Consider the following 43908-nt stretch of genomic DNA (forward strand, 5'->3'; position numbering starts at 1 on the left):
CCTGCAGCGCCTGTGCATCATCGGCACCGATGCCGAGATCCTGGCCAAGGCCCGGTCGCTCGGCCTGCCTGCCGATACCGTGACGGCCCTGCTGATCGGCCCGGCCTCGGACGGCGACGCCATGACGCTGTGGCAGATGGCCGGACAGAAGGACAAGGAGTATTTTGCACGTTACAAGGAGGCGTGATGATGGATAAGAATACGATCAAAGCCGTTGTCTCGGGGATTTGTGGTGCCTTCACCGCGGCGTTCGGTTGGCTGGGCTGGCTTGTGGTCGCCTGGGTGATCTGTATGGTCATCGACTGGATCAGCGGCAGCGCCGCCGCTGCGGCACAGGGCAACTGGTCCAGTGCCGTGGCCCGCGCCGGCATCTGGCACAAGGGCGGGATGATCCTGGTGGTGCTGGTGGCCGCGGAGGCCGACTGTGTGCTGGGGATGGCCGTGGAGCATTTCCCCGCCCTGAGCATTGAGTACACGTCACTGGTATTGCCGGTGATCCTTGTGTGGTACATTTTCACCGAGCTTGGATCGATTGTCGAGAACGCCACCGACATGGGAGCCCCTGTCCCCGCCTGGCTCACCAAGCTCCTGGCCGCCAGCAAGCAGTTGGCCGAACAGCAGTTCGACCTGCTCGACGATCCTGACAACATCGACGATACTCCCAAAGAATAATAGCAATCCCCCAGCTTGTAATTGCTGCTTACAAGCTGGGGAATTTTCTGTTTGTGTCGTAAAAAAGTCGCAGAATCGAGTAACTGAACTGTTGTATGTTGCTTTCTCAGAGTTCAAATCTCTCTTACTCCGCCAAAGCCGGGCCACAATCTGAAAGAGGATTGTGGCCCGGCTTCTTTGTTTGTCCGGAGAAGGGTTCTCCCCTTTTGCAGGACAGCACTTTACAGACAAAAGCCCCCGCCGGGAAGGACAGACCTTTCCGGCGGGGGCAATGTTCAGGTATGCGAATTACAGCAGGCTGGTGTACAGCGCCTTGATCTCCTCGACGCTGGTATCACGCGGGTTGCCGGGGCAGCAAGCATCGGCAAAAGCACTCTCGGCCAGGAACTGGATATCCTCTTCCTTGAGGATGCCCTTGAGGTTGGCGGGGATGCCCACATCGGCGCTGAGCTTCTTGACGGCAGCGATGGTGGCATCGGCAGCGTCGGCATCGCTCATGGCGTCAATGCCTTCCACGCCCATGGCCTTGCCGATGGCGCGGTAGCGGCCGCCGGCCACGGTCTTGTTGTACTCGAGGCCGGTGGGCAGGATGATCGCGCAGGCAACACCGTGCGGGGTGTCATACAAGGCGGACAGGCCGTGCGCCATGCTGTGGACAACGCCCAAGCCCACGTTGGAGAAGCCCATACCGGCAATGTACTGGCCCAGCGCCATGCCCTCGCGGCCTTCCGGCGTGTTCTGGACGGCGCCGCGCAGATTCTCGGAAATCAGGCGGATGGCTTCCAGATGGAACATATCGCTGATGACGCAATGGCCCTTGGTGATGTAGCCCTCAATGGCATGGGTCAGCGCATCCATACCGGTGGCGGCGGTCAGGCCCTTGGGCATGCTGGACATCATCTCGGGGTCGACGACGGCGATCTCGGGGATATCGTTGGTGTCGACGCAGACGAACTTGCGCTTCTTCTCGACATCGGTGATGACGTAGTTGATGGTGACTTCGGCCGCGGTGCCGGCAGTGGTGGGAACCGCGATCGTGAAGACGGCATGTTTCTTGGTGGGCGCAACGCCTTCCAGGCTGCGGACATCGGCGAACTCGGGGTTCTCAACGATGATGCCGATGGCCTTGGCGGTGTCCATCGAGGAGCCGCCGCCGATGGCAACGATGCAGTCCGCTCCGGCGGCCTTGAAGGCAGCCACGCCGTCCTGCACGTTCTGGATGGTCGGGTTGGGCTTGATCTCGCTGTAGACGGAGTACGCAAAGTTTGCGGCATCCAGCAGCGCGGTGACCTTGCCGGTCACGCCGAACTTGATCAGGTCGGGGTCAGAGCAGACAAAAGCCTTCTTGTAGCCGCGCTTGGTCAGCTCGGGGACAATGTTTTCGATGGCGCCGGCGCCATGATAGGAAATAGTATTCAGAACAATACGATCTGCCATAAAATAGGTACCTCCCATAAGTATTCGTGCGGTCATCCGCCTCGGTTTGTTATAATTATAACACGTTTGCAAGGGCCGCGTCATTGCGGATTTGTCCCCATTTTTATAAGAAAAGTCCACTCCCGGCGTCCGGCTTGCAATACAGGGCGGAACTGTCTATAATACTACCATACATAAATTGTACATGCCGCAAAGGAGATCCGCCATGCGTTTGTTTGATGTCTTGGGCCCGGTCATGACCGGGCCGTCCAGCAGCCACACGGCCGGTGCGGTGCGCATCGGGCTGACGGCACGCCGTCTGCTCGGTGAGGAACCCCGCCGGGCCGAGATTCTGCTGCACGGCAGCTTTGCCGCCACCGGCCGCGGCCACGGCACCGACCGGGCACTGGTGGCCGGTCTGATGGGAATGCAGCCCGACGACGAGCGCATTCCGGACAGTTTTGCCCTGGCCCGTCAGGCCGGTCTGACCTTCACGGTGGGCACCGTCGCACTGCGCGGCGCTCACCCCAACACGGCGCTGCTGCGTCTGGAAGGACCGAGCGGGCGCAAGCTGGAAGTGATGGGGTCCTCCATCGGCGGCGGGCGCATCAACATCTGCCAGATTGACGGCATCACGACCAATTTTGGCGGAGACCACAACACGCTGATTGTCCACAATCTGGACACCCCGGGCCATGTGGCGGAAGTCACGGCGGCGCTCAGCGCCCGCGGCATCAACATTGCCACCATGCAGCTCTACCGCTCCTCGGCGGGCGGCTATGCGGTCATGGTGCTAGAATGTGACGAACCGCTGCCCGACGAACTGATCACCGCGCTGCGTGCGATGTCCGGCATTGTCAAGGTGACCGGTCTGAACCTGGAAGATCCCGAAGGAGGTGTCTGAGATGTCCTTTCCCTCTGTACGCGCAATGGTGGACGCCTGCCTGCAGAACGGCCGGCCGCTGTGGGAGATGATTCTGGAAAGCGACCTGCCGGAAAGCGGCCTGACCCGCGCCCAAAGCTGGGCACAGATGCGCCGGCTGTGGCAGGTCATGGTCCAGACCAGCCGCAATTACTGCGGCACCGACCGCTCCAACAGCGGTTTTGCGGGCGGCGACGCCGCCAAAGTGGAGGCCGCAGCCGCCGAAGGCCGTCTGTACACCGACGGGTACCTGGCCCAGGTCATGGCGGAGGCACTCAAGACCGCCGAGTGCAACGCCTGCATGAAGCGGATCGTCGCCGCCCCCACGGCCGGAAGCTGCGGTGTGCTGCCCGCCGTGCTGCTGCCGCTGTACCGCAGCCAGCAGGCCGATGAGGATGCCGTCTGCCAGGCACTGTATGTCGCAGCGGGTTTTGGCCAGGTGGTGGCGGCCCGCGCCACCCTGGCCGGTGCCGAGGGCGGCTGTCAGGCGGAAGTGGGTGCCGCCAGCGGCATGGCCGCAGCGGCCCTGGCGGCGCTGCGCGGCGGCAGCGCCGAGCAATGCGCCGAGGCCTTTGCGATGGCGCTGACCAATCTGGAAGGGCTGGTCTGCGATCCCGTGGCGGGTCTGGTGGAGATTCCCTGCATCAAGCGCAATGTGATCGGCGCGATGAACGCTGTGAGCTGCGCCGATATGGCGCTGGCCGGCGTGGTGGGTCACATTCCCGCCGATGAGGTCATTGACGCCATGGCCGAGGTGGGCGCCGCCATGAGCAGCGACCTGCGGGAGACCGGCATCGGCGGCCTGGCGGGAACCCCCACGGGGCGCGCCATCCGTGAAATTGTAACCCTGGGTCAGGACTGACGACCCATGCCGACGGCCGGCAGAGAGGCATCCGTGCTTCCCTGCTGGCCGTTTTTTCAGTCGTAATCGTATTCGGGGCTTTCGGCCACCCGGTTGTCCAGCCACCGGGCCAGGCGTTCCAGCTCGGCGTTGGTGATCCGGCCGGTATCGGCCAGGGCCTCCATCATGCGCCGGGGATCACCGCCGTACAACGTGCGCAGATGGGCCGCCGACACCGCCCCGCAGTAGGTCACCCGACGCACCAGCGGCGTATAGATGTTCCGGTTGCCCTGTTTTTCGGGCCGGAGATAGCCCTTGTTCTCCAGCCGGAGCAGGAAATTCAGAAGGGTGGAATCCGCCCAGACACAGTCGGCGGGCAGATGGGCGGCAATCTGGCGGCGGGTGGCAGGTTTTCCGCAGTCCCACAGGGCCGTCATGACCTGTTCCTCGCTTGGGGAGAGATGATTCACGGTGTACCTCCTACATTTGTAGCAGATTTTGTGTTTTTATTTTACATTTGTGGTTGATTATTTTGCAAGATGGTATTTTGCACAAGGTTTCAGGGGTTTTCTTGTGCGTTTTTTCAAGTCATCTTTTACGTTTGTAAAATAAACTGTTTTCAGGCGGAAAACGGTTCTCTCTTTTGGCAAACGAAGCGGCTTTTTCATGGGTCTTTTTTGCCGTTTTGACGGACGGATTTGACTTGTCCGGCAGCTTGCAGCCTGCGTATAATAGCGTCAGATCCCAACAGCGCGGTGTATTTCCGCCGGGGCAATGAAAGATTAGCGGGAGGTCATCCTTATGAATCGTGTGTACAATTTCAGCGCCGGCCCTTCGATGCTGCCGGTTTCCGTTCTGCAGAAGGCGCAGGCCGACCTGCTGGATTACCACGGCTCCGGCATGAGCGTGATGGAGATGAGCCATCGCAGCAAATGGTTTGACGAGATCATCCAGAACACCGAGGCCGGCATCCGCCGGGTGCTGGGGGTTCCGGACAATTATAAAATCGGATTCTTCCAGGGCGGCGCCACCCAGCAGTTCGCCATGGTCCCGCTGAACCTGATGACCACCGGCACGGCGGATTATCTGGTGACCGGCAACTTCAGCAAGAAGGCCGCCGAGGAGGGCGCCAAGTTCGGCACGGCCCGGATCGCGGCTTCCAGCAAGGACCGCAACTTCACCTACATTCCCGACGTGAAGGCCATCGACTACGATCCCAACGCCAGTTACATTCACATCTGCCAGAACAACACGATTTTCGGAACCAGATTCCGGGAGGTGCCTCAGGTGGACGGCATTCCCCTGGTGGCGGACATGAGCTCGATGATCTTCAGCGAGCCGACCGATGTGACCAAGTACGGCTGCATCTACTTCGGCGTCCAGAAGAACGTCGCCCCCGCCGGCATGGCCATCGCGATCCTGCGGGAGGATCTGCTCGGCAAGAGTGCCAAGGGCATCCCGGCCGACAAAATTCCCACTATGATGAACTACACCACGCTGATCGGCAAGGACAGCATGTACAATACCCCGCCCTGCTGGTGCATCTACATGACCGGGCTGATGATGGAATACCTGGAGCATGAGATCGGCGGTCTGGAGGCCATGGCTCAGATCAACCGCGACAAGGCCGACAAGCTGTACGCTTATCTGGACAGCCAGAATTTCTACCACAACCCGGTGGAGCCGGATTACCGCAGCATGATGAACGTGACCTTCACGAGCCCGACGCCCGAGCTGGACAAAGCGTTTTGCGCCGAGGCCGACAAGGCCGGGTTCGTCAACCTCAAGGGGCACCGCCTGGTGGGCGGTATGCGGGCGTCCATCTACAACGCCATGCCGCCGAAGGCCATTGACGACCTGATTGAATTCATGGAAAAATTCCGCAAGGCGAACGCCTGAGCGCGGGCAGAGAGGAAGGAGCCCTGTATGACCATGTACCGAATCAAAACGCTGAATGCCATTTCCCCGGTGGGACTGGCCAAACTGCCCGCCAGCCAGTTTGAAATTGACAACGAGGCCGCCGATGCCCACGGCATTCTGGTGCGCAGCGCCGACATGCACAGCATGGAACTGCCCAAGAGCCTGCTGGCCATTGCCCGGGCGGGTGCCGGCACCAACAACATTCCGATTGATGCCTGCACCGAGCAGGGCATCGTGGTCTTCAATACGCCGGGCGCCAATGCCAATGCCGTGGCCGAGCTGGTGGTGGGCGCGCTGATCTGCGGCAGCCGCAATGTGCCGGACGCCGTACAGTGGGCGCAGAGTCTCAAAGGCAGCGCCACGCTGGCCAAGGACGTGGAAAAGGGCAAAAAGCAGTTCGTGGGGCCCGAGCTCCGCGGCAAGACGCTGGGCGTCATCGGCCTGGGCGCCATCGGTGCCCGGGTGGCCAATGCCGCCGTCTCGCTGGGCATGGAGGTTCTGGGCTATGACCCCTACATCTCCATCGATGCGGCGTGGAGCCTGTCCCGCAGTGTCCAGCACTGTGTGACGCTGGGCGACATGCTGCCCCGCTGCGATTATCTGACCATCCATGTTCCCTATATGCCGTCCACCCGGAACACCATCAATACCCAGACGCTGGCCATGTGCAAGGACGGCGTGCGGGTGCTGAACTTTGCCCGCGGCGAGCTGGCCGACAACACCGCCGTGCTGGACGCCCTGGGCAGCGGCAAGGTGGCGCAGTACATCTGCGATTTCCCGGCCGAGGAACTGCTCGGCGTGCGCGGTGTGATCTGCACGCCCCATCTGGGTGCCTCCACCCCCGAGAGCGAGACCAACTGTGCCGTGATGGCGGCGGGTGAGCTGAGCGACTACCTGAAGAACGGCAACATCACCCACAGCGTCAACCTGCCGGATGTGAGCCAGCCCCGGGTGGGCGGACGCCGCATCTGCATGATCCACCGCAATGAGCCGGGCGCCATCTCGGCCATCACGGGAATCCTGACCGACGCCAATCTGAACATTGAAAACATGGTCAACAAAGGCAAAAAGGATGTTGCCTACACGATGCTGGACGTGACCGGCACGATGGACGACACCCTGGCCGACCGTCTGGCCGGCATCGAAGCCTGCATCCGGGTGCGGATTCTCTGATTGTGTTATGTACCGCCGCGCGGTGCGCTCTCCTCTGCGGGAGCGCACCGCGCATTTTTTCAGCGGGTGTAATGCTCCACCATGCGGTCAAAGTCTACCAGGGCCTTCTCGGCCCCGCGGGCCATCTTGCGGACGGTGCGGCGGACCTGGCGGTGGTCCTGCGTGGCGGCATACATGACCGCGCCGCCGATGGCCATGCCCACGGCGGCGGTGGTGACAACAGACATCATGTGATCCATTGAACGTGCAGCTCCTTTCCTTTTGCCGGTTTCGCGTCTTTGCCGGTACAGCCTCAGTATTTCCAAACCGATTCGCCTTTATGCGTCTTTTTTTGTGGCGGGGTTTGTGGTAAAATCGGTACAGGCAGCGGGAAGAGCCGATTTTTTGCCGTTCTTGTGCCGCTTTGCCGTCAGAATCTTACATAGAAACGAGCGTATTACCTATGTCCAATGCTCCCAAAACCGTTCTGTGCATCCACGACCTGCCCGGCTTCGGGCGGGCCGGGCTTTCGGTCGTGATTCCGGTGCTCTCCGCGCTGGGGATGCAGGCCGTGGCACTTCCCACCGCCGTGCTGTCCTCCCACACGGGCGGGCTCGGCACCCCGGCCAAACTGTCCAATCCCGCCTACGGTCCCGCCGCTCTCGAACATTACAAGCGGCTCGGGCTGCGGTTTGACTGCATCTATTCGGGGTATCTGGCCGATCCCGGTCAGGCCCGGCTGGTGGAACAGGCCATCGACCTGTGGCCCGATGCGCTGGCCGTCGTGGACCCCGTGATGGGCGACCACGGGCGGATGTACCGCGGCCTGGCGCCCGAGATGGTGCCGGCACTGTATACGCTGTGTTCCCGGGCCAGTCTGATCCTGCCCAACGCCACCGAGGCCTCGCTGCTGCTGGGCGACCCGATGCCCGGGGTGACCGGGGAATCCGCCCTGAGTCTGGCAGCGTCCCAGGCCCGGCGACTGACCCGGATCTGCCCGCAGGTGCTCATCACCGGTGTTCCGGCCGGGCGGGGCATTGCCTGCGTGGGGGCCGACCGCTCGGGCGGCGAGGAGACGGTCCGCACGCCGATGGTGCCCAAGACCTTCCACGGGACCGGGGACATCTTCGGTGCCGTGATGGTGGGCCGGCTGCTGCAGGGCAACGTCGTGCAGGCCGCCGCCCAGGCTGCCGCCGTGTTTGTGGCGGATTGTCTGAAAGCCACCCCCGATGAGGCCGACGAACGTCTGGGCGTCTGGCTGGAAAACGTTCTGCCCCGCCTGATGCAGGCCGGCAGCTGAGCAGATCATAGAAAAAGGAAGTGCAAAGAAGAAGATGCCGACTGTCAACATTGTTCTGATCGAACCGCAGATTCCGCAGAACACCGGCAACGTGGCCAGGACCTGCGCCGTGACGGGCGCCCGTCTGCACCTGGTGGGACCGATGGGATTTACGATCGATGACAAAAAATTAAAGCGTGCCGGGCTTGACTATTGGGGCCAGCTTGATATAACATATTACCAGAGCAGCGACGCTTTTTTTGCGGCAAACGCGGGGCCTTTCTACTATTTCAGTTCCAAGGGGCCGCGCCGTCATACCGACGTTGCCTACCCGGACGGGGCCTATCTGGTGTTCGGGCGGGAGGATGCCGGTCTGCCGGAGGAACTGCTGGCTGCCAATCAGGACAACTGTGTTCGGATGCCGATGCGCCGCGGCGAGCGGTGTCTGAACCTGTCCAATGCGGTTGCCGTGGGCGTGTACGAGGTACTGCGGCAATGGGATTTTGCCGATCTGGAAACGCATGGACAACTGACCCGATACGAATGGAAATGAGGACGCGGATATGAGTGAAACAAAAATCGCCTTTTTGGCAGATTCCGGCCTGGACATTCCCCAGGAGCTGGCGGACAAGTACGGCATTGACATTGTCGGCTTCCCCATCAACCTGGACGGGAAAGAGTACCTGGAACGCCGGGATATGACGAATCAGGAATTTTATGAGATGATGCGCGAGGCCAAGGGTGTGCCCACGACGGCCGCCATCACCCAGCTGCAGTGGCTGGACGTCTATGCCAACTATGTGGATCAGGGTGTGACCGATCTGGTACATATGACCATCAATTCGGCCGGTTCCAGCACCTACAGCAACGCCGTCAAGGCCGCCGAGATGCTCAATGAGGAACGCCCCGGCCACAAGATGAAGATTCATCTGATCGACAGCCACACCTATTCGATGCCGGGCGGATGGTATCTGTGCGAGTGCGCCCGCAAGGTGCGCAACGCCGGTGATCTGCAGATCTGCCTGCGCGAAGTGCAGGACAAGCTGACCCGGGTGGAAGTGTGCCTGGCAGCGTTCAGCCTGAAACAGATGAAGAAGTCCGGCCGTGTGACGGCAGCTGCCGCCGTGGTCGGTGACCTGATGGGCATCCGTCCCATCATCAGCCTGAATGACGGCATCAGCAAGGTGGAGAGCAAGGTCCGCGGCGACGCGAGCGTGCCCCCTGCGATGGTCAAGTGGGTCAAGAGCCGGGTGGACAATGTCCGCGACATGGACTACATGGTTGCCTACACCTCCTCGACGGAAAAGCGGGATGAGCTGCTCCGGCTCTGCCGCAAGGAATTCGGCCATGCCCCGGTCTGCGTGTTTGAGCTGGGCGGCGTTGTGAGCGCCAACACCGGCCCCGACGCCATTGCCATTGCCTTTGAAGGCAAGCCGCGCCGTCTGGCGGACTATGCGGTGCCCCTGCCGTAAGCCGTCGAATCTGGTTTTCCCGGGCTGCTGTTTTGCACGGCAGCCTGTTTTTATGCCCCTGCGAAAAAGGAAGGAAAAAACGAAAGGAACCCTATCATGCAACAACAACCGTCCCTGACGCTGCGCGAATGTCTGGTCGGTGACCGCAGATTCTACCGCCATGTGGCGGTGGTGGTCCTGCCCATCATCGTGCAGAACACGCTGTCCAATGTGGTCAGCCTGCTCGACAACGTGATGGTCGGTCAGGTAGGCACCCTGCCCATGAGTGCCGTTGCGATCATCAACCAGCTTCTGTTCGTCTTCAACCTCTGCATCTGGGGTGCCCTGGCCGGCGCCGGCATCTTCGGCGCCCAGTTCTACGGCCAGGGCAACATGGAAGGCGTGCGCCAGACCCTGCGGGTCAAGTTCATCATGGTCCTGCTGCTGCTTGCCATCGCCTTTGCGGTGCTGCTGGGCGGAGGCCCTGCCCTGATCGGCCTCTACATTGCCGACGGCACCCCGGCTGCCGACGCCGCGGCCACCATGGAGTACGCTTTGGGGTATCTGCGGGTCATGCTCGTGGGTCTGATTCCCTTTGCGATCACCCAGGCCTACGCCGGTACGCTGCGCGAATCCGGCCAGACCACCCTGCCGATGCAGGCCAGCATGATTGCGATGGGCGTCAACTTCGTCTTCAACTGTCTGCTGATCTTCGGCCTGTTCGGGTTCCCGCGGCTCGGCGTGGTGGGCGCCGGCATCGCCACTTCCCTCTCCCGCTTTGTGGAGTTCTTCATCGTGGCTTCCGGGGCACACCGCAGCGTGGAGCGCTACCCCTTCATGCAGGGCGTCTTTCACGGATTTGCCATCGAGGGCTCGCTGCTGCGGCAGATCATCGTGAAGGGCACGCCGCTGCTGCTCAACGAATGTCTGTGGAGCATCAGCCAGGCCATGCTGCTGCAGTGCTACTCGGTGCGTGGCATCCAGGTCATCGCCGCCATGAACATCACCGGCACCGTGACCCAGATTTTCAACGAGGTCTTTCTTTCGCTCGGCAACGCCACCTCGATTCTGGTCGGGCAGGAGCTGGGTGCCAGCCGGATGGCCGGTGCCCGGCGGACCGCCTGGCGGATGATCACCCTGAGCGTGGCCAGCTGTGCGGTCATGGGTGTGGCCCTGACGCTGTGCAGTCCCATCATCCCACAGATCTACAACACCGAGGCGGAGATCCGCAGCCTGGCGTCCAGCGTCATCCGGATGGCGGCGCTCTGCATGCCGCTCTTTGCCTTTGCCAACGCCTCCTACTTCACGCTGCGCTCGGGCGGCAAGACGGTCATCACCTTCCTGTTTGACAGCTGCTATACCTGGTGCGTCAACATTCCGATCGCCTTTGTGCTGACCCGCTACACCGGGCTTTCCATCGTGCTGGTCTATCTGTTCGTCAACGCGGCGGATCTGATCAAGTGCATCATCGGTTTCATTCTGGTCAAGAAGGGCGTCTGGGTCAACAACATTGTGGCTCAGGAATCCTGAATTTCTTCTGCGGACAGGCTTGCAGCCTGTCCGCAGTTTTGCTATAATAGCCATTTGTTGAGCAACTTAGGATTTTAGGCTCCGCGGAGGTTCCGGATTCCAGTCCGGCCCCCGCGCAAACCGGTTCAAGGCTGGCGGTCTTGAAACCGGTCAAAATCTATCCGCCGGAGTGTAAGTATGAAAGAAAAGAAACTGTCCGTCCGAACCCTGGTCCGCTGCGCGATGATCGCCGCGGTCTACACCGTTCTCTGCCTGGTATTGCAGCCCTTCTCCTACGGCGCGGTCCAGGTCCGTGTGGCGGAGGCGCTCTGCCTTCTGCCGGTGTTCGGTGCCGAATACATTGTGGGTGTGACGCTGGGCTGCCTGCTGGCCAACCTGCTGGGCTCCACGATGGTGGACGTGGTCTTCGGGACCGCCGCCACGCTGGTCGCCTGCCTGGTGACCTACTCCCTGCGCAACATCCGCTGGAAGGGCCTGGCCATTCCGGCCTCTTTTCCGCCCGTTGTGTCCAACGCGCTGATCGTCGGTGCGTTTGAGATCACGGTGTTCTTCTCCGATGTCGCCCCCACCGCCACGATGGCCCTGTTCAATGCCTTGACCGTGGGCCTGGGCGAGATCATCAGCTGCACCATCCTGGGTGTGGCACTGGTCCGCCTGATCGAATCCAATGAAGGACTTCGCAAAGTGTTTGCAGACGAATAATCAAAGGAGCTGCCATGTGCCCTGAACTTGTTTTGTGGGATTGGAACGGGACCCTGCTGGATGATGTGGACCTGTGTGTGGATGCGCTCAACCGTCTGCTTGCCGCGTACCACTATCCCCAGCACTACACCAAACCCCAGTACCGTGAGATCTTCGGGTTTCCCGTGGAGGACTACTATCGCCGCGCGGGGTTTGATTTTGAAAAGGACCCGTTTCCGGTTCTGGCCGAAAGCTACATGCAGGATTATCTGCCGGCTTCGGCCGCCTGCCCGCTGGCACAGGGCACCCGGCAGGCGCTGGAACTCTTCCGTCAGGCCGGGGTCCGGCAGGTGATTCTGTCGGCGTCCCGGCTTCCTACCCTGGAATGGCAGGTGTCCGAACGGGGCATCCGTCCGTATTTTGACTGTCTGCTCGGGCTCGATGACATCTATGCCAAGAGCAAAGTTGCCGTGGGGCTCGACTTTTTGCAGCGGGAAGGCTTTGCGCCGGACCGCGCCGTGATGATCGGGGATTCCCTGCATGATGCCGAGGTTGCCCGGGCGCTCGGAGTGCACTGCGTGCTGCAGTGTTCGGGCCACCAGAGCCGCGGGGTGTTGCAGACCGCCGGGGTGCCGGTCCTGGACAATGTGCTGCAGGCCGCCCGGTATTGTCTGGCCGAAATGCCGTAAGGAGTGTAAAAGCAATGAACGACCGTGTAAAAGGTGCGTTTCTGACCATGTTCGGCGGTGCCTGCTGGGGCATCTCGGGCTGTGTGGGGCAATATCTCTTCACACGGCAGAACATGGATTCCACCTGGCTGGTGCCCATCCGGCTCGGGCTGGCGGGGCTGCTGCTCTGCGGTTACTACGGGCTGCGCAACTGGCGTCAGCTCATAGATCCCTGGCGGACGCTGCGCAATGCGCGGGATCTCGTGATCTACGGGCTGGCCGGCGTCAGCTGCTGCCAGTTCCTGTACTTCCTGACCATCCAGCTTTCCACCGCCGGGGTAGCCACCATCCTGCAGGACCTGTCGCCGGTGCTGATTCTCGGCGTGACCTGCTGGCAGGCCCGGCGGCATCCGCAGGTGTTTGAGCTGTTCAGCGTCGTGCTGGCGCTCGTCGGCGTCTTTCTGCTGACCACCCACGGCAGTCTGACCGACCTGGCGGTCTCCCCGGCCGCCCTGCTGTCCGGCGTTCTCAGCGCCGTCTGCGTGGTGATCTACACGGTCTGGCCACGCCGTCTGCAGCAGCAGTACCCCACCCCGATGCTGCAGGGCTGGGCTTTCCTGATGGGCGGCACCGCGTTTTCGCTGCTGTTCCGTCCCTGGCAGGTCCACTACCATCCCACCACCGCAGGGCTTATTGGCATTGCGGCGGTGGTGCTGATCGGCAACGTGCTGGCCTTCAGCTCCTACATGAGCGGCGTCAAGCTGATCGGACCGACCCGCTCGAGCCTGTACAGCTTTGCCGAGCCCGTGACGGCGGCGATCATCAGCACAACGGTGCTGGGTTCGGCCTTCACGCCGTGGGATGCCCTCGGTTTTCTCTGCATCTTCCTGATGCTGGTCCTGCTGTCGCTGCGGCATGAGCCCGCCGTGCAAACAACAGGTCAAAAATCCTAAAAACTTCCGAAAATACACCCGCGCGGGTTTGACAGCATTGCCCGCACGGGTGTATTATATTACAGTGTATCAAAGTGACCCGACGATACGTTCCATACGCCGCAGCGCGGCAGAAAATACAGGTGTTTGTCTATGTCTTTTATGGAAAAACTGTTCGGTACGTTTTCCGACAAAGAACTGAAACGGATTCAGCCCATCGCCAAGAAGGTCCTGGATCTGGAACCCGAGATGCAGAAGCTCTCCGATGAGGAACTGCAGGCCAAGACCCCTTATCTGAAAGAGAAGCTCCAGAACGGCGCCACTCTGGATGACATCCTGCCCGAAGCCTTTGCCGTCTGCCGTGAAGCGGACTGGCGTGTGCTGGGCCTGAAGCCCTATCCGGTCCAGATCATCGGCGGCATTGTGCTGCACCGTGCCTGCATCGCCGAGATGCAGACCGGCGAAGGCAAGACGCTGGTCGCCACGATGCCGGTCTATCTGAATGCTTTGACCGGCGAGGGCGTCCATGTCGTGACCGTCAACGATTACCTGGCCAAGCGCGACAGCGAGTGGATGGGCAAGGTCTACCGCTTCCTGGGCCTGAGCGTCGGTCTGGTCATTCATGACGTGCCGCCGGCCGAGCGCCGCCGCGCCTATCTGGCCGATGTCACCTACGGCACCAACAACGAATTCGGTTTTGATTACCTGCGCGACAACATGGTCGTCTACAAGGCGAACATGGTCCAGCGCGGTCACGCCTACGCCATCGTGGACGAGGTGGACTCCATCCTGATCGATGAAGCCCGTACCCCGCTGATCATCTCCGGCAAGGGTGAGGATTCCAGCGTCATGTACAAGCGCGCCGACGACTTTGCCAAGACGCTGAAGAAGTCCGTCATCGTCGAGCTGGACGACAAGGTCGAGGCCGACGATCAGGTGGACGGCGACTATGTCGTGGACGAGAAGCACAAGACCTGCACCCTGACCGAGAGCGGCGTCAAGAAGGCTGAGGCCTGGTTCAAGGTGGACAACCTCTCGGATGCCGACAACATGACGCTGCGCCACTACATTGACGGCGCCATCAAGGCCCGCGGCGTCATGCACCGCGACACCGACTACATCGTCAAGGACGGCGAGGTCATCATCGTCGATGAGTTCACCGGCCGTCTGATGTACGGACGCCGTTTCAACGACGGTCTGCATCAGGCCATCGAGGCGAAGGAAGGCGTCCATGTGGCCGCCGAGAGCAAGACGCTGGCCACCGTCACCTTCCAGAACTATTTCCGTATGTACAAGAAGCTGGCCGGCATGACCGGTACCGCTTCCACCGAGGCGGACGAATTCAGCGAGATTTACGGTCTGCAGATCGTCAGCATTCCCACCAACAAGCCCCGCGCCCGCAAGGATCTGCCGGACTGCGTCTACAAGACCGTCAACGGCAAGTATGCGGCGGTCATCGAGCAGGTGGCCGAGTGCCATGCCAAGGGCCAGCCCGTCCTGGTCGGCACCGTCAGCGTGGAAAAGAGTGAGGCGCTGTCCAAGCTGCTCAAGAAGCGCGGCATCGAGCACAATGTGCTGAACGCCAAGCAGCATGAGCGCGAGGCCGAGATCGTTGCCCAGGCCGGCAAGCAGGGCGCCGTGACCATCGCCACCAACATGGCCGGCCGTGGTACCGATATCATGCTGGGCGGCAACGTGACCTATATGGCCAAGGCGGCGCTGCGCAAGGAACTGACCAAGAAACTCACGGCCGACCTGGAAGCGGTCAAGGATGAGTACGAGCACGCCAAGGCCCGCGCCAAGGCGCAGGGCACCGAGCTGCCCACCCCGCCCGAAACCGAGATCACGGCCCGGCTGGAAATGCTCCTGACCGAGTGCGACGGCCATGCCGACACCGACGACGCCGACATTCTGGCGGCGCGCAAGCGGTTTGACGAGCTGGTGGCCGAGTATGAGCCGGAGGTCAAGCGGGAAGCCGAGGCCGTGCGGGAAGCCGGCGGTCTGTTCATCATCGGCACCGAGCGGCATGAGAGCCGCCGTATCGACAACCAGCTGCGCGGCCGTGCCGGCCGTCAGGGTGATCCGGGTGCGTCCCGCTTCTTCCTGAGCCTGGAAGATGACCTGATGCGCATCTTCGGCGGTGAGCGTGTGCAGAATCTGATGGATTCGATGGGTCTGGATGACGATGTGCCGATCGAGAACAAGCTGATCACCAACTCCATCGAGAGCGCCCAGAAAAAGCTCGAGGCTTCCAACTTTGCGATCCGCAAACAGGTGCTGCAGTACGACGACGTGATGAACCAGCAGCGCGAGATCATCTACAAGCAGCGCCAGATGGTGCTGGACGGCGAGGACATCTCGGACAAGCTCCATGAGATGATGAAGGATTCCATCCATGAGAGCTGTGATTCCTTCCTGAACGGCGAGACCGCCGACGACTGGGATTTTGCCGCGCTGCGCCGTCATTATATGAACTGGCTCTGCCTGCCCACCGACTTCAACTACACGACCGAACAGCTCAACGAGATCACCCGCGAGGACGTCGAGAAGATGCTCTACGACCGCGGCATGAGCATTCTGGAAGCCAAGGAAAAGAAGTACGGTTCCAAGATGATGCGCGAACTGGAACGCATCTGCCTGCTGCGCAATGTGGACTCCAAGTGGATGGAGCACATTGACAACATGGACCAGCTCAAGCAGGGCATGGGCCTGCGCGGCTACGGCCAGCGCGACCCCGTGGTGGAGTACCGCATCGAAGGCTTTGCCATGTTCGATGAGATGATCGCGTCCATCCGTGAGGATGCCGTCCATATGCTGCTGACCATCGAGGTGCGCCAGCAGAATCAGGAGCCCAAGCGGGAACAGGTGGCCCAGCCCACCGGCGAGGGTGCGCCCCGTGCCGCCGGTGCCAAGGGCAGTGCTCCGGTGCGGGTGACCAAGATTGGCCGCAACGATCCCTGCCCCTGCGGAAGCGGTCTGAAATGGAAAAAGTGCACCTGCAAAGAATACCACCCCGATCTGTAAAACCCAAGGCGGTGTGCGTGGCACACCGCCTTTTTTGTGAGGTATGACTATGAAAGCACACATCCAACAGGAGCCGCGCTGCGCGCTGGTCTGGCGCGTCAGCCCCGGTTCGGCTGCCTATGAGGCGGTGGAACATGCCGCCCGCCCCTACCGCGTCAGGGTCCGTGCCGTCTCGGAGGAGGCGCTCGGCATGCGCATCGGGGATCTCTGCGCCGGGCGCACCGCCCAGACCGCAGGCGGCACCGCGCCGACCGAACTGCCCGCGCTGATCGTCAGCGGACTGCGCCATGACAACGGCGATCTGAATGCCTTTCTGGACGGGGTGCGCCGCGGCGGCGCCCAGTTCCCGCTGCGCGCCATGGTGACCGACACCAGCCGCGGCTGGACGCTCGAGACGCTGCTGACCGAGCTTTGCCGGGAGCATGAGGCCGTGGAGGACCCGACATGAGGGCCCCGGCCAGACTGACCGCAGCCCTGCTGGCGCCGCTGATGCTGCTGACCGGCTGTGCCCTGCCCTTCGGTTCCCGGACGCCGGAGCGCCGCACCGTGACCTGGTGGGATCTGTTTGACACCGTCACCGTCATCACCGGCTACACCGAGACCGAGGAGGAATGGGAGACCCAGACCCAGGCGCTGCACGACGATCTGCTGCGGTATCATGAACTGTACGACATCTACAACAGTTATGACGGTCTGGTCAACCTGGCGCAGGTCAATGCCCAGGCCGGCCAGGGGCCCGTGGCGGTGGGCAGCGAAATCCTTGACCTGCTGACCTTCGCCCAGGAGATGTACACCGTCACCGAGGGTGCCTGCAACGTTGCCGCCGGGCGGGTGCTGCGTCTGTGGCACGATGCCCGGGAGGCAGCCGGCGACGGCGGCGAGGTTTCGGCCGATCTTCTGCCCAAACAGGAAGATCTGGAAGCCGCCTCCGCACACTGCCGCATGGAGGACCTGATCGTGGACACCCAGGCGGGGACCGTTTCCTTCGCCGATCCCGAGATACAGCTGGATGTGGGCAGCATCGGCAAGGGATACGCGGTGGAACAGTGTGCCCGGGCAGCCGAGGCGCGCGGCCTGACCAGTGCCCTGCTCAATGTGGGCGGCAATGTGCGCGCCATCGGCACCAAGCCGGACGGCAGTCTCTGGACCGCCGGGGTGGACAATCCCTGGCCCGGGCAGGACGGCCAGTATGCCACAGCGAATTACATCGCGGCGGTGTCGCTGCAGCCCGGGCAGAGTCTTGTCATCAGTGGGGATTATCAGCGGTACTTCACGGTGGACGGGGTCCGCTACCATCACCTGATTGATCTGACAACGCTGCAGCCGGCGCGGTATATGAGCAGTGTGGCGGTGCTCTCCTCGGACAGCGGACGCGGGGATGCGCTCTCCACAGGGCTGTTCTGTATGCCGGTCGAGGAAGGCCGCGACCTTGTGGAGCGGCTGGACGGCGTCGAAGCCTTCTGGATGCTGCAGGATGAATCCACCCAGGCCAGCAGCGGCTGGACGGCGGATGCCTCCTGATCTGTTTCTAACAAAAAACTCCCGGGAACCGTCAGACGGTTCCCGGGAGATTTTTTGTGATCAGACTTTGTTGCCGTAGTCGCGGGCACCGTAGATGGCGGTGCCGATCCGGACGATGGTGGCGCCCTCGCGGATGGCGTCGGGATAGTCGCCGCTCATTCCCATCGAGAGAATGTCGAGGCGGCTGTCCGTCAGGTGACGGTCCTCCGCGCTGGTCAGCAGTTCCCGCATCCGGGCGAAAAAGCGCCGTGTCTCATCGGGCGACGCATCGGCCGGCGGAATGGCCATCAGGCCGCGGACGCGCAGATGCGGATGCGCCGCGGCGGCATCCAGCAGCGTCCAGAGCGTCTGGGGATCAATGCCGGACTTGGAGGCTTCGCCGCCGATGTTGATCTCGATGAGAATTTCCTGCACCAGACCCGCATGGGCGGCAGCGTTCTCGATCTTATCCAGCAGGCGCTCGCTGTCCACGCTCTCAATCAGGGCGGCGCGGCCCACCACCTTGTTGACCTTGTTGGTCTGCAGGTGACCGATGAAATGCCCCGGCTTGCCGCCATAGGCGCCCGCATCGGTCTTTTCCACCAGTTCCTGCACATGGTTCTCGCCGAACAGGTCGATGGGAAGGGCCGCACTGGCGGCAACCTCCTCGACCGTGCGGGTCTTGCAGGCCGCACAAAGCAGGATTTCGGCCGGGTCGCGGCCCGCTTCCCGGGCCGCCTGGGCCATCCGTTCCCGGATCACGGCCACATTTTCCGCCATCCGGGCGCGTTGTTCTTCGCTGATCATCCTTACATCTCCTCGTAGACGGCACGGCTGCCGCCGATATAGGGCGGACGGGTCCTGGCACAGATCAGCCAGGCCCGGCCGATCTGGTTCAGGCTCAGCCGCACCGGGACCGCCACCCGCTTGAGGTGCATCCCGATCAGCGTTCCGCCAATGTCCATGCCCGCCGATGCGCGGACCTCCTCCACCAGGACGGGGTCCCGGAAGGCCCGCCAGCAGTTGGTCGCCCAGCTGCCGCCCGCATGGGGCTGCGGCACCGCATTGACCTGCTCATATCCGTAGCGCTCGGCGGTTTCCCGCTCGATGACAATGGCGCGGTTGAGATGTTCACAGCACTGGGCGGCCAGTGCAATCTTCTGGGCGCGCAGGACCGGCAGGACACCGTCCAGCACGGCGCACGCGGCGTCCATGCTGCTGTCCTTGCCGATATGCCCGCCGACGATCTCGCTGCTGGAGCAGCCGATCACCAGAATATCACCGGGCCGCAGATGGGCTGCGCTGAGCAATTCTGTAACGGCCTGCCGTGCCTGCGCGGTGACGGCGGCAAGGTCCACTGTCTGTTCCCTGTTTTCCATGGGGTCCTTCCTCCTTATAATGCGCGGCATCCGGGCGGACTTCGGTGGTTACCGCTTGATGTCGTAGTTCATGTTCATCAGATTGCGGATGCTGTCCACGTCGTCGGTGATGTTGGCGTCGCCGTGGATCGTGTGCTTGATGGCCGAGCTGGCCACCGCAAAGTTGATCATGTCCATCGGCTTGTAGTTGTGCATCATCGCATAGATCAGGCCGCTGGCAAAGGCGTCGCCGCCGCCCACGCGGTCCAGAATGTTGAAGGTGAAGAGCTTGCTCTCGAAGGTATGGCCCTCGTACCACATGAAGGCCTTGAGGCTGTTCTCCGAGCCGGAATGTGCATAGCGGACATGGCGCGCAATGCACTTGAGGTTGGGATACCGCTCGATGAACGCCTGGAAAATCTCGTCCTGCTGCTCATAGCTGGGCTGCAGCGGCACACCGTCCTTGTAGTCGCCCTTGCTGTGGTCTTCCTCGTCGCGCCACAGATGGTACGGCTCGATGCCGAACAGCACATCCACATAGGGCAGGCACTGGGTGCAGTAGTCGCGGGCGGCCTCCCAGGTCCACAGCTGGCTGCGGAAGTTGCCGTCAAAGCTGACCGTCAGGCCCTTCTGCTTGGCAACCTGGAGACATTTCATGATGAACTCAGCGCAGTTGGGCGCCAGGGCCGGCGTGATGCCGGACAGATGCAGCCAGTCATAGCCGTCAAAGAGGGCATCCAGGTCCACCCGGTTCAGATCATACTCGGTGATGGCGGAATGCTTGCGGTCATAAGTAACTTTGCTGGGGCGGATGCCATAGCCGGTTTCCAGGTAATAGGTGCCGAGCCGGTGGGTCGGGGTATCCGCCGGTGTTGCCAGAATCATCGGCGTGCAGTGCACATCGTTGGAGCGCAGCCAGCGGACCGCACTCTTGCCCAGGCTGTTGTTGGGCACGACGCTGAAGAAGGTGCTGTCCACCCCCAGGTTGGCCAGCGCCAGCGCAATGTTGGCCTCACTGCCGCCATAGCTGGCTTCAAAACTGGAGGCCATGCGGATCTTTTCATAGTTGGGCGGGGTCAGACGGAGCATGACCTCTCCGATCGTGATGAATTTTGCGGGACTGTCGCTGTGCAGAAGCAATGGATTCGAGTGTTCCATATTCGATACCTCTTTTCCGAAGCCGCATCCGCGGCATTCTGTTCTTGTTCTTATTGTACCGTACTTTTCACCGCATTTCAACGGTATTTGTAGAAATAGCACACAGATTTTGTCCCCGTCCGCACCGTGCAAAATGCGGCTGCCCGCTCTTTACACCAACCGCAAAACAGGGTATAATAGAATGATTAAAATGTAGTATTGTGCCGTTTTGGCGTTGGATTTGCCGCACCTTGGGCGGCAGTTTCCGCCATGCGAAACTGGGAAGGGACGGATTGCCCGTGGGGCTGCAGAGCCTGCAATATTTTGTATATCTGGTGCTGGTGGCGGCGATGTATCTGCATCTGCCGGCCGTGATCCAGCCGCTCTTTCTGCTGGCCGCCAGCTGGGTGTTCTACGCCATGGCCATGCCGGCCATGCTGCCGGTCACGATTGCGCTGGCCGTCTTCACCTATCTGTGCGGGCGGGGCCTCGGCTGGCGCGGCGGCCGGCACAAAACGGCGTTCCTGCGTCTGGGCGTCGTGGGGACGCTGGCCGTGCTGGCCTTCTTCAAATACAACCGCCTGCTGCCGGTGACGGGCTGGCAGGGCATTGCCATGCCGCTGGGCATCAGCTTTTACAGCTTTGCGGCGATCTCCTATCTGATAGATGCGGCCCGGGGGGACTGCGAGGTCGAGACGGATTTTGTGACCTGTGCCCTCTTCCTGAATTTCTTTGCCACCGTCACCCAGGGACCGATCTGCCGAGCGGGTTCCCTGATGCCCCAGCTGCACACCGAACACCGTTTCGACGCGGCCCGCACCGTCCGGGCGCTGCGGCTGTATGCGCTGGGCGTGTTCAAGATGGTGGCCATCAGCGATGTGCTCGGCCTGCTCGTCGATGAAGTCTATCCGAACTACCGTGCGTACGGCGCCCCGATGCTGATACTGGCCACCGTGGCCTACACCTTCCAGCTCTACTTCAACTTTTCGGGCTACTCCGAGATCGCCCGGGCCACCGGTCTGGTGCTGGGGCTCGATCTGCCGGAAAACTTCAAAACGCCCTTCTATGCCACCAACTTTTCGGGATTCTGGAGCCGCTGGCACATCAGTCTGTCCTCCTGGCTGCAGGATTATCTCTTCATGCCGCTGGCCTGGGCGGACCTGGGCCGGTTCGGCCGGCTGCCCGCCGAGTTCTGCGTTTTCTGCGTCTTTTTCCTGTCGGGATTCTGGCACGGCAACACCGCCCCCTTCATTGTCTGGGGTCTGCTGCAGGCGCTCTACCGGGTCGGCGAGGAACTGCTGCACCGCCGTCTGGGCAAACCCAAGAAGAAAGCCCCGGCCCGCAAGCTGTGGGCCAAGCGTGCCGTGGTGTTCCTGCTGTGGAACATCAGCATGGTCTTTTTCTGCATCGGTTCCTCCTCGGCGTGCGGTGCGCTGGGGGTACGGGACGGCTTTGCACTGATCGGCCGCTGGGCAACGGGAGGCTGGTCTTTGCTGCGGCTGGCGTCCGAGCTGTACAGCGCCATCTACACCGGCTACTATGCCAACACCATCCTGGTGGCGCAGTACTGGGTCTTTGCGCTGATCGTGCTGGGGCTGGGGCTCTGGCTGGATCACCGGCGCAACTTCATCTACCGCAACAAACCCGCCGAGATCGCCCTGGCCGGGGAAAAGCACCGCACCGTGCTGTATCTGCTGCTGATCTGCCTGATTCTGGTGGGCTACATCATGCAGAGCGGCGGGTTCGGTTCCTCCGATTTCGGCATGTATGCAAACTTTTAACGGGGAAGGCGGTGCCCAACCATGAAAAACATTGTACGGAAACTGGCGCTGCTCTTCATCCCGGTGTATCTGTGGCTTGCCTTCTTTGTGGCCTTTGAGCCGAACAACTATTTCGGGCTCAAATCCTCCACGACCTCCAGCCAGCCGGTGGCCCGGGTCCGCGCCTATGAGCAGGACCCCGGCGAAAACCTCATCATCGGGGACAGCCGTCTGGCCCACCTGGACGGGGACCTGATCGAATCGGTGTCGGGCAGTGCGTGGCAGAACCTGGCATTCGGCGGCGCTTCGCTGCGGGAGAGCATTGATCTGGCCAACTATGTGCTGGATTCCGGCAACCCGGTTTCCCGGATTCTCTTTGAGCTGTCCTTCTACACGCTGAACACCCACTATGACACCGATCGTTTTTCGGTGCTGGAGGAGACGCTGCGCAATCCCGTGGCCTACTGCCTGAACCTGGAATACAACGTCAACGCCCTGACGGTTTTCATGGACACCGTCAAGGGCACGCCGGACACCATCGAATCCGGCGACTGGACCGAGGCCGACCATCTTGACGCGGACGGCAACCCGATTCCGCTGCACCGGAAACTCTATGAGTATCCGGCCATCATCACGCCCAAGTGCGAGAACTGGAGTTTCAACACCGAGGAGTGGGAGCGGTTCCTGCAGCTGGCCGGGCGCTGCGCCGAGGAGGGCGTGGAGCTGATTGTGGTGCTGCCGCCGATGGCGGACAATGTGCGCACCGAGGTCTGCGATGTCTACGGCATCACTGAAACGATGCAGGACGAAGTATTGCCCGCACTGCACCGCCAGGAGTTTGCCGTGCTGGACTATGAATGGAGCGAGAACTGCATCACCGACGATGACACGCAGTTCTTTGACGGTTTCCATCTGGATGAGAAATACGGACTGCCCGACTGGACCCGGGAACTGTTCGGGGACATCGGCAGCCTTGCATCGTGAGGGTTTGAACATTGGATTTTCTGATACTGTATGAACATACCGTGCGGGAGTACGAGAGCGACCTGCTGCTCAAGCTGGAACTGGAACGCCGCGGCTATTCGGTCGAGATCCGCCAGCTGCTGGACCCCAAACATCTGCGCCTGTTCGGGCGGGACAAGCCCGAGGTACTGGTGGCCAGCTGCATGTATGACAACGAGGCCATCAACAGCCATGTCTACAACAACATCGGCCGCTGCAACAAGATCGTCAACCTGCACTGGGAACAGATGCTCTCCGACACGCAGGAGGAGGGCGACTGGTTCAACATGAACGGCAACGCCAAACGCTGCATCCAGACCTGCTGGGGCAAGCGCACAGCCCGGCGTCTGCAGGAGCACGGCATGGACCCCAAGAACACGCCGGTGACCGGTGCCGTCATGATGGATTTTCTGCGCCCCGAATTCAAGGGGTATTTCAAGGACAAGGCCGCCCTGTGCCGGGAATTCGGTCTGGCCCCCGAAAAACAGCTGCATCTGTACATCTCGAGTTTCGGTTACGCAAGCATGTCGGATGCCGAGGTGGCGGAGCTGTCCCGGATGGCCGGAACGGATTTTTCGGGCTTTGCCCGGACCAACCGCATCTCGATGCAGCAGACGCTGGACTGGTTTGACCGGTATCTCGCGGACCATCCCGAGGTGGAACTGGTCTACCGCCGCCATCCCAGCGAGTGGAACAGTCCCGCGCTGGAACAGCTGGCCGCCCGCCGGCCCAACTTCCATGTGATCTTTGCCGACTCGGTCAAGCAGTGGATTGTGGCGGCGGATTCCATCTCGATCTGGATGAGCACCGCCATTGCGGAGGTCTACATGGCCGGCAAGAGCTGCCATATCCTGCGCCCGGTGCCCATCGAGCACGAATATGACCCCGTGATCTACAAGGGCGCCCGGTATGTGACGGACTACGAGGGCTTTGTCGCCGCGATGGCACACCCCAATCCGCCCTTCCCCATTGCCCGCGAGGTGATCGAGGGCTACTTTGACCCCTCCGACCGGCCCGCCTATCTGCGGATGGCGGATCTGCTCGAGGATGTCTACCGCAACCCGCCCCGGGATGAACCGATGGGAGAGGGTTTCAAGCCCCATTTCAACGTGCTGAAATTTGTGGCGCTGGCCGGGGTCCATGCGTTGTACCGGCATCACTGGGAACCGCGGAAGGTGTTCGCCTTCTGTCCCCCGCTGGCGGATTTTGCCCAGCGGATCTACGGTTATGTGGACAAGGCTTACATCTCCCCCGAGGAGGTCAAACGCATGACGGAGCGCATTCGTCCGTTCGTCCGTTCAGCTGAATAAAAAGGAGCGTGCCATGCCGGACCATAAGAAGGAAAGCTTTGTGGGCAATGTGATGAAATACTCCATTGCCACCTATCTGGGCTTCATCATTTCGGGCCTGGCCCTGATCATCAAGGGGGTACTGCCGTCCGAAAGCTACGCCGTGCCCGCCTCGTTCATGGCGTACACGATGTCGCTGATGAATGTGGGCATGCTCGGGCTGGACCAGAGTCTGCTCCGCTTTTACCGGGAGCCGCCCGCCGGCACCACGGGGCGGGAGATGTTCACCGCCTGTACCAGGCTTTCGGTGCTGGTCATGATCGTGGTGGGCGGCATCGGCTCGGTCTTTTTCTCAGGACCGCTGGCCAGGGCCTTCGGTCTCGGCGCGGACGGCGGGTCGCTGGTTCCCTTCCTGTTCCTCAACGCCGCGCTGTATATGTTGGTGCGGTACCTGAACGTACTGCTCCGGCTCGAGAACAACGTCCGCGCCTACACGACCGAGACGCTCTGGATGCAGGCGTGTCTGAACCTGATCTATCTGCTGCCCGGCTTTTTCACCCACGACGCCCGCGTCTTTGTCCTCGGCGCCGTGATGAGCTTTGCGGGCGTGGCGGCCTTCTACTGGCGGCGCGCCATGAAGGCACAGCCTGCCGATGCCCGGCCGGCTCACCGCCTTCCCGCCCTGACCATCTATCGCTCCGCCCTGCCCTACGGCATCGTGCTGGCGCCGGCTGCCATCCTGATTCCGCTGTATCAGGCCATCTGTCTGTCCTTCCTGGCTTCCTACACCACCAAGGCCGAGCAGGGGTCCTTTGTCTTTGCCTACACGCTCGCCCAGCTGGTCACAACGGTGCAGGCGGGATTTTCCACCTACTGGGGGCCGTATGTCTACGCCAACTACCGCACCGAACAGGAGCGCATCGGCCGCGTGCATGATCTGCTGAATTTCCTCATTTTCGGGTTCTTCTGTCTGCTCATCATGTTTGAGGACATCATCTTTGTGATCTTCCCCAGCAAATCCGCCTGTCTGTCCTATTTTCCGCTGATGATGCTCGCGGTGGTGTTTGCCATCCTCTGCGAGGGCACCGTCTACGGCAACACCATCGCCCGGCGGCCCTACCACGATACCATCGGCACCGCGGTGGGCGTTGCGGCGGATCTCGCGTTCTGCTCGGTCCTGGTCCCGCAGTACGGGTCGCTGGGTGCAGCGGCGGCACTGGTCGCGGCCAACGCCTCGATGTTTTTGTACCGCACGGTCACCGGCCAGTATTACTACCGCACGGTGCCCAGTTACAGCCGGACGGTCTGCGGTTTCCTGCTGGCTCTGGCGGCGGCCGCCGTCGGTGTGCTGTTCGCCCGGCAGTTTGTGGTCAAATTCCTGCTGACCGGCGCCATTCTGTTTGTCTACTGCAACCTGTACCGTGTCCAGCTCTCCAAGCTGTGGCAGCTCGGGATGGGTATTCTGCGCAAACTGTTGCATAAATCCTAATAGACTGCGGCATTTACGGAAAGGTCTGAATCGCATGAAGCATTGCGGCACCATGGAACTTGTGACACAGCGTCTGGTTCTCCGGCGGCTGACATCCGATGACTGTGATATGATGTTCGGCAACTGGGCCGGGGACCCCGCCGTGACGGAATACCTGCGGTGGGACGCACACCGTGACTGGATCGTCACCATGGAATATCTGAATGAGATTGTCAAACAATATGCCCGGCCGGATTTTTACGACTGGGGCATCTGCGACCGTTCCACCGGCGTGCTGATGGGCAGCATCAGCATCACCCCGGCAGAGCGGTGTGAACGGGAACAACCCTACATCTGGAAAAATGTCAAGACCGAGCTGCTGGGTGAGATGTGGCAGATCGGCTATGTGCTGGGCCGGAAATGGTGGGGCCAGGGCCTGGCGACGGAGGCTGCCGCCGCTGTGCGGGATTACTGGTTCGGCACGGTGGGGGCACCCTGGCTGGCGGGATTTCATGCCTCCCGCAATGTGGCCAGCAGCCGCGTCCTGGCCAAGACCGGATTTCACTACGACCACGACACGGTCACCCACCGCTTTGACGGCACCGAGGTTCCCAGCCTGGCCTGGTATCTGCTGAACCCCGGCACCGTACCGCAGAAGGAGTAAACAATGGAAGAAATCACGCTGGATTTTCCCCTTTCGGAGGCCCCCGCCGGGCAAAAGACGCTCCGCGACGATCAGCCGCCGGTGCGCACGGTACTGCTGGCGCTGGACCAGGGCCGGTTTGACGCGCAGCGGAGTCTGGACGAGCTGGCAGCCCTGGCCGAGGCCAACGGCATGGAAGTTGTGGCGACGGTGACCCAGAAGCGCAGCACGCCGGAAGCGGCCACCATGCTGGGCGAAGGCAAGGTCGAGGAGGCCCGCCTGGTCTGTCTGAACACCGACGCCGAGGCCGCCGTATTTGACGGCGAGCTGACCGGCAGCCAGATCCGCAACCTGAGTTCCGCCCTGGGTGTGGAGGTACTGGACCGCACGATGCTGATTCTGGAGATTTTCCGTGCCCGGGCCACGACCAACGAAGGCAAGCTGCAGACCGAGCTGGCGACGCTGCGTTACCGGATGCCGCGTCTGCAGGGTCTGGGCGAAGTGCTGAGCCGCCAGGGCGGCGGCGGTGGCGGTGGCGGCGGCGCCCGCCGCGGTGCCGGCGAGACCAAGCTGGAGCTGGACCGGCGGTATCTGCGCAGCCGCATCGAGAAGCTCGAAGAGCGCCTGCGGGAGCTGCAGAAACGCCGCGAGGAGACCCGCCGTGCCCGGCGCAAGAACGGCGTTCCGGTGATTGCCCTGGTCGGCTACACCAACGTGGGCAAGAGCAGCCTGACCAACGCGCTGTGCGGGGCGGAGATTTTTGAGGCCAACATGCTGTTTGCAACGCTGGACCCCACGGCCCGCAAGCTGACGCTGCCCAGCGGGCTGCAGGTTATTCTGATCGACACGGTCGGCTTTGTGAGCCGGCTGCCCCATGATCTGGTGGACGCCTTCAAGAGCACGCTGGAGGAAGCCGCCTGTGCCGACATCATCGTCAAGGTGGCCGATGCCAGCGACAGCGAGGCCGCCGAGCAGCTGAGCGTAACCGATGATGTGCTGAACAGTCTGGGCTGCAGCGACATTCCCCAGATTGTGGTGTACAACAAATGCGACCGCACCGGGGTGGCCCCCTATGACCCCGATGTTCTGCTGGTCAGCGCCAAAACGGGGTTCGGTCTGGACACACTGTGTGCCCGGCTGGATGAGATTCTGGCGCATCGGGTGCGCACCGTGGAGGTGCTGCTGCCCTATGACAAACTTTCCCTGGCCGATGTGTTCCGCACACGCGGCAGCGTACTGGCCGAGGAATACCGCAGCGACGGCGTCTATTACAAGGCGACCGTCAAGGTGGAGGATCTCCATCTGGTGGAGCCCTATCTGCTCTGACCGGGTCGTTTTCATACCAAGAATACAAAAAAACAGCTTCGGTTCCGGGATTCCGGTTCCGAAGCTGTTTTTTATGGTCGCAGCATCAGCTGTGTTTGTAATAGTTGATCAGGCAGCCGTCCGCCAGAATCTGGCGTTCCGCATCGGTCAGGGCACCCAGCCGCACCGTGAAGGCGGTGACGGTGCCGTCCGGCTTGACGGCCACGGCGGGCATGGTGTCGGCGGCCTCGAGCAGTGCACGGCGCACACCGGGCAGGAAGACGTAATCCCCCACCGCAAACACCGAGGGGGCCTCCACCAGGAAGGGCAGCATGCCCCAGTTGATGCAGTTGGAGCGGTAGCGCTTGGTGGCGTACTCCCGTGCAAAGTTGGCCGCGCCGCCCAGCACACGCTGGCAGCTGGCGGCCTGCTCACGGGCCGAACCGTCGCCGGGCTTGTTGGCAAAGATTGCCGAACCGATGTTGGTCGCCGCCGCGTCCGCGGTATAGCCCGCAGCCTGCAGCGCCGCATAGACCTTGCGGATTTCCTCGGGCATCTGGCCGTTCAGGCGCTCGCCGTCCAGGGCCTTGACCGCCTTGGCCGCCGGGACATAGCCGGGGTCCTTGCGGGAGAGCGTGAATTCGGCCAGGCGCAGCGGATTGGAGCGGAAGGAGGAAGTCTCACCGGAAGGAATCAGCTCGTCCGTCGTCGTGACGGGGTCGGTGATATAGCTGACCAGCTTGACCAGCAGATCCTCGCTGAGGGAGGGCTGCTCGGGCCAGTCCTTGATGTTGGGGCCGAAGCGCAGTTCACATTCCGGCTCGGGTTTGCCCCAGCCGTCGTACACGCGCTTGTCGTAGACGCCCTGCTCATAGTGGTAGGCCGGGCAGACAAAGTCCTCGGTGCAGACCTCGCTGGCCGCCGTGAGGACGCCACCGTTGGCCGCCGTGGCGGCGATGGAACGGGCATCCATCAGGGCTACGCCGGCAATCTGTCCCTCGCCGGGCTTGGAGCCTTCGCGGTTCGGGAAGTTGCGGGTGGTGTGGCGGATGCTGAATTCGCCGTTGGCCGGGGTATCGCCCGCGCCGAAGCAGGGGCCGCAGAAGCATTCCCGGAAGATGCCGCCCGCCGACACGATATCGGCCACCGCACCGTTGCGGACCAGTTCCAGATAGGTGGGCATGCTGTCGGGATAGGCGCTGAACTTGAACTCGCCGTTGCCGCAGCTCTTGCCGCGCAGGATGCTGGCCACGGCGCAGAGGTTTTCAAACGTGCCGCCCGCGCAGCCCGCCACAATGCCCTGATCCACCACGATGCTGCCGTCGGGGCGCACCTTGCTGACCAGGTCCATCCGGACCTTGCCGTTGAGCTGCTCATTGGCACGGGTCTCGATCTCATGGAGCAGATCCCGGGCGTTCGCCTTGAGTTCCCGGATCGGGTAGGCATAGCTCGGGTGCATCGGCAAGGCGATCATGCATTCCACGGTGGACAGATCCAGCTCGATGCAGCCGTCGTAGTAGGCCACGTCGGCGGGTTTGAGTTCCTTGTATGCCTCGGGACGGCCATGGCCGGCCAGATACTCCTCGGTGACGCTGTCGGTCTGCCAGATGCTGGACCAGCAGGTGGTCTCGGTAGTCATGCAGTCAATGCCGTTGCGGCAGTCCGCCGACAGGTTCGCCACGCCGGGGCCCACAAACTCCATGACCTTGTTCTTCACATAGCCGTTGGCGTAGGTCGCACCGACCAGTGCCAGCGCAACGTCATGGGGGCCGACGCCGGGGTTCAGTCTGCCGGTCAGGTAGACGCAGACCACCCCCGGATAGGCCATGTCGTAGGTGCGTCCGACCAGCTGCTTGGCCAGCTCGCCGCCGCCTTCACCCACCGCCAGCGTGCCCAGCGCACCGTAGCGGGTATGGGAATCCGAACCGAGAATCATCCGGCCGCAGCCGGCCATCCGCTCACGGTTGTAGCTGTGGATGACCGCCATGCTCGGCGGAACATAGATGCCGCCGTATTTGTGCGCCGCCGAGAGGGCAAACTGATGGTCGTCCTCATTGATGGTGCCGCCCACCGCGCACAGCGTGTTGTGGCAGTTGGTCATGACATAGGGCAGCGGGAACTTCTCCATGCCGGAGGCGCGCGCCGTCTGGATGATGCCCACATAGGTGATGTCGTGGGATGTCATGGAATCAAACTTGATGCGCAGGTCCTTCATGTCCGGGGCCGTGTTGTGGGCCTTGAGGATGCCGTAGGCGATGGTGCCGCGGCGGGCCTCCTCCTGCGTCACATGGGCGGGCGCGGTATCGGTGAGCTTGCCGTTGACAAGATACACACCGGAATCATGCAATTTCATTGGGGTCCTCCCTTTCTTACAGACGTGCGGCCACCGCGTCGGTGAATTCCGTGGTGGAAGCCGTGCCGCCGATGTCGGCGGTGACCAGCTTGCCTTCCGCTACCTGGGCCTGGATTGCGGCGTTGAGCCGGGCGGCCTTGTCGGTCATGCCCAGATCGTTGAGCATCATCGCAAACGCCATCAGGATGGCCGAGGGGTTGGCACGGTTCTGGCCGGCAATATCGGGGGCCGAGCCGTGGACGGCCTCATAGATGCGGGCGCCGTCGCCGATGTTGGCGGAGGGAGCAAAGCCCAGACCGCCCACCAGACCGGCGCACAGATCGCTGATGATGTCGCCGTACAGGTTGGGCGCCACCAGCACGTCAAACTGTTCGGGCGCCTGGACCAGCTTCATGCACAGCGCGTCGATGATGCAGTCGTTCGCCTCGATGGTCGGGTACTGCTTGGCCACCTCGCGGAAGGTGGAGAGGAACAGACCGTCGGTCAGCTTCATGATGTTGGCTTTGTGCACCGCCGTGACCTTCTTGCGGCCGTTGGCCAGGGCATACTCAAAGGCAAAGCGGCAGATCCGCTCGCTGGCCGGGCGGGTGATGAGCTTGACGCCGTTGGCGATGTCGTCGTTGAGCATGTATTCAATGCCCTTATAAAGGTCCTCGGTGTTCTCCCGCACGATGACCAGGTCTACCTTATCAAACCGGGTGGGCACACCGGGCAGCGTGCGGACCGGGCGCAGGTTGGCATAGGTGGAGAAACGCTGGCGCAGCTGCACATTGATGCTGCGGAAGCCCTTGCCGATGGGCGTTGCCGTGGGTCCCTTGAGGGCCCAGCCGCACCGCTCGATGGCGTCCAGCGTGCCGGGTTCGAGCAGTTCGCCGTGCTCGGCCGCATATTCGGCGCCGGCCTGGAATTCCTGCCATTCGATGCCGGTGGAGAGAACTTCGGAGATTTTGCGCACGCTCTGTGCGATTTCCCGGCCGATACCGTCGCCGGGGATCAAAACAGCCTGCATGATGGTTGCCCCTTTCCTGCTTGTATCAAAAAAGTTTGTTTGTATAGTTCAACAGTTTGAGTATACCCATTTTGTGCGCCCTTGTCAACGAAATTCTTTTAAGTTGTAGGCGTATAGTCGCCCAAAAAACTTAATAAAATAAAGATCCCACAGAGGATAAAACATCTTAATTTAAGATTCAGGCTTGACGGAACGGAAAAAATACTATAGAATTTAGACATTCAGTACTTTAACTTAGCAAAGCGGCCTGTCCCGGGCCCTGGCGGGCAGCAGGCAGACAGGCAACACAAGACGGAAGGCTGCGGTCTTTCCCGACGGAAACAGGAGGCGGAAAGTATGTATTATCCCGATGTGCCGGCGCTCGATCCGGAAGATATTGAACTGCTCTGCAAAGAGTATATTGCACACAACGAGCACCTTGACCCCCATGTGGCAGACCGCCTGGGTGTCAAGCGCGGCCTGCGCAATCCCGACGGCACCGGTGTGCTGGCGGGCATCACCAATGTTTCCAGCGTCATCGGCTATGAGAAGATGGCGGAAGGTACCATCCGGCCCATTCCTGGGCGGCTGGTTTACCGCGGCATTGACATTGACACGCTGGCCGAGGAAGCCGACCGCTCCGACCGGTTCATGTTCGAGGAGGTCGTGTGGCTGCTGCTGTTCGGCTCCCTGCCCACGCGGGATCAGTATGCCCGGTTCTGCAAGCTGCTGGATGAGCACCGGGAACTGCCCCACGGCTTTGCGGACGACATGATCATGAACTCCCCTTCCCCCAACATCATGAACAAGATGGCGCGCAGCGTGCTCTCGATGTACAGCTACGATGAGCACGCCGACGACCTGAGCCTGCCCAACATCCTGACCCAGAGCATCAACCTGATTGCCGAGATGCCCACCATGATGGTCAATGCCTACCAGATCAAGCGCCGCGTGTATGACCGGGACAGCATGTATTTCCATCTGCCCATCGCGGGACAGAGCACCGCGGAGCACATCCTGAGCACCTACCGCGCCGACCAGAAGTTCACCCACGAGGAAGCGCGGCTGCTGGACCTCTGCCTGCTCGTTCATGCCGACCACGGCGGCGGCAACTGCTCGACCTTCACCACCCGTGTGCTGTCCAGCTCGGGCACCGACACCTATGCCGCCATCTCGGCGGCCATCGGCGCCCTCAAGGGCCCCAAGCACGGCGGCGCCAACCTGAAGGTCATGCACCAGCTGGACTACATCCTGGCCAATGTGCAGCGGCCCGATGACGACGATGAGGTGCGGGAGTTCCTGCGCAAGATCCTGCGCAAGGAAGCCGGCGACGGCAGCGGTCTGATCTACGGCATGGGCCACGCCGTGTACACGCTGAGCGATCCCCGCGCCCAGATTCTCAAAGAGCACGCGCGTCATCTCGCCTATGACAAGGGCTATGACGAGGAATACGAGATGCTGTGCAGCATTGAGCGTCTGGCGCCCCAGGTCTTTGCCGAGGAGAAACACGGTCCCAAAAAGGTCTGTGCCAACGTGGACCTGTTCAGTGGCCTGATCTACCGGATGCTGGGCATCAGCGAGGACCTGTACACGCCGCTCTTCGCGATTGCCCGTGTGCCGGGCTGGTGCGCGCATCGTGTGGAGGAAGTGGAGTACGCCAACCGCATCATCCGGCCGGCCTACAAATATCTGGGCGACGAGCAGCCCTATATCCCGCTCGATCAGCGGTAATGCAAAAAGCGCCTTCCCGGCCGGGAAGGCGCTTTTTTTCGGAATTCAGACAATGTAGCCGCCGCTGCGCAGCAGGAAGATCCAGCCCGTCACCGTCAGGGCCGAAAGAAGGGTCGTGGCCGCGACAGTGCTGGCCGTCAGGACGCCCTCATGCCCCATATTGCGGGCCATGACGTAGGCGCTGGGGGTGGTGGGGCTGCCCAGCATGATGAGCAGGGCGACGAGCTGCTGGTCCCGGAATCCGATCCGGATGGCAAGCGGCAGGAAGATGCCGGTCAGGATCACGAGCTTGCAGGCCGAGGCCGCCAGCGTGGGGGCCAGCTTCTGGATGGCGCGGGTGCCCTCGAAGGCAGCGCCGATGGAGAGCAGTGCCAGCGGCGTGGTCAGCCCCGAGAGGCTGGTCAGCGTTTTCTGCACGAGGGTGGGCAGCCGGAAGGGCAGCAGGCTGTACAGGGTGCCGAACACGATGCCCAGCAGAATGGGGTTGGACAGCACCCGGCGCAGCAGGTCACCGAGCCGGATTTTGCCCTGCTGGGCGGGGCTTTCCAGCGTCAGGATGACGACCGCAAAGATGTTGAAGAGCGGCACGCTGCCCAGGATCATCAGCGGCGCCATGCCGGAGGTGCCGTACATATTCTGAATGAAAGCCACGCCCAGAATGGCGGCACTGCTGCGGTAGGATGCCTGCACGAACTCGCCGGTCAGGGAACGGTCCGGCAGGAACCGCCGGGCCAGTGCCCAGATCACAAGAATGGCCACCGCGGTGGCAGCCGCACAGTACAGCACAAACCGCCAGTCAAAGTCGTGGGTCAGATCGACCGACCCCATGTCACAGAAAAGCATGACGGGCAGTGTGACCCGGAACACCAGCTTGTCCGCCGTGTCACAGAAAGAGCGGGGCAGAAAACCGATCTGCCCGAGTCCCCATCCCACGACCATCAGCAGAAAAATCGGCAGTGTGGAATTCAGGCTGAATATCAGATTGTCCATCTTAAGGATCTCCCCTTTCCCCGTCGGCGGAATACCGACGGGATTCAGTATAGCACATTCCCGCCGGGTTTTCCATCCTGCAATGGCCGGCGGGCAGGAAGTTCTTGCCGCGGCTTGCATCCCGGGCGGTTTTCTGCTATAATAATTTGAAGTATGATGGGGAGGTATGGGAAATGCTGTTGCGGATGAATCCTGCGTTTGCCCTTCTCCTGCTGTTTCTATTCGGAAAAAAGAGGCATTGCCGGACATTGCGGTAGTGCCTCTTTTTTTGGGGAATCCTTCCCCATATACCAAAGGAAAAATAGAGGAGGATGTTTCACATGAGTGAGAAAGTCGATTACTCCAAGGGCATTTACGATGCCCGGCAGCTGGGCAAGCCCCGGATGCTGATTCTGGGCGCGCAGCACATGTTCGCCATGTTCGGTGCCACCGTTCTGGTGCCGCTGCTGACCGGTCTGAGCGTCTCCACCACCCTGCTGTGTGCCGGTCTGGGCACGCTGCTCTTCCACCTGCTGACCAAGGGCAAGGTTCCTGCCTTCCTGGGTTCCAGCTTTGCGTATCTGGGCGGTTTTGCCATTGTCAACAACAACGGCGCCAACCCTGAAAACCTGCCCTACGCCTGCGCGGCGGTCGCCTTCTCGGGCCTGCTGTATGTCGTGGTCAGCCTGCTGATCTCCACCTTCGGCATCCGCCGCATCATGCGGTACTTCCCGCCCGTGGTCACCGGCCCCATCATCATCGCCATCGGCCTGATCCTGGCCCCGTCCGCCATCAGCAACTGCGAGACCAACTGGCTGCTCGCCTTCGTGGCGCTCGCCGTGGTCATCATCTGCAACATCTGGGGCAAGGGCATGGTCAAGATCCTGCCCATCCTGCTGGGCGTCCTGGTCAGCTATGTGGTTGCCCTGATCACCGGCGCCGTGGACTTTGCGCCCATCGCCGAGGCCGGCTGGATCGGCTTCCCCGTCCACAAGGATGCCATGGGCCTGTTTGCGATTGACGGCAGCGAGAAGTTCATCAGCGCCCTGTTCACCATCATGCCCATCGCCATTGCCACGATGATGGAGCACATCGGCGACATTGCCGCCATCAGCGCCACCACCGGCAAGAACTATATCCGTGATCCCGGCCTGAACCGCACGCTGCTGGGCGACGGTCTGGCCACCACCATGGCCGGCCTGCTGGGCGGCCCCGCCAACACCACCTACGGCGAAAACACCGGCGTGCTGGCCCTGACCAAGATCTACGATCCCCTGGTCATCCGCATCGCGGCCGTCTTTGCCTGCATCCTGAGCTTCTGCCCCAAGTTTGAGGCGGTCATCAACACGATTCCCGCCGGCATCATCGGCGGCATCAGCTTCGTGCTGTACGGCATGATCTCCGCCATCGGCGTGCGCAACGTGGTGGAGAATCAGGTGGACTTCACCAACTCCCGCAACCTGATCATCGCCGCCGTCATCCTGGTCTGCGCACTGGGCTTCAACTCGGTGGGCGGCATCACCTTCACGATTGCCGGTGTCTCGGTCACCCTGTCCGGCCTGGCCATCGCCGCGCTTGCCGGCATTCTGCTGAACGCCATCCTGCCCGGCAACGACTATGAGTTCGATTCCACCGAAAACACCGGTGAAAGCGCAAGCCTGCGCGTCTGATAAGGAGCTGTCATGCCGAATTCTCTGACCGCTGCGGATTTTCAGTCTCTCCGGATGCAGTACAAGAACACCCGGACCGAGGAGGAAATTCCCTGCACCATTGAACACAATTTTAAGGACGGACGGATGGTGGATCACTATTTCGTCGTGCCTGCGCCGTCTTTCTGGCAGGATGAGGCGGTGCGCGGACTGGGCACCGTCGAGAACCTGCTGTTTCTGCAGCAGGACGACGGCGCGCCCTGGCACATCCTGCTGCACGAACCCGCGATGGTCCGGGAAGTCACGTTTGAGATGCCGGACGCGGAGTTCCGCAAACTGCTGGATGCCAACCATCTGATTCTGCCCGGAGAACCCGGTTTTGTGATGCCGTAGCCACAAGAAACCTTTTCCATTTGCGAATTTTTTTGGGCATTGTGCGCGTTTTCCCTTGCGAAATGCAAGCAAAGCGTATATAATGTAAATCAGATCTTGAATTGGCTGCTGCGTTATCACAAAGCCTAATTTCAAAAGGGGGTTGTTTTCATGGCGATTTCTGAGCCGACCGCGGTTTTCTCCATCCGGGACGACAAGGACCAGGAGATCAAGCAGGTCGTACAGATCGTATACAGCGCGCTGGAGGAAAAGGGCTATAATCCCGTGAACCAGCTGGTGGGTTACATCCTGTCGGAGGATCCCACCTACATCACGACCTACAAGAATGCCCGCTCGCTGATCCGCCGCATTGACCGCGACGATCTGCTGCAGGCCCTGGTCCGTGATTATGTGCGCAACGCCTGAGTTGTGAACCTGCAAAAGCCCCGGGAAGCGGAAGCTTCCCGGGGCTTTTTGATCTTTCCGCAAAACAGGGTGCCACCCGCGGGCGGCACCCTGCTGTTCTTATGCGAAGAAGGCTTTCTGCACGGCATTGAGGACCGCTGCGCGGCCGGCCGTAAAGTTGACGCCGCCCTGCAGGTAGCAGGTATAGGGCGCACGCATCGGGCCGTCACAGCTGATCTCGATGGTGCTGCCCTCGGTGAAGGAGCCCGAAGCCATGACCACCTGATCGGTGTAGCCGGGTTCCTCGGCGGGTTCCGGCGTGACCAGGCTGTCCACCGGGCTGCAGGCCTGAATGCCCGCACAGAAGCCCTGAAGCGCCTGCGCACTGCCGGAATCGAAGCAGGTCACGATGTCGTTGTGGTCGTCGGTGTAGCGGGGCACCGGATGCACCCCCACCAGCTCGAGCAGACACTGGGCATACACGGCGGTTTTGAGTGCCTCGCATACCACGCCGGGGGCGTAATAAAAGCCCAGGAAAAGGCCCCGCAGGCTCTCCTGCGTGCATCCCAGATCCTTGCCGATGCCGGGCGCCGTGAAGCGGTGGCTGATCTTCTCGACCAGATCGGCCCGGCCCGCGATATAGCCGCCCGTCGGCGTGATGCCGCCGCCGGGATTCTTGATGAAGCTGCCGGCAATGATGTCGGCGCCGACGGCCAGCGGTTCCCGGGTCTGGGTGAACTCGCCGTAGCAGTTGTCCACAAAGATCACGACGTCGGGATTGGCCTCGCGGGCGACGCTGGCGACCTTGCGGATGGTCTCGAGGTCAAAGGCATTGCGCTGGGTATAGCCGCGGCTGCGCTGGATATGGACCACCGTCGCGGTCCTGGCGTGCTCCACAATGGCCGCGTAGTCCGGCGTGTGATCGGGCAGCAGCGGGACCTCATCATACCGGATGCCGTATTCCTGCAGCGTGCCGCAGCCCTTGCCCGCCTCCCCGATGCCGATGACGCCTTCCAGCGTGTCGTAGGGGCGGCCGGTGGCGGCCAGCAGCGTGTCTCCGGTGCGCAGCAGGCCGAACAGGGCCACCGTCAGCGTGTGGGTGCCGCTCATGAACTGCGGGCGCACCAGGGCATCCTCGGCGCCCATGCAGCGGGAGAAAACCTCCTCGAGCTTGTTGCGGCTGTCATCCCAGACACCGTATCCCGTCGAACCGAGGAAATGCCGTGCCTCGACGCCGCAGTCCGTGAAGGCGCGCAGCATCTTGAGCTGGTTGAAATCCCGGATCTCCTCCAATTTTGCAAAGGGTTCCCGGCAGAGTCCCAGCGCTTTCTTGTCCAGTGCCAGAACTTCCGGCTTCAAATCATAAAACTGTTCGATCATGAAAATTCCTGTCCGTATTGAATCTATGAATGTTTACACTTCGTACTGCCAGTAGCAGCCGGTTTCGGCAAATCCCAGCCGGTCGTAGAAACGGCGGCGCTGTTCCTCGCAGAGCAGCACCACCCGCCAGCCCTCGGCCGCGAGTTCGTTGGTCAGTCCGGCAATGAGCCAGCCGCCGATGCCGCGTCCCCGCAGCTGCTGGACGGTCTCCCCCATTGCCAGATAGGCTTCCCCGTTGGCCATGGCATAGGCGCCGACGGTGCTGACCATCCGCCCGTCGCCATCGCGGAGCGCCGTCAGGCGCACCATTCCGCGCGAGAGGGCGGCACAGGTCTCGGAATAGAAGTGGTCGGCCCGCTCGGGGCGGTCCGAAAAGAGTTCCTCCGCGATCTCCCGCACCCGGGGTTCCCGGTCCTCCGCGAGGCCGGCGGGAGGCTGTGCCAGCGGCAGTCTGCCCCCGGCCGGCACCTCCCGGATAAAGAGGGTACGGCGGAGAATCCAGTCGTCCCCGGAGGGCTGCTCCGAGACCGTCAGGCAGCGGACCCCGACAAAGCGGAGAAACTCCCGGAGTTCCTCCCAGTCCCGGGGATGGCCGCAGAGCTGCGCCACCGTTCCGCCCACCGAGAGGGCCGCATCGGGCAGCACAAAGAGCTTGGTGGGGGCGCCGGGATTGTCCGCCCAGAGGGCCAGATCCCGCGCCATCAGGGACTGAAAATACGGTTTGCCGACAATGGCCTCGGAAAACATCCGGCGGCGGTCATCGGTATCCGCTGCGTGGATCATTGTGCGCTCTCCCCTTTGGGCTGCAGGCTCATGACAATCCGCTTGTAATCGCGGCCGCGCACCTCAAAGTTCGGGTACAGGTCAAAGGAAGCCGATGCCGGAGAAAGACTGATGACATCGCCGGGCTGTGCGGCGCTCCGGGCCAGCTCCACCGCGTGCTGCATGCTGTCGGCGTGCAGGATGGGCAGGGCCTGGGGGTCAAAGCCCGGGCATTCGCGGACCGCTTTCTCGATGCGGGGACCGGTCGCGCCCATCAGGACCAGCGTCTTGACGTGGGCGATGATCTCGGGAGCCAGCGGCTCGTAGGGAATCTTTTTGTCATAGCCGCCCGCGATCAGGATGATCTTGCGGTCAAAGCTGCGCAGGCCCGCAATCGTGCGGGTGGGGCTGGACGCGATGGAGTCGTTGTAGTAGGTCACGCCGTCCAGGACGCGGACTGGCTCAATGCGGTGTTCCACGCCTGTGAAGGTGCTGCCGACCTGCCGCATGGCTTCCACGGGGACCCGTCCCCAGACAGCCGCGATGGCGGCCAGCAGGTTCTCCACGTTGTGCAGGCCGCGCAGCTTGACCTCGGCGCGGGGCAGAATCGGCGTGACGGTGCCGTTCTCGGCATAGCAGAGCGTGTCGTCCTCGCTGCGCAGGAAGGCGCCGCGGTCGGTATCGTGCAGGCGGGTGAACCAGACCTGTTCGCCCTTGCAGTCAGATGCCATGCCGCGGGTGATGTCGTTCTCGTAGCCGAGGACGGCACGGCAGGGCGGGGTCTGCCACAGCAGGATGTTGCGCTTGGCGTCGATGTATTCCTGCATATCCTTATGATGGTCCAGATGGTTGGGCGTCACGTTGGTGACCACCGCCACCTTGGGGCTGCGGCGCATGCTGATGAGCTGGAAGCTGGACAGCTCCACGACCGCGACATCCTTCTCGGTCACTTCGGGGAGCTGGGGCAGCAGGGCGGCGCCGATGTTGCCGCCCAGGAACACGCGGCGGCCTGCCGCCTCGAACATCTTGGCGATCAGCGTCGTGGTGGTCGTCTTGCCGTCCGAGCCCGTCACGGCGACGATCTCACAGGGGCAGAGCTCAAAGAAGAGTTCCACCTCGCTGGTGACCATCGCACCGGCCATCCGGGCGGCCTGGAGCTCGGGACGGAAATACTCGTAGCCCGGCGTGCGCATGATGATGTCCTGACCGACAAAGCCGTCGGTGTAGTTCTCGCCCAGGCTCAGCCGGACGTGGAGGCGGCGCAGAGTGTCGGCATAGTCGCCGAACTCTTCCAGGCTCTTTTTCTGGTCGCAGAGGGTGATCTGTGCGCCGAGCTCGGCGAACATCGTGATGCAGGGTTTATGGCTGACGCCTGCGCCGATGAACGCCACCTTTTTGCCGGCCACCATTGCTTTGAGTTGATCCATTGGAAGCATTCCGGTTTCCTCCTTCCACACGGTTCCACTGTCTGCGAATTGTCACACTGCAAACAGTTTGCCTGCGGCCGGAAAACCGCAGGCAAATCTACGATGTAATCTTATTCCTGGTTGCCCATAGGAATACCGTGTTTCTCCAGCAGAGCCTGGATCTTGTCCATCGGATCAATGATGCTGGAGACGCTGGTGTCGTGGTTGATGGCCGCGATGAAGTAGGCGGTGTACTTGGAGACGTCCACGTCGTAGTACCATTCCCGCTTGAGCAGTTCGGGCTTGCGGTAGGTCAGGTTGGTGCCCAGGACCGCCTTGATGATGCCGTCCTGATAGGCCTTGTCGAACTTGTCCAGACCGGCGGTGAAGAGCGGGAAGGTCGCGCAGGTGAAGATGTTGTTGGCACCGCGCATCTTGAGCTCATAGGCAATATCCAGCATGGACTCGCCGGAAGCGATGATGTCGTCCGCGATGAAGACATCCTTGCCCTTGACATCCTCGCCGAGGTACTCATGCGCGACGATGGGGTTGCGGCCGTTGACCACGCGGGTGTAGTCGCGGCGCTTGTAGAACATACCCAGGTTGCAGCCCAAAACGCTGGAGTAGTACATATTGCGGTTCATGGCGCCCTCATCGGGAGAGACGACGAGGAAGTGCTCCTTGTCGAAACGCATATCCGGCAGATGGTGCAGCAGGCACTTGAGGACCTGATAGGTGGGCATGACGTTGTCAAAGCTCATCAGGGGCACCGCGTTGACAACGCGCGGGTCATGCGCGTCGAAGGTGATGATGTTCTTGACACCCATCGTGCGCAGCTGCTGCAGAGCGCAGGCGCAGTCCAGGCTCTCCCGGGAGACACGGCGATGCTGACGGCCGCCGTACAGGCTGGGCATGATGACGGTGATGCGGTGTGCGCGGCCGGCCACTGCCTGGATCAGACGGATCAGGTTCTGGAAATGGTCATCGGGGGAAAGATGGTTTTCGTAACCGAACAGATTGTAGGTAACGCTGTAATTGCCCGGGTCCACAAAGATATACAGATCGTCGCCGCGGGTCGAAGCCTTGACCAGTCCCTTGGCGTCGCCGGACTGGAACCGGGGGCAGTCCGACGGAATGATGAAGGTATCCACGTCCATTCCGACTTCACGAGCCCAACGAACGAGATGACCATCCACGAGGTTGCACAGCTCCTCCGCACCCGGGCAGGCAAGAAGTGCCAGGTCGGCGATCGCAGCTTCTTTGGAGAAGAAATCTCTGGGGCCAATAGATTGTCCAGCCATAACAGTTGCTCCTTCATTCTTTTGTTCTACATTCAGGATTGTGACACACTGCCACAATGTTAATTTCATTTTATCACACGAGAACGCCAAAATCAGCTATTATTTTGGCTTTTTTCGGTCTTTGTACCATTTTCCGCGCTTTGCACATGGGGCCCGATTTAATTCCAGTATTTTTCTGTGCTATTTTACAAGAATTTGACGTTTGCCTCAGAGGGGCCGGATATACAGTCCCATAAAGAGTGCTGCGAAGAGTGTGGGCAGCCCGGCGGCGGTTCAGACAGCCCGACAGGTGCAAAAAACGCACAAAAAAAGGCACCCGCCGGAGCGGGTGTCTTACTGCCAGAGTATCTCCGATCAGACCAGTTCGATGATGGCCATGTCGGCGGCGTCGCCGCGGCGGACACCGGTCTTGATGATCCGGGTGTAACCGCCATTGCGGTCAGCGTACTTGGGCGCATAGACGTCCATAACCTTCTTGGCGACATCCTCTTTGGTGATGTAGCTGAAGATCTGGCGCTTGGTGTGCAGATCGCCGCTCTTGCCGAGGGTGACCATCTTTTCGGCCATAGCGCGAACTTCCTTGGCGCGGGTAACGGTGGTCTCGATCTTGCCGTTCTCGAACAGATAAGTGACCATCGCACGCAGCATCGCATTGCGGCTGTCGGTGGCGCGGCCGAGCTTTCTAGTACCGGGCATTCCGTTTCACTCCTTTACAAATCAGTTGTCTTCGTCTTTGGTAAGCGTAAAGCCCAGGCTGTCCAGCTTTGCCATGACTTCCTCAAGGCTCTTGCGGCCAAGGTTGCGCACCTTCATCATGTCATCCTCGCTCTTGTTCACGAGGTCGTCCACGGTGTTGATGCCGGCACGCTTGAGGCAGTTGAAGGAGCGGACGCTCAGGTCCAGCTCTTCAATCGTCATCTCAAGGGCCTTCTCCTTGCCCTTCTCGTCGTTTTCGACCATGATTTCGGTCTCAGCGGCTTCGTCGCAGAGGTTCACAAACAGGTTCAGATGCTCGGTCAGAACGCGGGCAGAGAGGCTCAGGGCCTCCTGGGCGCTGATCGTGCCGTCCGTCCAGACCTCGATGGTCAGCTTGTCATAGTCGGTGATCTGGCCCACACGGGTGTTTTCCACCGTGTAGTTGCACTTGAGCACCGGCGTATAGATGCTGTCCACGGGCAGCGTGCTGATATCGTTCTTCTCAATCAGCGCGAGCTTGTTGCGCTCTGCGGGCACATAGCCGCGGCCTTTGTCAAAGGTCAGTTCCATGACCAGCTTGGCGCCCTCACCCAGGGTGGCGATATGCCATTCGGGGTTCAGGATTTCCAGATCATCGCCCTGCTTGATGGTGCCGGCCGTGACTTCGCACGGGCCGACTGCTTCCACGCGGACGGTCTTGGGACCTTCGCCATAGATCTTGGCGGCAATGCCCTTGAGATTCAGAACGATCTCGGTCACGTCCTCGCGCACGCCCTCGATGACCGAGAACTCATGCACGATGCCGTCAATCTTGACGCTGGTGACTGCCACACCGGGCAGACTGGAGAGCAGCACACGACGCAGGCTGTTGCCCAGCGTGGTGCCGAAGCCGCGCTCGAGCGGCTCAACGACGAACTTACCATAGCGGCCATCCGGCGAAAGGCTGGCCGTCTCGATCTTGGGGCGTTCAATCTCCATCATAAAAACCCTCCTTGATCAGCCTGCGGCCGCAAAAGGCCGCAGGTTTGTAAAAAATAGCGGTACAACAGAGAGATCTTACTTGGAGTACAACTCGACGATGAGGTGTTCCTGAACGTCGAAGTCAAGGTCGCTGCGCTCGGGCAGCTTGGTGACAACGCCCTTCAGGCTGCCGGTCTCGCGGCTCAGCCAGGAAGGCAGAGCGACAACAGCGGCATCGGCGCCGGTCAGCTTGGAGAACTTCTCGATCTTGCGGCTGCCTTCGCAGACCTCGATCACATCGCCGGCCTTCACCTGGTAGGAGGGGATGTTGACTCTCTTGCCATTGACGGTGAAGTGGTTGTGAGAAACGAGCTGACGGGCATCGCGGCGGGTGGAAGCGTAGCCCAGACGGAAGACCACGTTGTCCAGACGGCACTCGAGGAGCTGGAGCAGGTTTTCACCGGTCAGGCCGGGACGGCGCTCGGCTTCCTCGAAGTAGTTGGCGAACTGCTTTTCCAGAACGCCGTAGATGAACTTCAGCTTCTGCTTTTCCTGGAGCTGAGTGGCGTACTCAGACTTCTTCTTGCGGAAGTTGCCGTTGGAGTTACGGGTGGTGTTCTTCTTGGCATAGCCCATGACTGCAGGAGAAATGCCGAGAGCCTTGCAACGCTTTGCGATCGGCTGAGTGTTCTTTGCCATAATTCAGTTTCCTCCTTCAATCAAATACGGCGGCGCTTGGGCGGGCGGCAGCCGTTGTGGGGGATCGGGGTGACGTCGCGGATCATGGTGACCTCCAGGCCAGTGGACTGCAGGGCACGGATCGCGCTCTCACGTCCGGAACCCGGACCCTTGACGAAGACCTCGACGGTCTTCATGCCGTGCTCCATCGCAGCCTTGGCGGCGACTTCGGCGGCAGACTGAGCAGCGTAAGGAGTGCTCTTGCGGGAGCCGCGGAAATTCAGAGCGCCCGTGCTGCACCAGGAAAC

Annotated in this window: 43 protein-coding genes and 1 riboswitch; of the genes, 26 read left to right on the forward strand and 17 right to left on the reverse strand. The window is 61.5% G+C overall.

The annotated features are described in order from the left end of the window. Positions 1 to 187 (forward strand): hypothetical protein (locus tag U0L91_RS10380; protein ID WP_330046719.1); only part of this gene is annotated, 187 nt, incomplete at its 5' end. 2 nt (positions 188 to 189) lie between these two features. Further along, complete coding sequence (locus U0L91_RS10385; RefSeq protein ID WP_330046720.1) at positions 190 to 672, forward strand: phage holin family protein; 483 nt, start codon at positions 190 to 192, stop codon at positions 670 to 672. 288 nt (positions 673 to 960) lie between these two features. On the opposite strand, the gene fucO is transcribed toward U0L91_RS10385, so the two are convergent. Then, a complete protein-coding gene (gene fucO, locus U0L91_RS10390) occupies positions 961 to 2109 on the reverse strand; it encodes a lactaldehyde reductase (RefSeq protein WP_330046722.1) in 1149 nt (382 codons plus the stop codon). A gap of 205 nt (positions 2110 to 2314) precedes the next feature. Between fucO and sdaAB the strand changes: the two genes are divergently transcribed. Together sdaAB and sdaAA are read left to right on the forward strand one after the other, a co-directional pair. Beyond that, the gene (sdaAB, locus tag U0L91_RS10395) at positions 2315 to 2992 is read left to right on the forward strand and encodes an L-serine ammonia-lyase, iron-sulfur-dependent subunit beta (protein WP_330046724.1); all 678 of its coding nucleotides are present in this window, start codon (positions 2315 to 2317) and stop codon (positions 2990 to 2992) included. A gap of 1 nt (position 2993) precedes the next feature. Further along, the gene (sdaAA, locus tag U0L91_RS10400; RefSeq protein WP_330046726.1) at positions 2994 to 3872 is read left to right on the forward strand and encodes an L-serine ammonia-lyase, iron-sulfur-dependent, subunit alpha; all 879 of its coding nucleotides are present in this window, start codon (positions 2994 to 2996) and stop codon (positions 3870 to 3872) included. A 56-nt stretch (positions 3873 to 3928) separates the two neighbouring features. On the opposite strand, the gene U0L91_RS10405 is transcribed toward sdaAA, so the two are convergent. Further along, entirely contained in the window at positions 3929 to 4321 is a 393-nt protein-coding gene (locus U0L91_RS10405) for a BlaI/MecI/CopY family transcriptional regulator (RefSeq protein WP_330046728.1), read from the reverse strand. 331 nt (positions 4322 to 4652) lie between these two features. Between U0L91_RS10405 and serC the strand changes: the two genes are divergently transcribed. Beyond that, complete coding sequence (gene serC, locus U0L91_RS10410; RefSeq protein WP_330046730.1) at positions 4653 to 5750, forward strand: 3-phosphoserine/phosphohydroxythreonine transaminase; 1098 nt, start codon at positions 4653 to 4655, stop codon at positions 5748 to 5750. A gap of 33 nt (positions 5751 to 5783) precedes the next feature. Then, the gene (locus tag U0L91_RS10415; RefSeq protein WP_330046799.1) at positions 5784 to 6944 is read left to right on the forward strand and encodes a phosphoglycerate dehydrogenase; all 1161 of its coding nucleotides are present in this window, start codon (positions 5784 to 5786) and stop codon (positions 6942 to 6944) included. A 59-nt stretch (positions 6945 to 7003) separates the two neighbouring features. Here the strand turns inward: U0L91_RS10415 and U0L91_RS10420 are convergent, their stop codons facing one another. Continuing rightward, positions 7004 to 7183, reverse strand: a complete 180-nt coding sequence (locus tag U0L91_RS10420; RefSeq protein ID WP_330046732.1) for a hypothetical protein — start codon at positions 7181 to 7183, stop codon at positions 7004 to 7006. 203 nt (positions 7184 to 7386) lie between these two features. On the opposite strand from U0L91_RS10420, the gene U0L91_RS10425 reads away from it, so the two are divergent. The 10 genes from U0L91_RS10425 to U0L91_RS10470 all read left to right on the forward strand — a co-directional run bounded on the left by U0L91_RS10425 (position 7387) and on the right by U0L91_RS10470 (position 18009). Beyond that, positions 7387 to 8223, forward strand: coding sequence for a bifunctional hydroxymethylpyrimidine kinase/phosphomethylpyrimidine kinase (locus U0L91_RS10425; protein WP_330046734.1), 837 nt, complete (start codon positions 7387 to 7389; stop codon positions 8221 to 8223). A 34-nt stretch (positions 8224 to 8257) separates the two neighbouring features. Next, positions 8258 to 8755, forward strand: coding sequence for a tRNA (cytidine(34)-2'-O)-methyltransferase (locus tag U0L91_RS10430; protein ID WP_330046736.1), 498 nt, complete (start codon positions 8258 to 8260; stop codon positions 8753 to 8755). A gap of 10 nt (positions 8756 to 8765) precedes the next feature. Further along, positions 8766 to 9674 (forward strand): DegV family protein, encoded by a 909-nt coding sequence (locus tag U0L91_RS10435; protein ID WP_330046738.1) that lies wholly within the window; start codon positions 8766 to 8768, stop codon positions 9672 to 9674. Between the two features lie 96 nt (positions 9675 to 9770). Next, a complete protein-coding gene (locus U0L91_RS10440) occupies positions 9771 to 11183 on the forward strand; it encodes an MATE family efflux transporter (protein WP_330046740.1) in 1413 nt (470 codons plus the stop codon). 59 nt (positions 11184 to 11242) lie between these two features. After that, positions 11243 to 11353, forward strand: a riboswitch (PreQ1-III riboswitch). Between the two features lie 7 nt (positions 11354 to 11360). Beyond that, positions 11361 to 11885: a QueT transporter family protein gene (locus U0L91_RS10445; RefSeq protein ID WP_330046741.1), complete on the forward strand. Its 525-nt coding sequence runs from the start codon at positions 11361 to 11363 to the stop codon at positions 11883 to 11885. A gap of 14 nt (positions 11886 to 11899) precedes the next feature. Next, positions 11900 to 12553: an HAD family hydrolase gene (locus U0L91_RS10450; protein WP_330046743.1), complete on the forward strand. Its 654-nt coding sequence runs from the start codon at positions 11900 to 11902 to the stop codon at positions 12551 to 12553. A gap of 14 nt (positions 12554 to 12567) precedes the next feature. Then, positions 12568 to 13485 (forward strand): DMT family transporter, encoded by a 918-nt coding sequence (locus U0L91_RS10455; protein ID WP_330046745.1) that lies wholly within the window; start codon positions 12568 to 12570, stop codon positions 13483 to 13485. Positions 13486 to 13617: 132 nt separating this feature from the next. Continuing rightward, a complete protein-coding gene (gene secA, locus U0L91_RS10460; protein WP_330046747.1) occupies positions 13618 to 16488 on the forward strand; it encodes a preprotein translocase subunit SecA in 2871 nt (956 codons plus the stop codon). Positions 16489 to 16537: 49 nt separating this feature from the next. Continuing rightward, positions 16538 to 16936, forward strand: a complete 399-nt coding sequence (locus tag U0L91_RS10465) for a DUF3783 domain-containing protein (protein ID WP_330046750.1) — start codon at positions 16538 to 16540, stop codon at positions 16934 to 16936. Continuing rightward, positions 16933 to 18009, forward strand: coding sequence for an FAD:protein FMN transferase (locus tag U0L91_RS10470; protein WP_330046752.1), 1077 nt, complete (start codon positions 16933 to 16935; stop codon positions 18007 to 18009). Before U0L91_RS10465 ends, U0L91_RS10470 begins: the two co-directional genes overlap by 4 nt. 60 nt (positions 18010 to 18069) lie before the next feature. Here U0L91_RS10470 and U0L91_RS10475 read toward each other — a convergent pair whose 3' ends face one another. From U0L91_RS10475 to U0L91_RS10485, 3 genes are read right to left on the reverse strand one after another with little or no spacing between them, the layout of a single operon-like run. Next, positions 18070 to 18795, reverse strand: a complete 726-nt coding sequence (locus tag U0L91_RS10475) for a YggS family pyridoxal phosphate-dependent enzyme (RefSeq protein ID WP_330046754.1) — start codon at positions 18793 to 18795, stop codon at positions 18070 to 18072. 2 nt (positions 18796 to 18797) lie between these two features. Further along, entirely contained in the window at positions 18798 to 19367 is a 570-nt protein-coding gene (locus U0L91_RS10480; RefSeq protein WP_330046756.1) for a TIGR01440 family protein, read from the reverse strand. Positions 19368 to 19415: 48 nt separating this feature from the next. Next, positions 19416 to 20504 (reverse strand): sugar kinase, encoded by a 1089-nt coding sequence (locus U0L91_RS10485; protein ID WP_330046757.1) that lies wholly within the window; start codon positions 20502 to 20504, stop codon positions 19416 to 19418. A gap of 278 nt (positions 20505 to 20782) precedes the next feature. Here U0L91_RS10485 and U0L91_RS10490 point away from each other — a divergent pair, with 278 nt between their 5' ends. Genes U0L91_RS10490 through hflX form a run of 6 tightly spaced genes read left to right on the forward strand, consistent with a single transcriptional unit; the run spans position 20783 to position 27971 of the window. After that, on the forward strand, positions 20783 to 22264 hold the full coding sequence (locus tag U0L91_RS10490; protein WP_330046800.1) for an MBOAT family O-acyltransferase: 1482 nt from the start codon (positions 20783 to 20785) through the stop codon (positions 22262 to 22264). Between the two features lie 21 nt (positions 22265 to 22285). Further along, a complete protein-coding gene (locus tag U0L91_RS10495) occupies positions 22286 to 23227 on the forward strand; it encodes a hypothetical protein (RefSeq protein WP_330046759.1) in 942 nt (313 codons plus the stop codon). A gap of 11 nt (positions 23228 to 23238) precedes the next feature. Then, positions 23239 to 24555 (forward strand): surface carbohydrate biosynthesis protein, encoded by a 1317-nt coding sequence (locus U0L91_RS10500; RefSeq protein WP_330046761.1) that lies wholly within the window; start codon positions 23239 to 23241, stop codon positions 24553 to 24555. Positions 24556 to 24568: 13 nt separating this feature from the next. Next, a complete protein-coding gene (locus tag U0L91_RS10505) occupies positions 24569 to 26023 on the forward strand; it encodes a lipopolysaccharide biosynthesis protein (RefSeq protein WP_330046763.1) in 1455 nt (484 codons plus the stop codon). 52 nt (positions 26024 to 26075) lie between these two features. Further along, a complete protein-coding gene (locus U0L91_RS10510) occupies positions 26076 to 26666 on the forward strand; it encodes a GNAT family N-acetyltransferase (protein WP_330046765.1) in 591 nt (196 codons plus the stop codon). Positions 26667 to 26669: 3 nt separating this feature from the next. Next, positions 26670 to 27971, forward strand: a complete 1302-nt coding sequence (gene hflX, locus U0L91_RS10515) for a GTPase HflX (RefSeq protein ID WP_330046767.1) — start codon at positions 26670 to 26672, stop codon at positions 27969 to 27971. Between the two features lie 85 nt (positions 27972 to 28056). On the opposite strand, the gene U0L91_RS10520 is transcribed toward hflX, so the two are convergent. Both U0L91_RS10520 and U0L91_RS10525 read right to left on the reverse strand, forming a co-directional pair. Continuing rightward, positions 28057 to 30303, reverse strand: coding sequence for a hydratase (locus U0L91_RS10520; protein WP_330046768.1), 2247 nt, complete (start codon positions 30301 to 30303; stop codon positions 28057 to 28059). Between the two features lie 16 nt (positions 30304 to 30319). Continuing rightward, complete coding sequence (locus U0L91_RS10525; RefSeq protein WP_330046770.1) at positions 30320 to 31312, reverse strand: isocitrate/isopropylmalate dehydrogenase family protein; 993 nt, start codon at positions 31310 to 31312, stop codon at positions 30320 to 30322. 336 nt (positions 31313 to 31648) lie between these two features. Between U0L91_RS10525 and U0L91_RS10530 the strand changes: the two genes are divergently transcribed. Next, on the forward strand, positions 31649 to 33022 hold the full coding sequence (locus tag U0L91_RS10530) for a citrate synthase (RefSeq protein WP_330046772.1): 1374 nt from the start codon (positions 31649 to 31651) through the stop codon (positions 33020 to 33022). Between the two features lie 45 nt (positions 33023 to 33067). Here U0L91_RS10530 and U0L91_RS10535 read toward each other — a convergent pair whose 3' ends face one another. After that, on the reverse strand, positions 33068 to 34012 hold the full coding sequence (locus U0L91_RS10535; RefSeq protein ID WP_330046774.1) for an AEC family transporter: 945 nt from the start codon (positions 34010 to 34012) through the stop codon (positions 33068 to 33070). A 320-nt stretch (positions 34013 to 34332) separates the two neighbouring features. Between U0L91_RS10535 and U0L91_RS10540 the strand changes: the two genes are divergently transcribed. The 3 genes from U0L91_RS10540 (at position 34333) to U0L91_RS10550 (ending at position 36438) form a co-directional block, all read left to right on the forward strand. Next, a complete protein-coding gene (locus tag U0L91_RS10540; protein ID WP_330046776.1) occupies positions 34333 to 35661 on the forward strand; it encodes a uracil-xanthine permease family protein in 1329 nt (442 codons plus the stop codon). A 12-nt stretch (positions 35662 to 35673) separates the two neighbouring features. Beyond that, positions 35674 to 36033 carry a hypothetical protein gene (locus U0L91_RS10545; RefSeq protein ID WP_330046778.1) on the forward strand — a complete coding sequence of 120 codons (360 nt, stop codon included), beginning with the start codon at positions 35674 to 35676 and terminating at the stop codon, positions 36031 to 36033. 150 nt (positions 36034 to 36183) lie between these two features. Next, on the forward strand, positions 36184 to 36438 hold the full coding sequence (locus U0L91_RS10550) for an IreB family regulatory phosphoprotein (protein ID WP_330046780.1): 255 nt from the start codon (positions 36184 to 36186) through the stop codon (positions 36436 to 36438). A gap of 99 nt (positions 36439 to 36537) precedes the next feature. On the opposite strand, the gene U0L91_RS10555 is transcribed toward U0L91_RS10550, so the two are convergent. The 8 genes from U0L91_RS10555 to rpsK form a co-directional block, all read right to left on the reverse strand. Next, entirely contained in the window at positions 36538 to 37797 is a 1260-nt protein-coding gene (locus U0L91_RS10555) for a methionine gamma-lyase family protein (protein ID WP_330046782.1), read from the reverse strand. Positions 37798 to 37830: 33 nt separating this feature from the next. Beyond that, the gene (locus U0L91_RS10560; RefSeq protein ID WP_330046784.1) at positions 37831 to 38580 is read right to left on the reverse strand and encodes a GNAT family N-acetyltransferase; all 750 of its coding nucleotides are present in this window, start codon (positions 38578 to 38580) and stop codon (positions 37831 to 37833) included. After that, positions 38577 to 39995 carry a UDP-N-acetylmuramoyl-L-alanine--D-glutamate ligase gene (gene murD / locus U0L91_RS10565; protein WP_330046786.1) on the reverse strand — a complete coding sequence of 473 codons (1419 nt, stop codon included), beginning with the start codon at positions 39993 to 39995 and terminating at the stop codon, positions 38577 to 38579. The genes U0L91_RS10560 and murD overlap by 4 nt, the downstream gene beginning before the upstream one ends. Positions 39996 to 40096: 101 nt before the next feature. After that, positions 40097 to 41266, reverse strand: coding sequence for a ribose-phosphate pyrophosphokinase (locus tag U0L91_RS10570; RefSeq protein ID WP_330046788.1), 1170 nt, complete (start codon positions 41264 to 41266; stop codon positions 40097 to 40099). 354 nt (positions 41267 to 41620) lie between these two features. Next, the gene (gene rplQ, locus U0L91_RS10575) at positions 41621 to 41962 is read right to left on the reverse strand and encodes a 50S ribosomal protein L17 (protein ID WP_330046790.1); all 342 of its coding nucleotides are present in this window, start codon (positions 41960 to 41962) and stop codon (positions 41621 to 41623) included. Between the two features lie 21 nt (positions 41963 to 41983). Beyond that, positions 41984 to 42943 carry a DNA-directed RNA polymerase subunit alpha gene (locus U0L91_RS10580; protein ID WP_330046792.1) on the reverse strand — a complete coding sequence of 320 codons (960 nt, stop codon included), beginning with the start codon at positions 42941 to 42943 and terminating at the stop codon, positions 41984 to 41986. Between the two features lie 75 nt (positions 42944 to 43018). Beyond that, complete coding sequence (rpsD, locus tag U0L91_RS10585; RefSeq protein WP_330046794.1) at positions 43019 to 43621, reverse strand: 30S ribosomal protein S4; 603 nt, start codon at positions 43619 to 43621, stop codon at positions 43019 to 43021. A 20-nt stretch (positions 43622 to 43641) separates the two neighbouring features. Continuing rightward, positions 43642 to 43908: 30S ribosomal protein S11 (gene rpsK / locus U0L91_RS10590; protein ID WP_330046796.1), on the reverse strand; the 267-nt coding region annotated here is incomplete at its 5' end.

The organism is Gemmiger sp. (genome assembly GCF_036306485.1).
In the GTDB taxonomy this organism is placed as follows: Bacteria; Bacillota; Clostridia; order Oscillospirales; family Ruminococcaceae; genus Gemmiger.

Coding starts and splice junctions, on each gene's coding strand:
- secA (WP_330046747.1), top strand. CDS start 13,618: ATGTCTTTTATGGAAAAACTGTTCGGTACGTTTTCCGACAAAGAACTG.
- U0L91_RS10510 (WP_330046765.1), top strand. CDS start 26,076: ATGGAACTTGTGACACAGCGTCTGGTTCTCCGGCGGCTGACATCCGAT.
- U0L91_RS10530 (WP_330046772.1), top strand. CDS start 31,649: ATGTATTATCCCGATGTGCCGGCGCTCGATCCGGAAGATATTGAACTG.
- sdaAA (WP_330046726.1), top strand. CDS start 2,994: ATGTCCTTTCCCTCTGTACGCGCAATGGTGGACGCCTGCCTGCAGAAC.
- U0L91_RS10535 (WP_330046774.1), bottom strand. CDS start 34,012: ATGGACAATCTGATATTCAGCCTGAATTCCACACTGCCGATTTTTCTG.
- U0L91_RS10525 (WP_330046770.1), bottom strand. CDS start 31,312: ATGCAGGCTGTTTTGATCCCCGGCGACGGTATCGGCCGGGAAATCGCA.
- U0L91_RS10455 (WP_330046745.1), top strand. CDS start 12,568: ATGAACGACCGTGTAAAAGGTGCGTTTCTGACCATGTTCGGCGGTGCC.
- U0L91_RS10540 (WP_330046776.1), top strand. CDS start 34,333: ATGAGTGAGAAAGTCGATTACTCCAAGGGCATTTACGATGCCCGGCAG.
- rplQ (WP_330046790.1), bottom strand. CDS start 41,962: ATGCCCGGTACTAGAAAGCTCGGCCGCGCCACCGACAGCCGCAATGCG.
- U0L91_RS10470 (WP_330046752.1), top strand. CDS start 16,933: ATGAGGGCCCCGGCCAGACTGACCGCAGCCCTGCTGGCGCCGCTGATG.
- U0L91_RS10485 (WP_330046757.1), bottom strand. CDS start 20,504: ATGGAACACTCGAATCCATTGCTTCTGCACAGCGACAGTCCCGCAAAA.
- U0L91_RS10420 (WP_330046732.1), bottom strand. CDS start 7,183: ATGGATCACATGATGTCTGTTGTCACCACCGCCGCCGTGGGCATGGCC.
- U0L91_RS10450 (WP_330046743.1), top strand. CDS start 11,900: ATGTGCCCTGAACTTGTTTTGTGGGATTGGAACGGGACCCTGCTGGAT.
- U0L91_RS10425 (WP_330046734.1), top strand. CDS start 7,387: ATGTCCAATGCTCCCAAAACCGTTCTGTGCATCCACGACCTGCCCGGC.
- U0L91_RS10465 (WP_330046750.1), top strand. CDS start 16,538: ATGAAAGCACACATCCAACAGGAGCCGCGCTGCGCGCTGGTCTGGCGC.
- U0L91_RS10570 (WP_330046788.1), bottom strand. CDS start 41,266: ATGGCTGGACAATCTATTGGCCCCAGAGATTTCTTCTCCAAAGAAGCT.
- serC (WP_330046730.1), top strand. CDS start 4,653: ATGAATCGTGTGTACAATTTCAGCGCCGGCCCTTCGATGCTGCCGGTT.
- U0L91_RS10445 (WP_330046741.1), top strand. CDS start 11,361: ATGAAAGAAAAGAAACTGTCCGTCCGAACCCTGGTCCGCTGCGCGATG.
- U0L91_RS10520 (WP_330046768.1), bottom strand. CDS start 30,303: ATGAAATTGCATGATTCCGGTGTGTATCTTGTCAACGGCAAGCTCACC.
- murD (WP_330046786.1), bottom strand. CDS start 39,995: ATGCTTCCAATGGATCAACTCAAAGCAATGGTGGCCGGCAAAAAGGTG.
- fucO (WP_330046722.1), bottom strand. CDS start 2,109: ATGGCAGATCGTATTGTTCTGAATACTATTTCCTATCATGGCGCCGGC.
- rpsD (WP_330046794.1), bottom strand. CDS start 43,621: ATGGCAAAGAACACTCAGCCGATCGCAAAGCGTTGCAAGGCTCTCGGC.
- U0L91_RS10415 (WP_330046799.1), top strand. CDS start 5,784: ATGTACCGAATCAAAACGCTGAATGCCATTTCCCCGGTGGGACTGGCC.
- U0L91_RS10475 (WP_330046754.1), bottom strand. CDS start 18,795: ATGATCAGCGAAGAACAACGCGCCCGGATGGCGGAAAATGTGGCCGTG.
- hflX (WP_330046767.1), top strand. CDS start 26,670: ATGGAAGAAATCACGCTGGATTTTCCCCTTTCGGAGGCCCCCGCCGGG.
- sdaAB (WP_330046724.1), top strand. CDS start 2,315: ATGCGTTTGTTTGATGTCTTGGGCCCGGTCATGACCGGGCCGTCCAGC.
- U0L91_RS10480 (WP_330046756.1), bottom strand. CDS start 19,367: ATGGAAAACAGGGAACAGACAGTGGACCTTGCCGCCGTCACCGCGCAG.
- U0L91_RS10550 (WP_330046780.1), top strand. CDS start 36,184: ATGGCGATTTCTGAGCCGACCGCGGTTTTCTCCATCCGGGACGACAAG.
- U0L91_RS10505 (WP_330046763.1), top strand. CDS start 24,569: ATGCCGGACCATAAGAAGGAAAGCTTTGTGGGCAATGTGATGAAATAC.
- U0L91_RS10495 (WP_330046759.1), top strand. CDS start 22,286: ATGAAAAACATTGTACGGAAACTGGCGCTGCTCTTCATCCCGGTGTAT.
- U0L91_RS10560 (WP_330046784.1), bottom strand. CDS start 38,580: ATGATCCACGCAGCGGATACCGATGACCGCCGCCGGATGTTTTCCGAG.
- U0L91_RS10555 (WP_330046782.1), bottom strand. CDS start 37,797: ATGATCGAACAGTTTTATGATTTGAAGCCGGAAGTTCTGGCACTGGAC.
- U0L91_RS10545 (WP_330046778.1), top strand. CDS start 35,674: ATGCCGAATTCTCTGACCGCTGCGGATTTTCAGTCTCTCCGGATGCAG.
- U0L91_RS10430 (WP_330046736.1), top strand. CDS start 8,258: ATGCCGACTGTCAACATTGTTCTGATCGAACCGCAGATTCCGCAGAAC.
- U0L91_RS10440 (WP_330046740.1), top strand. CDS start 9,771: ATGCAACAACAACCGTCCCTGACGCTGCGCGAATGTCTGGTCGGTGAC.
- U0L91_RS10580 (WP_330046792.1), bottom strand. CDS start 42,943: ATGATGGAGATTGAACGCCCCAAGATCGAGACGGCCAGCCTTTCGCCG.
- U0L91_RS10435 (WP_330046738.1), top strand. CDS start 8,766: ATGAGTGAAACAAAAATCGCCTTTTTGGCAGATTCCGGCCTGGACATT.
- U0L91_RS10385 (WP_330046720.1), top strand. CDS start 190: ATGGATAAGAATACGATCAAAGCCGTTGTCTCGGGGATTTGTGGTGCC.